Annotated in this window: 44 protein-coding genes; 27 read left to right on the top strand and 17 right to left on the bottom strand. The window is 32.6% G+C overall.

From position 1 onward, the window contains the following. Positions 1 to 438: 438 nt before the first annotated feature. Positions 439 to 759 (top strand): hypothetical protein, encoded by a 321-nt coding sequence (locus ACFSSE_RS01055; RefSeq protein WP_379041058.1) that lies wholly within the window; start codon positions 439 to 441, stop codon positions 757 to 759. A gap of 21 nt (positions 760 to 780) precedes the next feature. Continuing rightward, on the top strand, positions 781 to 1,962 hold the full coding sequence (locus ACFSSE_RS01050) for a hypothetical protein (RefSeq protein ID WP_379041057.1): 1,182 nt from the start codon (positions 781 to 783) through the stop codon (positions 1,960 to 1,962). On the opposite strand, the gene ACFSSE_RS01045 is transcribed toward ACFSSE_RS01050, so the two are convergent. After that, positions 1,963 to 3,012: a DUF2971 domain-containing protein gene (locus ACFSSE_RS01045; protein ID WP_379041056.1), complete on the bottom strand. Its 1,050-nt coding sequence runs from the start codon at positions 3,010 to 3,012 to the stop codon at positions 1,963 to 1,965. An 88-nt stretch (positions 3,013 to 3,100) separates the two neighbouring features. Beyond that, entirely contained in the window at positions 3,101 to 4,252 is a 1,152-nt protein-coding gene (locus tag ACFSSE_RS01040) for a toll/interleukin-1 receptor domain-containing protein (protein ID WP_379041055.1), read from the bottom strand. A 132-nt stretch (positions 4,253 to 4,384) separates the two neighbouring features. Here ACFSSE_RS01040 and ACFSSE_RS01035 point away from each other — a divergent pair, with 132 nt between their 5' ends. The 17 genes from ACFSSE_RS01035 to ACFSSE_RS00955 all read left to right on the top strand — a co-directional run bounded on the left by ACFSSE_RS01035 (position 4,385) and on the right by ACFSSE_RS00955 (position 23,277). Beyond that, a complete protein-coding gene (locus ACFSSE_RS01035) occupies positions 4,385 to 5,410 on the top strand; it encodes a hypothetical protein (protein ID WP_379041053.1) in 1,026 nt (341 codons plus the stop codon). 110 nt (positions 5,411 to 5,520) lie between these two features. Continuing rightward, a complete protein-coding gene (locus tag ACFSSE_RS01030; protein ID WP_379041052.1) occupies positions 5,521 to 6,228 on the top strand; it encodes a hypothetical protein in 708 nt (235 codons plus the stop codon). Positions 6,229 to 7,328: 1,100 nt separating this feature from the next. Then, positions 7,329 to 7,934: a hypothetical protein gene (locus tag ACFSSE_RS01025; protein WP_379041051.1), complete on the top strand. Its 606-nt coding sequence runs from the start codon at positions 7,329 to 7,331 to the stop codon at positions 7,932 to 7,934. Positions 7,935 to 7,937: 3 nt separating this feature from the next. Beyond that, the gene (locus tag ACFSSE_RS01020) at positions 7,938 to 8,777 is read left to right on the top strand and encodes a hypothetical protein (protein WP_379041050.1); all 840 of its coding nucleotides are present in this window, start codon (positions 7,938 to 7,940) and stop codon (positions 8,775 to 8,777) included. Next, a complete protein-coding gene (locus tag ACFSSE_RS01015; protein ID WP_379041049.1) occupies positions 8,764 to 9,168 on the top strand; it encodes a hypothetical protein in 405 nt (134 codons plus the stop codon). Before ACFSSE_RS01020 ends, ACFSSE_RS01015 begins: the two co-directional genes overlap by 14 nt. A gap of 1 nt (position 9,169) precedes the next feature. Continuing rightward, entirely contained in the window at positions 9,170 to 10,132 is a 963-nt protein-coding gene (locus ACFSSE_RS01010; protein WP_379041047.1) for a hypothetical protein, read from the top strand. Positions 10,133 to 10,136: 4 nt separating this feature from the next. After that, the gene (locus ACFSSE_RS01005; RefSeq protein ID WP_379041046.1) at positions 10,137 to 11,030 is read left to right on the top strand and encodes a hypothetical protein; all 894 of its coding nucleotides are present in this window, start codon (positions 10,137 to 10,139) and stop codon (positions 11,028 to 11,030) included. Positions 11,031 to 11,032: 2 nt separating this feature from the next. Then, positions 11,033 to 11,506, top strand: a complete 474-nt coding sequence (locus ACFSSE_RS01000) for a T9SS type A sorting domain-containing protein (protein WP_379041044.1) — start codon at positions 11,033 to 11,035, stop codon at positions 11,504 to 11,506. A gap of 80 nt (positions 11,507 to 11,586) precedes the next feature. Beyond that, a complete protein-coding gene (locus ACFSSE_RS00995) occupies positions 11,587 to 18,186 on the top strand; it encodes an RHS repeat-associated core domain-containing protein (RefSeq protein WP_379041043.1) in 6,600 nt (2,199 codons plus the stop codon). A gap of 11 nt (positions 18,187 to 18,197) precedes the next feature. Continuing rightward, positions 18,198 to 19,055, top strand: coding sequence for a hypothetical protein (locus ACFSSE_RS00990; RefSeq protein ID WP_379041042.1), 858 nt, complete (start codon positions 18,198 to 18,200; stop codon positions 19,053 to 19,055). A 91-nt stretch (positions 19,056 to 19,146) separates the two neighbouring features. Beyond that, positions 19,147 to 19,713 (top strand): REP-associated tyrosine transposase, encoded by a 567-nt coding sequence (locus ACFSSE_RS00985; protein WP_379041041.1) that lies wholly within the window; start codon positions 19,147 to 19,149, stop codon positions 19,711 to 19,713. A gap of 252 nt (positions 19,714 to 19,965) precedes the next feature. Then, positions 19,966 to 20,331, top strand: coding sequence for a hypothetical protein (locus ACFSSE_RS00980; protein WP_379041039.1), 366 nt, complete (start codon positions 19,966 to 19,968; stop codon positions 20,329 to 20,331). A gap of 65 nt (positions 20,332 to 20,396) precedes the next feature. Then, positions 20,397 to 20,945 carry an REP-associated tyrosine transposase gene (locus ACFSSE_RS00975; protein WP_379041037.1) on the top strand — a complete coding sequence of 183 codons (549 nt, stop codon included), beginning with the start codon at positions 20,397 to 20,399 and terminating at the stop codon, positions 20,943 to 20,945. Positions 20,946 to 21,064: 119 nt separating this feature from the next. Next, positions 21,065 to 21,340, top strand: a complete 276-nt coding sequence (locus tag ACFSSE_RS00970) for a hypothetical protein (protein WP_379041036.1) — start codon at positions 21,065 to 21,067, stop codon at positions 21,338 to 21,340. Next, positions 21,328 to 21,828, top strand: coding sequence for a hypothetical protein (locus ACFSSE_RS00965; protein ID WP_379041035.1), 501 nt, complete (start codon positions 21,328 to 21,330; stop codon positions 21,826 to 21,828). The genes ACFSSE_RS00970 and ACFSSE_RS00965 overlap by 13 nt, the downstream gene beginning before the upstream one ends. Before the next feature lie 152 nt (positions 21,829 to 21,980). Beyond that, complete coding sequence (locus ACFSSE_RS00960) at positions 21,981 to 22,496, top strand: REP-associated tyrosine transposase (protein WP_379041034.1); 516 nt, start codon at positions 21,981 to 21,983, stop codon at positions 22,494 to 22,496. Positions 22,497 to 22,668: 172 nt separating this feature from the next. After that, a complete protein-coding gene (locus tag ACFSSE_RS00955; protein ID WP_379041033.1) occupies positions 22,669 to 23,277 on the top strand; it encodes a hypothetical protein in 609 nt (202 codons plus the stop codon). Positions 23,278 to 23,853: 576 nt separating this feature from the next. Here ACFSSE_RS00955 and ACFSSE_RS00950 read toward each other — a convergent pair. Further along, positions 23,854 to 24,057, bottom strand: a complete 204-nt coding sequence (locus ACFSSE_RS00950) for a hypothetical protein (protein ID WP_379041031.1) — start codon at positions 24,055 to 24,057, stop codon at positions 23,854 to 23,856. 551 nt (positions 24,058 to 24,608) lie between these two features. Next, a complete protein-coding gene (locus ACFSSE_RS00945; protein WP_379041029.1) occupies positions 24,609 to 24,917 on the bottom strand; it encodes a helix-turn-helix domain-containing protein in 309 nt (102 codons plus the stop codon). Between the two features lie 131 nt (positions 24,918 to 25,048). On the opposite strand from ACFSSE_RS00945, the gene ACFSSE_RS00940 reads away from it, so the two are divergent. After that, positions 25,049 to 25,219 carry a hypothetical protein gene (locus tag ACFSSE_RS00940; RefSeq protein WP_379041027.1) on the top strand — a complete coding sequence of 57 codons (171 nt, stop codon included), beginning with the start codon at positions 25,049 to 25,051 and terminating at the stop codon, positions 25,217 to 25,219. Between the two features lie 24 nt (positions 25,220 to 25,243). Here the strand turns inward: ACFSSE_RS00940 and ACFSSE_RS00935 are convergent, their stop codons facing one another. Next, positions 25,244 to 25,810, bottom strand: coding sequence for a rhomboid family intramembrane serine protease (locus ACFSSE_RS00935; protein WP_379041026.1), 567 nt, complete (start codon positions 25,808 to 25,810; stop codon positions 25,244 to 25,246). A gap of 692 nt (positions 25,811 to 26,502) precedes the next feature. On the opposite strand from ACFSSE_RS00935, the gene ACFSSE_RS00930 reads away from it, so the two are divergent. Both ACFSSE_RS00930 and smc read left to right on the top strand, forming a co-directional pair. Continuing rightward, positions 26,503 to 28,617: an ATP-binding cassette domain-containing protein gene (locus tag ACFSSE_RS00930; RefSeq protein ID WP_379041025.1), complete on the top strand. Its 2,115-nt coding sequence runs from the start codon at positions 26,503 to 26,505 to the stop codon at positions 28,615 to 28,617. Positions 28,618 to 28,863: 246 nt separating this feature from the next. After that, a complete protein-coding gene (gene smc, locus ACFSSE_RS00925; RefSeq protein ID WP_379041023.1) occupies positions 28,864 to 32,400 on the top strand; it encodes a chromosome segregation protein SMC in 3,537 nt (1,178 codons plus the stop codon). Between the two features lie 12 nt (positions 32,401 to 32,412). Here smc and ACFSSE_RS00920 read toward each other — a convergent pair whose 3' ends face one another. The 4 genes from ACFSSE_RS00920 to ACFSSE_RS00905 all read right to left on the bottom strand — a co-directional run bounded on the left by ACFSSE_RS00920 (position 32,413) and on the right by ACFSSE_RS00905 (position 34,715). Further along, the gene (locus tag ACFSSE_RS00920) at positions 32,413 to 32,877 is read right to left on the bottom strand and encodes a hypothetical protein (protein WP_379041021.1); all 465 of its coding nucleotides are present in this window, start codon (positions 32,875 to 32,877) and stop codon (positions 32,413 to 32,415) included. Between the two features lie 142 nt (positions 32,878 to 33,019). Then, a complete protein-coding gene (locus ACFSSE_RS00915) occupies positions 33,020 to 34,072 on the bottom strand; it encodes a hypothetical protein (RefSeq protein WP_379041020.1) in 1,053 nt (350 codons plus the stop codon). 31 nt (positions 34,073 to 34,103) lie between these two features. Continuing rightward, complete coding sequence (locus ACFSSE_RS00910; protein WP_379041019.1) at positions 34,104 to 34,346, bottom strand: hypothetical protein; 243 nt, start codon at positions 34,344 to 34,346, stop codon at positions 34,104 to 34,106. A 27-nt stretch (positions 34,347 to 34,373) separates the two neighbouring features. Then, positions 34,374 to 34,715 (bottom strand): hypothetical protein, encoded by a 342-nt coding sequence (locus ACFSSE_RS00905; protein ID WP_379041017.1) that lies wholly within the window; start codon positions 34,713 to 34,715, stop codon positions 34,374 to 34,376. A gap of 451 nt (positions 34,716 to 35,166) precedes the next feature. On the opposite strand from ACFSSE_RS00905, the gene smpB reads away from it, so the two are divergent. After that, entirely contained in the window at positions 35,167 to 35,619 is a 453-nt protein-coding gene (smpB, locus tag ACFSSE_RS00900; RefSeq protein WP_379041016.1) for an SsrA-binding protein SmpB, read from the top strand. Between the two features lie 145 nt (positions 35,620 to 35,764). Here smpB and ACFSSE_RS00895 read toward each other — a convergent pair whose 3' ends face one another. After that, positions 35,765 to 36,421 carry a protein-L-isoaspartate(D-aspartate) O-methyltransferase gene (locus ACFSSE_RS00895; protein WP_379041014.1) on the bottom strand — a complete coding sequence of 219 codons (657 nt, stop codon included), beginning with the start codon at positions 36,419 to 36,421 and terminating at the stop codon, positions 35,765 to 35,767. Between the two features lie 99 nt (positions 36,422 to 36,520). Here ACFSSE_RS00895 and ACFSSE_RS00890 point away from each other — a divergent pair, with 99 nt between their 5' ends. Then, positions 36,521 to 37,888 (top strand): sugar transferase, encoded by a 1,368-nt coding sequence (locus tag ACFSSE_RS00890; RefSeq protein ID WP_379041013.1) that lies wholly within the window; start codon positions 36,521 to 36,523, stop codon positions 37,886 to 37,888. Positions 37,889 to 37,918: 30 nt separating this feature from the next. Continuing rightward, complete coding sequence (locus tag ACFSSE_RS00885) at positions 37,919 to 38,596, top strand: hypothetical protein (protein WP_379041012.1); 678 nt, start codon at positions 37,919 to 37,921, stop codon at positions 38,594 to 38,596. Here ACFSSE_RS00885 and priA read toward each other — a convergent pair. After that, positions 38,593 to 41,073, bottom strand: coding sequence for a replication restart helicase PriA (gene priA / locus ACFSSE_RS00880; protein ID WP_379041011.1), 2,481 nt, complete (start codon positions 41,071 to 41,073; stop codon positions 38,593 to 38,595). The genes ACFSSE_RS00885 and priA overlap by 4 nt on opposite strands. Then, complete coding sequence (locus ACFSSE_RS00875) at positions 41,074 to 41,457, bottom strand: DUF423 domain-containing protein (RefSeq protein WP_379041010.1); 384 nt, start codon at positions 41,455 to 41,457, stop codon at positions 41,074 to 41,076. A gap of 95 nt (positions 41,458 to 41,552) precedes the next feature. On the opposite strand from ACFSSE_RS00875, the gene ACFSSE_RS00870 reads away from it, so the two are divergent. After that, complete coding sequence (locus tag ACFSSE_RS00870) at positions 41,553 to 43,160, top strand: hypothetical protein (protein ID WP_379041008.1); 1,608 nt, start codon at positions 41,553 to 41,555, stop codon at positions 43,158 to 43,160. Between the two features lie 53 nt (positions 43,161 to 43,213). Beyond that, entirely contained in the window at positions 43,214 to 44,683 is a 1,470-nt protein-coding gene (locus ACFSSE_RS00865; protein ID WP_379041007.1) for a DUF5723 family protein, read from the top strand. Here ACFSSE_RS00865 and tsaB read toward each other — a convergent pair. From tsaB to mscL, 5 genes are all read right to left on the bottom strand, one after another. Further along, the gene (gene tsaB, locus ACFSSE_RS00860) at positions 44,673 to 45,368 is read right to left on the bottom strand and encodes a tRNA (adenosine(37)-N6)-threonylcarbamoyltransferase complex dimerization subunit type 1 TsaB (protein WP_379041006.1); all 696 of its coding nucleotides are present in this window, start codon (positions 45,366 to 45,368) and stop codon (positions 44,673 to 44,675) included. The two genes, ACFSSE_RS00865 and tsaB, sit on opposite strands and share 11 nt — an antisense overlap. 10 nt (positions 45,369 to 45,378) lie before the next feature. Continuing rightward, complete coding sequence (yidD, locus tag ACFSSE_RS00855; RefSeq protein WP_379041005.1) at positions 45,379 to 45,612, bottom strand: membrane protein insertion efficiency factor YidD; 234 nt, start codon at positions 45,610 to 45,612, stop codon at positions 45,379 to 45,381. After that, positions 45,609 to 46,007 carry a ribonuclease P protein component gene (locus tag ACFSSE_RS00850; protein WP_379041004.1) on the bottom strand — a complete coding sequence of 133 codons (399 nt, stop codon included), beginning with the start codon at positions 46,005 to 46,007 and terminating at the stop codon, positions 45,609 to 45,611. The genes yidD and ACFSSE_RS00850 overlap by 4 nt, the downstream gene beginning before the upstream one ends. A 67-nt stretch (positions 46,008 to 46,074) precedes the next feature. After that, entirely contained in the window at positions 46,075 to 46,233 is a 159-nt protein-coding gene (gene rpmH, locus ACFSSE_RS00845) for a 50S ribosomal protein L34 (RefSeq protein WP_017258626.1), read from the bottom strand. Positions 46,234 to 46,357: 124 nt separating this feature from the next. After that, positions 46,358 to 46,741, bottom strand: coding sequence for a large conductance mechanosensitive channel protein MscL (gene mscL / locus ACFSSE_RS00840; RefSeq protein WP_379041003.1), 384 nt, complete (start codon positions 46,739 to 46,741; stop codon positions 46,358 to 46,360). Positions 46,742 to 46,853 lie beyond the last annotated feature (112 nt).

The raw sequence follows: 46,853 nt of genomic DNA, 5'->3' as shown, positions 1-46,853 counted from the left end.
TAACTGTAAATCAATTAGTTAATAATTCCGTTTTACGAAATCGGAAATTGTTCGGACAGATATGATTCAAAATTAAATTTTTGAATAAATAAATTTTGGTTTATTTAAAAATTACTATATTTGTTATAGTATTTGAGACAGGATAAACATCTGAGTGGTCTTGAAAAGGACAGGATATATTTCTGCGTAGTCTCAAAAGCCCCTTAAATGGGGCTTTTTTATTAAACAGCCTTTTCTGATTAAAGATAGAATAAATAAAGCCGCAATTGTATAGTGCAACTATCTTGACATAATCCAGATACTACTACACACTCCCTTATAACAAAATGCAGTGTAAAAAATCTATCTTAGATGATGCGTAAAATTATTTTTCTTTTCCTATTAACAGCTTTTGCTTTCCCAGCATTTAGCCATGCTTCGACTCCGCTCAGCATGACAATGCCAAAGCTCAGTAGTACAGATAGCATCCCTGCAAAACAAGCTAGCCAACATTACAATGAGACCGTTAAAATTTATGGTACTGTAAGCGGTGGTCGTTATCTAGAAAAATCTTTTATTACCTTACTAAATGTAGATGGTAATTTCCCTAACCATGCCCTTACTATTATGATAAAAGATATAGACCGTAAGAAATTTAGCTATGCACCGGAGTCTTTTTTGAAGGGGAAGAAGATTGTGGTAACGGGTAAGTTGGTGGAGTTTAAGGGTAAGCCGGAGATTATTGTTTCGGATGTTGGGCAGATTGTGGTTGTGGAGTAAAATATAGATTTATTTAATATTATGATTTCCCCAACACAAATAAGAAAGCCTGAAAATTGGCAAGATTTTGAAAAACTATGTAAGAAGCTTTGGGGTGAAATTTGGGAATGTTCTGCTTTTATCAAAAGAAACGGACGTGGTGGTCAAAACCAGAGCGGTGTAGATGTTTATGGCTTACCCAAAGGAGAAAAACAATATTTCGGTATACAATGTAAAGGAAAAGACGATTACTCTAAAAGTAAGTTATCTGAAAAAGAAATTGACCTTGAAATTGAGAAAGCAAGAAAATTCACTCCTCCTTTAAATACCTTAATTTTTGCAACTACTGCCGATAAAGATGTTAAAATAGAGGAATACATTAGAAAGAAAAATATAGAGAACATTGAAAATGGTCTTTTCAATATTGACATAGCTTCTTGGAGTGACATCGTAGATTTACTAGAGGAAAGAAGAAGTACTTTTAATTGGTATATAAATAACTGCCAATATAAGGATGCTTCTGATATTAGTGTTTTATTTGGTGATGAAGAAGAAATAGAAATTCACCCGAAATATATAAAAACCAGTAAAATATACAGATTAAAACGAGAAATAGATTATTCATTATTTCCTGATTGGGTAAATCCAGAACATCCTTTCGCTAAACAATTAGCTTCCATACAAAAATTAAGAGAACCAATATATTCAAGTCCATTTGATCGAAAAAAAAGAAAGATCGACCATAGGTGGTGTTCATTACCATTTAAAATTTACAATACCGGTTCAACTGTAATTGAAGATTACAAATTATTAGTACGTTTTGATAGAGATAAAGTTGAAGAAATTGATGATAAGTTTCGTTCTTTTAGCCCGGGTCCTTTATATAATCAAACATTAATTGTAGCAGAGAATGCTGAACGGATAAAAAACAGACAAGTTTTCCAATCGTCCGCCTATTATAACCACATAGAATTCATCCCAACAAATAAAATTTTAGTACAAGAAGATATTGTAAGGTTTGATGTGAGTATTATTCCTAAAGATAATGTAGAAGAAATTGAAGTAACTTGGGTACTTAAATCCCGTGATTTTAAAAAAGAAGGGAAATTAAAAATAAAAATAACTCCACATTACGAAGAAAACAGAGAGATAATTGAAGTAGAAAGTATCGAAGAATTAAAAGATAATGAGTTAATTATCACACCTAAAACAACCGAGGAATAATTACTTCATATATTCTTTGAGGTAAGAATTTATAATTTCAATATCATGCTTATAATTATTCGAAACATTTGAAATAATACTTTCACAATCTAGAAGTGTTTCTAATGAATGTCGATATCCTAAAACAACCTTATTGATCTTTAGAATCGGTAAACTTTTAATGAAATTATCTTTAACCCCATTATTATTATAAAACTTTTCAAGTTCAATATATTTTGTACTACCAAAAAGTGGTAATTCTAAATAAGAGTATGGATTACCATTTTGTCCGATTGAATGCCTAAGTTTTGCTGCCTGATTTTGTGCTGTTTTAGGTTCTAAACTATGTTCCTCATATTCATAATGTGATATCAATCTAATTTCTTCTTCGTAGTTCCAAATATCATTCTTGTGCATGCCCATAAATGCAAAAACAGCCTCAGGCAAATTCGTAATAGGTCTATTATTTTCAATTTGGAACTGCGAATGAAATCTCAAAAAATCAATGTATTTATCACGCTCGGCGGAATTTCCATATTGAATCCTTGCAAGCATATACTTATGCCAATCGGTATTAGGATTCAATATCTCAAAGACAATTGCAGCACCATATCCATCTCCTCCATAAAGTCTCCACATTGGAAACTTATCAGGTTGTGCAAGGTTATGAATTCCACAGAAAGAAACACTATGAAAGGATTTTCTAAATAAATTCAATTGAGAAGTTTCTATCCAATTAATCTCTTTAGCCATATAAAGTAATTCCTGTGGATCATTTAAAGATGAAAGGTTACTCAATCTCAGAAAGCCTGAATTCAAAATATTGAATAAGTTTTGTAAAGATGAAGTATAATGAATAAGATATTTTTGATCCGTAGAAGCATAATCAGTTCCTTCTACATTAGAATTCCGTAATGTTAAATTAAGCCTACAATTATACGGTTGCTCACCAGAAAACAGACTATACCTGCCAATTAATCTTATACCAGGATAAAAACTATTTAACCCTCTTAAATATTCTTTAATTATCTTATCTATATATGGAGTTTTCTCAGGACCTGAATTTGTCATAAATAAATTTTACTCTTATTAAATCTTTTTCTTCTCATTGATGTTATTGGTATACCTAGATTTTATCAAAATGATTACTATTCTAAAATTAAACAGCGATAGTTTCTTTCAAAGAATATTGAACCAAAGCATCAATTTTTTCTTGATAAACTGCGGGTAATTCAGATTTAATTTTCAACATATTAGCTAAGTCACTAATTAATTGATGTAATTGCGCTGCAACAGAGGTATTAAGTGCATTTATACCACTTAAAGGTCCTTTCAATAACTCATTGCCTTTTTTATTAGTCACTAATGGCACTAAAGGTTTTGACTGTCCCCATCTTGCTCCCAATTCAAATAAAACATAAGCTGAATTAATACTGTTATGAGATATTAATCCTAAAAGAACTTTACAATCGTTAACTTCATTCTTTAATTGCTGTTCTGTTGAAGCTCCCGCGGGTAAACGATAACCATCAACACTAGTACACCTAATTCTCTTGGCAGGTATCTTTAAACTAGAATTAATTAAATCTATTAAAAGTTTTGCTGTTTCAATATCTTGGCTACTGTGACTTATAAATATATCCATCAAACTATTTTTATTATGCTCTTTTATTTTGGGTTTAGCAGATAATATTTTCCTTTCTATTGTTTGCTTACCTTTTGCCGATATTTTAATATTCCAATTATTGTAGCTATTTTCAGAAGTAACTAATCCTGTTCGTTGAAGCTGTGACGCTATTTGCTCAGCCTCCTCTTCTGAATCCATATGAACTTCATTTAACCAAAAAATTCTATTCACAGACCAATAGGTGTCATGTTTTCTAAGATGATATAATTTATCCAAAAGGATTTCTTTTTTCTCTTCGATAGTTAAATCAAACCTTTCCTCTATAAAAGAGGTGTTCAGCATTAAAGAATCACTAATTTTAATTAAGTTTAGAATAGATTTTATATTAAAAATTTTATACTTAATCTCCTTAAATAAATCTTCTTTTCTATAGTCTAAATCTGCAAAACTATAGAATCTATCATTAAGACTCCTATAAATTAAATCTTCCAATCTTTTTAATAAGTCTTCAGATACATTTATAATTAAAAATTTATTGAAATTTCTACTAGTATCATCGAAAATGTTGGTAACAGCATTAAATTGTTCTTCATTGATTATATCAATCTCTAAAATCTTTTTAAACTCTTCTTCAAATTCTATAAATGATTTTTCAAATTCATTAAATAGAGTTAATAATTTCATATTAATAAGCAGGTTTAGCTCAAATTTAAAATATAATCTTAAATATTTTCTTAAAATGACCTGTTCTTAAAATCTTACTTTAATTTAAAATTCATGCGCTAATTAATATCTTCGTGAAAACCTTTTAAAAACATGATTAAAACTTTTACGCTATTAATTCTATCGATAACAACTTTAACTTCTTTTGCACAAGACCCCATTGTTTTGTTTGAAGGAAAAAAGAAGCTTCCTGGCTCAGAAGAAACTCATTTATACTATGGGTTCAAAAGTGGAGACCAATTGGTCTTTGATTTTAAGGAAAATGATGGTAAAGAATTAAAAGAACTTGAAATTAGCACTTACCCTGCTGGTGCTGTTTTTATGGATTATAAAACAACAAGCATCAACCAGAAAACACTTAAAATTATAAAAACAGGCATTTATGATTTTCGCTTTAAAAACTCTTCTTTAGCCCAAAGGATTGGCGAAATAAAAATACGACGGATTCCTTCAGATGCAGAAAGCGTTGATTTTAACTCCACTATTGAATGGAGAGCTATAAATGATACCATCCGCACCCCAATACAAGAAAAATATCTTATAAAAAGTGATACTGCAATAGTAACCATTGCCGATCAATTAGCAAAAGTGTCTTCACAAACGGCTATGAATGGTAATCCGAACATAACAATTGCTGAATTTTTATTACCTGAACACACTATTGCGTGGAGCTATTATTTAGGGGTTGGAAAAGAAGGTAACGATGCTTATTTAGCTGCTAAAGAAAAATTTGTAAATACAGCTGCTGCTGGGCTTTCAAAAATACCCGGTTATGGTACTTTAGGCGCATTAGCTTTATATGGTATCAATACTTTTAGCAAAGCGCAAGGAGGCGATAATGTTAAGTTCTATTTTATTGGTGATTATAATAATGCACTTTTATTTAAAAGCGGACAGGCTTTTATGCAGTTTAAAAATGGTGATATATTGAATGATGCAGGGTTGATGAAAGCCCCTTTAGCAGGTAAGGTGTATGTCGGCTTAATAAATGATAATATTGCTGAGCCAATTGAGGTAAGCATTAAGGCTTCTGCAATTACTGTAAAACAAGAATGGGGTATCAGAAAAGTAGAAAACATTTATGTAAGAAAATTACAGAAACCTTTTTTGATGCCTTAATTTAAAATAATAACGAAGCAAAACAATTTAATTAGCCAATTAGCACCGCAAGAAATTGGCTACAAAAGAAAGCTAGAGATTGAAAATTTAAATAATTCACTACTTTAAAGATGCGTAATATAACTCTTATTTCAACTATACATACGGAAAATGGTCAATGTAATTCTGATGAATTGCATGATATCCTTGAGGATATAAAGCCGGAAGTAATTTTTGATGAGTTAACAAGTGATTATTCCGACATGTTTTATAGCGATTCATTTGACACATATTACACCAACAAGATTTTACTTAATCAGCAACCTCCAGTTGTGCCACTTGAAGTAAAATGTATCAAAAAATATATCAAAGACCATAGCGTTGAAATTTTTCCTGTTGATATTGATATAAGGCAAAAATTAGCTGAGTATCAGGATGAGATTAACTATATGTTTCTAAAAATCTTTAAACACGAGGATTATATCAAGTTAGAGAGTGAAAGAGATGCTTTGGTAGCACAGGAAGGTTTTCAATACCTCAATAGTGATAAATTTTTAGATTTTTTAAATAGAAAGGAATCAATAGAAAAAAATATCCTGGAATCTGATATCGAGAATGAAAGGCTACTTAATACTTATAGATTATTTTATGCAGAGCATCGCGAGAACCGCGAGAACGCAATGATTCAAAATATTTATACTTACAGTGAAGGAAATCAATATGAACAAGCAGTGTTTTTAATTGGTGCCAATCATAAAAAGTCATTAATGCAAAAAATTATAGATTACGAAAAACTATCAGACATTAAATTGAATTGGACAATGTTTGGTGGTAAATAGAAAAGATGAATCCTAAACTGTCCTTAGAATTCCCCCAACTGGCTTAAGTCTTAACACAAGAGGGCTTTTTCAAAAGCCTGATTTGTGCCTATTTTAAAATCTGCACCTGCTTCAATTCCGCTGTTGTTCAACACGTTCATTAATATTCTTAAATTTTGTATAAGTATTAAAACAAACCCACACTCCCATTAGAGCCAACCGAAAGAAGAGGATTGCTTTCCCAATGTAGAGTCCAGCTTTAGAAGCTATTTTACTACATCCTTATCTTATAGATACTATGGTTGTCTACATTCAACTGGTTACCAAAGCTTGTCTTCAACTCCTGCATGTGTTAGTGGAAGGATAATTAAAAATTTTCATAGTGTATTAACAATAAAGTGAATTTAGTTTTTTTGATGGGTGAAGAATTAATTTTTTATGGTTAGTGGTTTAGTATTTTAAGCTAAAAATCCACTTTAATTTGAAATCAAATCTTTATCAATTACTGTAAAAAGCGAGATTTATTGAAGGCTATGTTTAAGGCTTCTTACAGCATGAATTTTTCAGCGTTTTTATATAGACAAATCAAAGAGTATATAAAAAATATTTTTCAATTTTTTTTAACTCTTGAGGTAAAGGGTTGTAAATTAAGCTGAAACATAATCAAAGGTTAATAAACAATATGTTCTATATTGTTATAAGATTTTAAATAAACTAATAAGATAAATAATTTTTTCATTTCCTTAAATTTCGTTTGCATTAAATCACCACTTAATTTAGCAATTTAAGTCAATTAAGAATTAAGAAAATAACTATCTATGAATAAATATTTACTCTTTACGTTAATAATTATAGTATATATTAATGTCGTTCAAGGGCAAACTCAACAACGTGATGATGCTGGTTTAAGAGGAGATTAAGGAGCAACTTCTGGTTTTTTTGAAACTAGCAACCCAATAAATTTCCCATCAGTTGCAAGTAGTTGGTGGCATTTGTTAGATGTGCGCCATAGCAATCTATCTAATAATTTTGCAATGCAATTTGCTGGACATTTCTATGATCAAGATTTATATTTTAGGAAAACAAGTAATAATCCATCCCAGTCTTGGTCAAAGGTATTAATGGAAACAAATGGACAATCTGTTATTAACAGTGCTTCATGGTTTAATTATGGAAACAGCAGTATAGGTGGCTACACATGGACAAATGCTGCTTTAACAACTAATAGTATTGAAATAATTAATAATCAAGGTACAGTTAATAATAGTTCGCCAACATTAAGTTTCCACCGCCACGGTACAGGTGGACCACAGTTTAGGTTATCGGCCGATGGTTCAAATATTTTATATCTAGAAAGTGCAGGAGCTAATTCAGCAAGAAGCCCTTTGCCTTATGGAGGCGGGCCCAACAATTATTTTAGTAAATTATTTATAGATGGTGCTTTGGCGGTTAAAGGTCAAATACGAACTTCTGAAGTTAAAGTAGATACTGGACCTTGGCCAGATTATGTATTCGATAATGATTATCAACTGCTATCATTAAACGAAATTGAAAATTATATAAAAGTAAATAAACATTTGCCCGAAATACCTTCGGCAAAACAAATTGAAACTGAAGGTTTGAATTTAGGAGAAATGAATTCGCTTTTACTAAAGAAAGTTGAAGAGCTGACTTTGCATTTGATAGAGATGAAAAAAGAAATTATCGAGCTTAAATCTAAAAATTAGAATATGAAGAAACACTTACTTTGGTTAATAATATCTATTACGTTTTTTCAGCCTTTAATTGCACAGGAAACTTTGCAAAGTGTAACAGATAGAGGCAGTACTACAACAGCAAACCTTACAACAGGAAACCTATATATGGACAGGGCGTCAAATACCCTCAACTCAAATACAGAATTTATAAAAGCCACTTTAAGCAATTACCCAACATGGGGCGTTTCTCTTTCACATAATACTGAAAATGATGGCTACAACAGCTATGGACTTGGTTTTAATACTACCGAATCTTATCTCATTGGGCGCCAAGAAAAAATGAGATTATCATCTTATGGTAATTTGGGTATTGGTACAAATACTTTTAACTGGGCTATAGGAAATCGAAAAGTTTTAGAAATTAATGGTAATTCCCAAGCGCTTATTGGCTTTAAAATAGGAGATGTACCCAAATCTTACTTATATCACGAAGGAGCAAATTTCTATATAACCAATGAAGCATCTGGTAAGATTTATTTCCAGTCTTTAGGAGGTTATAGCTTTAATAGTCAAGTAAATATACCTTCTCAAGTAAATATTGTGTACGGAACAATTGGTGGGACAGGAATAGGACAATACCATAACACTTCTACTGATAACCTGACATTTTATAATGCTTCAGGTGGTGCCAATTTAATAGAGTTAAATAGAACGACAGGCAATTTTAATATAGCAGGAAGCGCATTCTCTAATAAGTTTAGAGGAATTAATAATGCTGGAAGCTGGATAAGTGGAGAATTCGGTTCAAATGCAGGCGGTAATGTTGTTGTTGTAGGCGACTTAGAAGGCAAAGCGACTATTGGAGGGTCATAATAGTGGTTTGACTGCATGGACAGATTTAATTATTAACAGAGATGCAGGCAATGTAGGTATTGGCACCCCAAATCCAGATGAAAAACTCACTGTAAAAGGTAAAATCCACGCTGAAGAAGTACGAGTAGATTTATCGGTACCAGGACCAGATTATGTTTTTGAAAAACAGTATAAGCTAACCCCTCTAGCTGAAATCCAAAAATACATTTCGGTAAATAAACACCTTCCAGAAGTTCCTTCTGCTAAAGAAATGGAACAAAATGGAATCAATTTAAGTGAGATGAATATGCTGCTGTTAAAAAAGGTTGAGGAACTGACTTTGCATTTGATCAACCTCCAACAAGAAAACAATAATTTAAATAATAGGGTGAGAATATTAGAGAATAAATAATATGAAAAAAAAACTTTTATCTGTCATATTGATATGTTTTATTACCATGTCTTTTGCACAAACCAATACTTTTCCTATCTCAGGTAATGTTGGTATTGGGACGTTAAACCCTTTAACAAAATTAGATATTTCAGGAGATTTGTCGATTTCTAGCGCTTCAATTCCTATGGGATTAAACACAGAAATCGGTGGTTTTACACCTTTATTAAATATGAATATTAATTTTCGAGGACCTAATGTAAATCAAAATTATGTTGGTGCTTCATTTAGAATTGACACGAGAGGAGAAGTGGTTGGAGCACCTCTTTTTCAATGGATAAAAAGAGATATAAATACCAATACTGAAGAAATCAAAATGGTATTCACTAAATCAGGTCATTTAGGTATAGGTACAACTTCCCCACATCAAATACTAGATATTAACGGTGGAATTGGATTCTCTAATCAAAACTCACAAGATAAAACATTGTATTCTCCAGTAGATGGAGTTTTAGAATGGATGACTAACAATGCAGCTGATCAACATGGTTTTGCTATAAGTCATCAAGGTGAAAGAATATTCTACTTTAATACTGATGGACAAAGTTATTTTAATGGTGGCAACGTCGGCATTGGTACCACCACCCCAGACGAAAAGCTCACGGTTAAAGGTAAACTCCATGCAGAAGAAGTCAGGGTTGATTTATCGGTACCGGGTCCAGATTATGTCTTTGAAAAAGATTATCCATTACTTTCATTGGCAGAAACTCGAAAATATATTTTAGAAAACAAACACCTTCCAGAAGTGCCTTCTGCAAAAGAAATGGAACAAAATGGAATTAATTTAAGTGAAATGAATATGCTGTTGTTGAAAAAAGTAGAAGAATTGACTTTACATTTAATCAATCAAAATAAAACCTTAGAAGAATTGAAAGTCTCTAATCAATATTTAACAGAACAAGTTCATTTTATAAAAAATAAATAAGCACATGAAAATAAAAACTACTCTCATCTTTTTCTTCGCCAGCTTTTTTGTTCAGGCACAAACCAATATTTTTCCGGCAAATGGGAATGTAGGTATTGGTACAAGCAACCCACAACAGAAGTTCGCTGTATCTAACAATGGTGCAGAAGGGTTAGAAATTTATTTGAATCAACCTAGTTTAGTTGTTGGATTACAATCTTATAATAGGCAAACTCAGGCTTATACAAAAATGCAATTTGATGCTTCTCAATTTGAGTTTACTCAGGGAAATGTTGGTATCGGTACTACTTCACCAAGTCAAAAATTAGATGTAAATGGAATTGTAAAGTGGGGTGACTTGGAAAATAACTATTTATACTCAGGGCAGGAAGCGGGAGGTGTATATTTCGAACAGGTAGGCACATCTGCCTTGAAAAGTAAAATTCGCTTCCAATCTTCTAAAAATGGTGACCAGGGGAATTACTCTCAGTTTTACATTGATCCTGAAAAGGGATTTTATTTTGTTAGTAACGGCTCTGCATTAAGTAACGTAGGCATTGGTACTACCACCCCCGATGAAAAACTCACCGTAAAAGGCAAAATCCATGCTGAAGAAGTTAGAGTAGATTTAACAGTACCCGGACCAGATTATGTCTTTGAAAAAGATTATCCATTACCCTCTTTAATAGAAACCCAAAAATACATTCAAGAAAACAAACATCTACCAGAAGTGCCTTCTGCAAAAGAAATGGAAACCAAAGGAATTAATTTAAGTGAGATGAATATGCTTTTATTAAAGAAAGTGGAGGAGCTTACTTTGCATTTGATAGAACAAGATAAGATGAATAAAAAGCAAGATGCGCAAATTGAAGAATTAATAAAATTGAACAAACTACTAATGAAGACTAACAAAAACTAAATATGAAAAAAATTATACTTCTTTCAATCTTAAGCTTTTTAGCAATTAATCAACTATCTGCACAAGAGCTAAGTTTTCAATATGATAACGCAGGTAACCAAATTGTAAGAGAGTGGATATGTGTTAATTGCCCTTATGTTAATTCAACCGCTCCAACTAATGAAGTTCTTTCAAAAAATTCTGATAAAACTTTAATTGATAAATCACTTTCTGATGATTTATTAGGTCATAAACTATCCGTTTATCCAAACCCTGTTACAGAAATTTTGAATGTAAAATGGAGTGATAATGATGCTATTTATGTTCAATCTATTGATGTTTTTACTTTAACCGGGGTAAGGCTATTTCATAAAAGTTTTAGTGAAAAAGACAGAGAAACTACCATTTCATTTATAGAATTAGCCGCCGGGTCTTATTTATTAAAAGCAAACTATTCTGATAACAAGCAAGAGGTTGTGAAACTGATTAAGCAATGATAAATTATATAAGAACTATTATAATTTATTAAACTAATTACAAACCTAAAAGAATTACATAGAATCTAAAAATTTCACCTATGAAAAAAACCTTACTATACCTAATAATGTTGTTTTGTACATTCCAAGTTTTTGCAAAACAAGAATCAAATAGCTATTCTTTAAAAGATACAATTGTTAAGCAAATAGATACAACAATTACTTTGGTTGATACAATTACTTATGTAATAGGTAAACAAGCAGAAATAAGGAAGGATACTTTTACCTTCAATACAAATGAAGCTACTGATCCACAGCTTAACAAAGCGAAGGGAGAAAAATTGAGTGAACCTGAAAATAGTTTGAGAATATCATCAGCACCATATGATGCTGGCAGAACTACAGGCGTTATTGATATTAGCCCGACGGGTGCAGCTACTTATACAATACCTATCGCTTTGCCTCCTGGAATAAATGGAGTGATGCCTCAAGTGGCTCTTAGCTACAATAGCCAAGGTGGTAATGGAATTGCTGGGTATGGTTGGAACATTAGTGGTTTATCTACCATTTCAAGGGTTCCGGCTACTCGCTTTCATGACAATAGAGTTGGAGGAATTAATTGTGACCCAGATGATCGTTTTGCCTTGGATGGTCAAAGATTAATCTTAAAAAGCGGCATTTATGGAGGTGATGGTGCTGAATACCAAACAGAGAACTATTCAAATATTAAGATAATCTCGAGGGGTGTCTCAGCCTACGGAGCTAATTACGGACCAAATTCATTCGAAGTTTACTATCCCGATGGTTCAAAAGCATATTATGGGGGTAGTTATGACGCTTTATCTCAATTAAGTTATGCCATATCATATAGTGAAAGTGCAATTGGAGCTAGGATAAGTTATTATTATGCAGAAACCCGGTTTATATCTGCAATAACCTACGGAGGAATAGGTTCTGCTCCAGCTATTAATCAAATAAATTTTATTTATGAAGCGCCTACTAGAGCAGAACAGGCCTTTATTGGGGGGGTCAGTTTATTTAATAATTATTTATTAAAAGAAGTTAATGTTGTAGCTAATGGTACGGATTTTAGGCATTATCTTTTAAATCATGATGTTATATCTACTTTAAAATACCAAAGACTAACCAGTGTAACAGAGGAAAGTGGAGATAAATCTAAAGCTTTTTGGCCAATACATTTTACTTATGATAGTCAAGTAGCAGAAATGACCTATCCCGGTATTGAGCAATATAATCTGACAGGTATAAACCAAACAAATTGTAAAATATTAACCGAGGATTTTACAGGCAATGGAACAATAGATTTCATAATTAGTCCTAATGTGTTAAATAGTAGTTTAAAGTCACAGCTTTATATATTAGCTGACCATGATTATGTTATTGGTAATACACAAATCGCAACATTACAAGAGCCCGGCCTTTATCATGAAGCATTCACTGCAAAACAATTAAAGAGCAATAATAAACTATTTGAAAACACTGGTTTAATTTTAGTTAAGCCAGATGGTGCCTACAATTTAAAAGTTGAAAGTTACACAATAGAACCTTCGTTAGGTACAATAGGTATGCACAAAAAGACAGAAAAAGTTTGGGAAAATGTTCCTACAAACGGCTATTATTCCTATTGTAATAATAATAATGATGATGAGGAGTATGAAGATGAATATGTTGTAATGGGGAGCATACCTCGAAAATTTTTATCTGGGGATTTTAATGGTGATGGATTAACAGACATCATCGCAATTACAAAACCGTATGTACGTTATTACGAAAATCAAAATTGTAGTGTTTCCGGCTACAATACCAGTACTGCTAGTGTGAGTTTTTTAAATATAGACCCTAGGGTGCAGACGAATTACTTCCCACAATCCGGAAGTTTAGCTGAATCCATAGGAGATGGTAACAATCTATTAACAGCAGATTTTAATGGAGATGGTAAAACGGATATTTTACAGATCGTATCTGGAAAAATGTATGTTTATGGTTTAAACGAATATAACAGCATTTACAAGATTTGGGAAACGCCTGATAATAGAATTGTATTAGGTACTAAGTATTTGATTGGGGATTTTAATGGTGATGGAAAAGCAGACATCATGTTTCCGACAAATGTAGTTCAATATAGTAGCCCCACGCAGTATTATTGGGCTTCTCCAGGAGCTGCTAGCAATCAAATACATGCTGTCTTCTTTTCTACTGGCAAAAATTTTCAAAAGTTAGAGCGGAATATGCCTTTTGTAAGTGTTAATATTACACCGTATAACGGATATCGTACACTTATAGATTATATTGCGGTTGACATTAATGGGGATAATAAGTCCGACATTGTCAGGGTTTTGAGTGATACACGTGATAACCAAACACAAGGTCAATTACAAATTAGCACCTTTACTAATATTTTTGCAAAAATTGACCCAAATGTTCCAATGATGGAGGCGGGACCTTCTATAAATAAATTTACAACTAGTTTAATTCATTCTCCTGTGCCGGTATTTATTACAGGAGATAAACCAAATTATAGTTTAGAGTTTGGACTAATAAGCAACAACGGTTTACATTCATTTAAACTAAAAAAAGACTTAAAAAAGGAATCAGTTATAAAATCAATTATACAAGACGGTATAGTTAATAAAATAACTTATAGGTCTTTAATTAACACTACTGAATATGAAGAAGAAGACGAACTTCAACTTTATCAGGAAGAATCAAATCAGGTTTATCCATACGTAGATATACATGACGCTATAGGCTTAAAAGTTGTCAGTAAATTAGAGCGTACTCTAGTTGAAAAAAACTCGACCATTAGCCAAGTTTTTGGTTATCAAGGTGCAATTAGTCATTCAGAAGGTTTAGGCTTTTTAGGTTTCCATAAAACCACCCGTAGTAATTGGTTTAAAGATGATGACTATAATAGGTTGTATAACATTAAAGTTACCAACCCACAACTACGTGGTGCAACTACCAAAACTTTTACAACCAAATATCCTAGTTTAAATTCTACGGTAGAAAATACACCAGCTATAGAGCCAAACATTATTAAGGCAGACCCTACTGTTTCTCAAGAAACTGTAATTGCTTCTCAATCTGTCACTTTAAAACCCGGCTTTATAGCTCATGGGATCAATGGCAATTTTATTGCAAAAATAAACAACCCTGCAACAGGCATAAATGACAATGCAACCATAAATGATTACATCACAAGGACAGATTACACATACGATACTTCACTGTCGCCCGAAAAAATATATACAAGTGTACCTACATCTGTAACAACTAAGGATTTACTAAATGGTACAAATACAACAGTAGCTTATACTTATGATAATTTCAAGAATGTAACCAAAGAAACAAGCAACCTTTCTGGTGCCGGTACCAATACCACAGAAATTACTTATGACAATAACCTTGGCAGCACTTATTATGTGGGTAGGCCTTTAACCAAAAAAACAAAAGCTACAAATGCTAACGATACCTTTACAACCGAAGAGGAATATACTTATACAGGTTTTTTACCTACCCAAATGAAACGTAAAGGGAACGGAACGGATTGGATTACTGAAAATTTACAATACGATGCTTTTGGCAATACCACCCGTAAAGGAATAATGGCTGGTAGTGTAGAAAGAGCCACTACTTTTGAGTATGACCCCACAGGTAGGTTTATGACTAAGTCAACTGATTTAGAAGGATTGGAAACTAATTTCACTTATAATGCTTCTTTTGGTAATTTATTAACTCAAACAGACCCTTATGGTTTCACCAACACCATGATATATGATAGTTGGGGCAGGAATTTACAAACTACTGATTTTTTGGGTGTTAACACTTTTACAGAGTACTACTCATTGGGTAATGGAACTATACAAATTTTTAATCATGATGATGAAGGTAATGGAAGCTTTATAACAACTGATGCTACAGGCAATAAAGAATTGGATGGCAAACTTGATGTTTTTGGAAATTGGATAACCACAACTGCCGAGTATGACAGTTACGACAGACAAATAAGATTAAGCGAACCCGAAATTTATACAGGCACTTTTAGCCAGTGGAATGAAACCACTTATGATGAATACGGACGAGTAAATCAAATGCTATCTTATACCGGTAAAACTACCAACATCAGCTTCAATGGCTTAAGCACCACCGTAAATGACGGCACAAAAAGCGTAACTACCACCAAAAATGCACTTGGCAATACCATAAGTGTACAGGATCCAGGCGGAACCATCAATTATACTTATTATGCCAACGGTAATTTAAAATCCTCAAATTTTGATGGTAATGAACAAGTTATTTTGCAAGACGGTTGGGGACGTAAAACTCAATTAACAGATCCATCTGCTGGGCAATATTTATATACTTATAATGCTTTTGGCGAATCCTTAATAGAGAGCACCCCAAAAGGAGTAACCACTTATGTTTATGATGCCATAGGTAAATTGCAGAGCAAAACTATAATTGGAAGTGGGGGTAGTGCTACTAATTTGGCTTACCAATACACTTATGATGGCACAACAAAGCTTTTAACAGCTATGACATTAGCCAACGCAGATGGTAACGATGCTAACTACAGCTATACTTATGATAACTACAAGCGCTTACAAAGCACTGTAGAAAATAACACCTACGCCACATTTACCAAGTCTTTTGCATTTGATGGTTTTGGTCGTGTGAGTACAGAAACTTCTACTGCATTAAACAAAAGCAATAACAAAACGGCAACTAAAACGCTACTGAATGCCTACCAAAACGGAGCTTTAAAAAGCATTACAGATAATGCCAGTAGCGAATTGATATGGCAAGTAAACACTATAAATGCCCGTGGGCAGGTAACCATGGCAAGTTTAGCCAGTGGTAATATTAAACAAAGCAACACTTACGACCAATATGGCTTTACCCAAGAATTGAAGACTGAAAGGATGGTAAATAGCCCAGCAGTATTGATGGGCCTAGGCTATACATTTAATACGCAAAATGGCATTTTAAACAACCGTACCAATAGCGTTTTTGGCTCTACGGAAGTATTTGAGCATGATAATCAGGATAGACTTTTTAGGTTTATTTATAAGGTTGGTGATCAAGTCTTGGCTAATGAAACGCAAGATTATGATAATAAAGGACGTATCAGCAACTATTCCTATCTAGGTGATTATTTGTATAATGGAGCTTCTTACCAGCAAACTGGTTTAAACAATGCTACAATAGATGCTAAACGCCATTACCAAGATAGGGTAAGACAAAATATTACCTACAACGCCTTTAAAAGCCCAGTAGAAATTTCAGAACAGGGTATAGAAAAAATAAGTTTCCAATACAATGCTGGTTTAGGCAGGGCGCACCGTTATTATGGTAGTGATGCCACCGATAAAATGACACGACCTTTCCGCAAGCATTATAGCGAGGAAGGTAGCATGGAAATTACCGAAGACATGCAGAACGGCATCACTAGTTTTGTGTTCTACATGGGGGGAGATGCCTACAGTGCTCCGGCAATATGGAAAGAAGTACATACTGGCACAAACACAGTTACACAGGCAATGTACTATTTACACCGAGACCATCTGGGCAGCATTAACCTGATTACGGACAACCAAGGTGTCATCAAAGAACAAAGACAATTTGATGCATGGGGAAATATAGTGAAACTAAGAGATGGTAATGGAAATGACTTAACTGATTTTGTAATTCTGGACAGAGGTTATACAGGGCATGAGCATTTATTAGCGGTTGGGCTTGTACACATGAACGGAAGGTTGTACGACCCACTGTTGCACCGTTTTCTGCAGCCTGATAATTATATTCAGTTTCCATATAATAGTCAAAATTACAACAGATATGCCTATGTGTTAAACAATCCTTTAACACATACCGACCCAAGTGGCGAAATTATACCAGTGTTAGTTTTTGTTGGAGCCGCTATTATTGGTGGCGGTACTAATGTTTGGAGCAATTGGGATAAAATAGCTAAAAATCCATGGTCGGCAATTTCCTATTTTGCTAGCGGAGCAGCCGGTGGAGCGGTAAGTTTAGTAAACCCATGGTTAGGAGGAAGCATAACCGCAGTTTCAAATATAGGTATTGATGCAGCTTATGGTAATATTCCTAAATTTAATGGAGCTGGAGATATTGCTAAATATATAGGAGGAAAAGCGCTTGATGGTTTAGGCGCTGCTGGTGCGGCCGGTCTGTCAAGTGCAGGATATAATTTGGCAGCAAAGTTGGGTTGGGTACAAACTGCAGGATTTAATGGTTCAACTTATCTATTAGGTGCGGGCTCAGATGGTATTGCCAGAAGTGTTACTAGTCCTGATTTTATTTTAAAAAATACAAAAAGTACTATATTAGAGCCTTTGGTAGAAACATTAGCTAGCCAAGGAGGGAAATTAACAATAATTAATAATACAGGAAAAAGTGTTACACAAGGTATTTATGAATTTGTTTCTACTTCTGGAAAAAAATATATTGGACAATCGGGCAATATAAAAGCTAGATTGTCGCAACATATAGCTTCAGGTAAGTTATCACCAAGTTCGACAGTTAACGTTACTGAAGTGTTGGGAGGCAAGACGGCAAGAGAAATTGCCGAACAATTAACTATAAATGCTAATGGAGGATTAAAGTATCTTCAAAATATGAAAAATCCAATCGGTCCTGCAAGACAATATCTGTTACCTTAAATATAGAAATAGTGAATTACAAAGTTGAATTTGAAAATGGGAGATATGGATTAAAGGCAGTGATTAAAACATCTTGGGATGATTCACTGCTAATACCGTTAAATGATAAAAATATTACAGATTTAGAGATTAATAGCGGGAAGGGTTGGAGTGGAGAGCATGTAGATTTTTTAAGTTTATTCCCTAATTTAAGATCTTTAACACTTATAGATTTTAATATACAATCTATAGAAGGGATTCATTATTTAAAAAATTTAGAGCGGCTTGAAGTTCACACTTATTCTAAAACAGCCGTTAACTTTAATTCGTTTCCAAAATTGACTGATTGTGCTTTTGAATGGATAAAAGGATCGGAGTCATTATTTGAAAAAATTGGAATAACAAGTCTCTTTATAAATAGCTATAAAGCAAAGAACGCTACTCAGTTTTCAAAATTATGTAATCTTGAAGAATTATCAATATTAAATTCGCCGATTGAAAATCTTAACGGACTTTCAGGATTAAAAAGTTTAAGATTTTTAAGATTGGCTAATTTAAACAAGATTACCTCCATTGATTGTATTGAGAATTTCCAAGGGCTAGAAGAGTTAGAAATTGAAAAATGTAAAGGAATATTAAGTATTGCAGAAATTTTCAAATTATTAAAACTAAAACGTCTTCTACTTCTAGATATGGGAGGTATCAAAAGTATTAAGGACATAAGAAATCTAACTGAATTAAGAGAGTTCTTGTTTTATGAGTCTACCAATATTATTGATGGTGATTTATCCTCTATATTGGAGTTAGAAAATTTAATTAAAATCTCATTTCAAAACAGAAAGCATTATACACACAAAAGAGAGAATTTTGGGGATTTGTATTTTGGCTAAAATTGCTACATGCTGGTGCGAGCTTGTAGCTCCCCCCTAAGCTGGTGCGAGCTTGTAGCTCGTACCAACAACTTATTAAAAGTTAAAACAGATGAGTCGTAAATATAAATTTTACAATAAAGAAGGTTTGTACTTTGTAAGTTTTGCAACCATCTATTGGATAGATGTCTTTGTAAGAGAGCTATACTTTGATAAGCTGGTAGAAAGTTTGGCATATTGTAGAAAAGAAAAAGGGATGGAATTGTATTGTTGGTGTATCATGCCTAGCCATGTTCATTTAATATTCAGGGCAAAAGATGCTAATCCGGGAGAGCTATTGAAGAGTTTTAAGATGTTTACGTCCAAAGCATTACAGCAAGAAATAGAAAATAATATGCAAGAAAGCAGAAAGGAGTGGCTTTTATGGATGCCATGCCTACCGGCAGGCAGGATGGAACGGGCAGGATTAAAAAATAGCAATGTAAAAAAGAGGCAATTTTGGCAACAAAACAACAAGCCGATAGAATTATGGAGTGCAGAAGTGATAGACCAAAAAGTAGAATATATACACAATAACCCGGTAGTTTCTGGCTTTGTTGAAGAAGCGCATCATTGGAAATATAGTAGCGCAATAGATTATAGTGGAGGTAAAGGAGTTCTAGAAATAGATTTTGTTTGATAGGAATAATAGTAAAAGTACGAGCTGCAAGCTCGCACCAGCGGGTGGATATCAATCTGCAACAGGTTTAGGTTTAAGTGTTGGATGGGCGTCAGTGACGGCAGCATTAAGAATGGGGTTGAGAGGTAATATTGTTTCATCCTTAATTTATACTGCAATTTTTTCTGACCATCTCCCATCTAGACAAATTCATTTTAAAACCCCATTTGCGGCACCGGACAATGTTAGAGTATTTAAAAATTATTTAAGAAAATGATAGATGTGATTTATTACTGGATGTATAGAGGTTTAAAAAGATTTAATAGAGAAAAGGATCCCGCTTTTGATGCTTATTTAGGAGTTCTTTTTTTAATAGGATTAAATCTTATAGTCGTTCTACGTTTACTGAATAACTTAGAAGATTATAATGAAAGTAAGGATAGTTTAATTTTCTATGCACTATTATATGCAACTATCTCATTAAGTTTAGGATATTTTTTCTTATTTAGAAGAAGAAATGAAATTTTTAAAAAATTTGATTCTAAATCAAAAGAAATATTAACAAGACACAAAGTCCTTTTTATAATTTATGTACTTGTAAGTTTTATTGGATTTTATACAATGCTTGCGTATACATAAAAATATCCCCCTAAGCTGGTGCGAGCTTGTAGCTCGTACCAACAACTTATTAAAAGTTAAAACAGATGAGTCGTAAATATAAATTTTACAATAAAGAAGGTTTGTACTTTGTAAGTTTTGCAACCATCTATTGGATAGATGTCTTTGTAAGAGAGCTATACTTTGATAAGCTGGTAGAAAGTTTGGCATATTGTAGAAAAGAAAAAGGGATGGAACTGTATTGTTGGTGTATCATGCCTAGCCATGTGCATTTAATATTTAGGGCAAAAGATGCTAATCCGGGAGAGCTATTGAAGAGTTTTAAGATGTTTACGTCCAAAGCATTACAGCAAGAAATAGAAAATAATATGCAAGAAAGCAGAAAGGAGTGGCTTTTATGGATGATGGAACGGGCAGGATTAAAAAATAGCAATGTAAAAAAGAGGCAATTTTGGCAACAAAACAACAAGCCGATAGAATTATGGAGTGCAGAAGTGATAGACCAAAAAGTAGAATATATACACAATAATCCGGTAGTTTCTGGCTTTGTTGAAGAAGCGCATCATTGGAAATATAGTAGCGCAATAGATTATAGTGGAGGTAAAGGAGTTCTAGAAATAGATTTTGTTTCATAGGAATAATAGTAAAAGTACGAGCTGCAAGCTCGCACCAGCATTGGTTCATAAATACGGACAATGGTCTCGCTTATGGTGCAACATATCATTACAATGGTGGTGGGATTAGAAATACAACTATGTCTTTCATAAAAATTGCTCCAAGCCTGAAAGGTCAGGTTTTAAATTTCAGAAATATGGTATTCAAGCATGAATTCCTACACGTCGCACATATAAATGGTGGATTTGCAAATTATAGACAGTTTAGCGAGAGAGCTGCTTCTAAATATAGTTATGATTATTTGAGGGCATTTAAGATGCCAATCCCAAATTGGATTAATAATAATTTAGGAAATTATCCTTCTGAAATGTGGTGGGGAAATTTTACAAAATCAATGAGGTTATGGATAAAATAATATTTTTTTTAATTGTTGTTATTTTGCTTTCTTGTAAAAGTAAAATAAAAGTTGATGAGGCTATAAAAGGTTTGAAAATAGAATACAATGCCTTTATAACTTATGATTTCAATACCAATAGCATTTATGTCGAAATAGATAGTTTCAAATATATAGATTCTCTGATTTTAACAGATGAAGATTTAAACAAACTCTCTAAATCTTTTAATGAAAGTAAAATCTCTAAAATCAAAGGCGAAAGATGGTATTCCGATAACAATATGAGTTTTCCTGCAGATGTTATAGTCTTAAAATTTTATTATGAAAATAAAATCAGGAGCGAGGTTATTATATCAAGAAAGATGAAACTCAAAAGTTCTATAGATTCAGATAGGATTGTTTTATTTAAAGATTTATTACTTGATATTTTTCAACGAAATGAAAAAATTCAAAAAGCACTGGAGATTTCTTATAAAAAGCAAGAAGAAACTAATAACATACTTTATTGAAATGCCCCCAGTTTGGCGCAAGAATGAAGAATGAGGTAAAGTGGGCAAAGGCTTCTTGTGCCTTATATGGCTTATATTATACACAGCATAAATTTCAGTATCAATAAATGAGTAGAAAATATAAATTCACAGATCAAAGCTAGCAATACTTTGTGAGTTTTGCAATGGTTTATTGGATAGATTTATTTATTAGAGAAGAATATAAAAAGATACTAATTGAGAGCTGGGATTATTGTATCAAAAATAAAGGAATGGAACTTTATGGCTGGTGTATCATGAGCAGCCATGTTCATTTGATTATTGGAACAAAGACTGAGAAACTAGAAAACATCATGCGTGACATGAAAAAGCATACTTCTGCTCAATTGAGAGAATGTATCAAGGTTCATCCACGGGAAAGCAGGAGAGAATGGCTGCTTTGGATGATGGAACGAGCAGGGAAAAAGAATAGCAACAATAGTAATTTTCAATTATGGAGACAAGATAACCATCCTATATTATTGGATGATATGAAGAAACTTCATGACAGTTTAGATTATATCCATAATAATCCAGTAATGGCTGGAATAGTAGAAAAGCCAGAGGATTATATTTACAGCAGTGCTAGAGATTATTATGATTTGCCTGGAAAGATTAAAGTGATTAAAATAGATCCGAATTTTTGTTAGTAGAGAAGATAAAAGGCACAAGTAGTCAACGCACAGGCAAAATGCTTCATACTTGCGCCAAACTAGGGGCTGTTGATTTGATGATAAGATATTATAAAACTTATACTAATAATAACCCTGGTACTTGGCCTAAAAATATTGTTACTTTATATAAAAAATATTTTTAATCGTTATGAAATCATTTAAAGTTTTATACATCATTATATTTAGCCTTACATGTTATAATGAATGTTTTGGTTGTGATTGTAAAGATATTTCTTTAGAACAGGATACAAAAACATCCACTCATATATTTGTTGGTGAAATTTTAAACGTTACTGAAGGGTACTTCGAGATTAAATTAATTGAAAATTTTAAAGGTACTCCAAATAAGACTTATAAAGCCTCTATTAATAGTTGCACAATTTCACCAAAAAAAGGAGAGGTTTGGTTATTGTACGGAACTGAAAATCAAGATAGATCACTTGATATAACTTATTGCGGATGGTCTCGAAACTTTAATAATCCTGATGAATCAATACATTACATGGGCCGGGTTTCCTTTACAGAGCAGGATTTCAAAAAAGAAATAGCAACTTTAAAAAAAGAAAAGGCTACTCTCGAATTGAAATTAGACCTTATAAAATTAAGAGAAAGCAAACATGATATTATATCCAAACCAATAAGTTCAATAGTGAATTGTGGGTTGATAGTTCTTTTATTAACTTTTCTTATTTTAATCAATATTTATTTATTCTTAAAAAACCGACAACTTGTAAAGAAAATTAATGTTTTTAGGTAATTTATAGTGGAGTTCTCTATAGTCTGTCCCAATTTGGCGCAAGAATGAAGGTAAGGAATTGTGCAAGGGCTTCTTGTGCCTTTTAAGATAATTTTAGCGTTAAGGTGAGTTAGTTTTAAAGACAAAGCAATGGCCCCAGTTTGGCGCAAGAATGAAGAAATGGTAAAGCGGGCAAATGCTTCTTGTGCCTTATATTATATTAAACATAGCTTAAGTTTACAATATCAATAAATGAGCAGGAAATATAAATTCACAGATAAAGCCAGCAATACTTTGTGATTTTTGCAGTAGTTTATTGGATAGATCTTTTTATTAGAGAAGAATATAAAAAGATACTAATTGAGAGCTGGGATTATTGTATCAAAAATAAAGGAATGGAACTTTATACTTGGTGTATTATGAGTAGCCATGTTCCCTATCTGGTTTATTGTTCCTTTTTTAGGATCACTTAAATCTTTTATGTCTGATCATGACTGTGTCCGGCAAATACTAGCAATAAAATAAATTAATGACTAAAATTACCGAAGAAGTCATTCCATAATCACCACCCACTATCCAGCACTCAATACTTGCAACTCACTCCTCTCCGTCAAAAACATATCTTTTTAAATCGTAAGCATAGTGAAAACGCAAGCCCTTTGCTTTTAAATCCTGCATCAACCTTCTTACGGTACGAGGGTTACAATCTATTGTTTGGGCTGCACTAGCTTGGTTAATGAACATACCTTTTCTTAGCATTTTTTCCAATTGATGCAGCTTAGCTTTTTGGAAAGCATTCATGGTGTTTATTTAGCCCATAAATATGAGCTTTTCTGAGATTTGTTGCCATAATAAAAAGTTATAATTTACAACTTTTGGTAATAGGAAATGTCCGGGTGGTCACTCAAATTTGAATGCTAAATCATTTGCCCAAAGCTGGGCCGCCTTGCTTTATGAAAAATATCATCCTCCATAAGATGAATGAGTTGATACGGATACAATCCGAAATCCTCCTAACTATCCATGTCCTTGGTGCTTCCAAAGCTGCTGAGCAAAAATCACTAACTTGGCTAAACACTAGCGATTTACACCTCCAATACAACCTTTCTCCTCGTACCCAACTGCGGTTGAGGGACGCCGGCCTTCTACCCTTTTATAAACTCGAGGGCAAAATCTATTACAAGAAAACAGAGGTGGATATCCTCATCAACAACCATAAAAGCTCAGGAAAAATAGCTGTATAGTAGCTATACTTGCGCCAACCATGCGGCAACTCTTCGCTAAATGTTCGGATAAAAGTACCTTTAAGCGAACACACAGCGCACTACCGCCTAAACCATGGCGAACAGCACCTATTTTATGGGGCTCTCGGAAGTCAAGTCTTTTTTTAAACTAGCTTTTCGCAGCCACAATTTTAAATTGATGATCCATTTTTCTACGAGGCTAAGATCTGTACCCATACTCATTTTCCATCCCTTAGTCAGTACTTCCACTTCCACCTCTAATATCTTGGCAATTTCGTAAAGTGTGGTCAGCTTCATCTTGGTTTGGCCGCTTTCTATCTTAGAATATGCCGCTTGGGAGATATTTAACATGTGTGCCATGTTCTCCTGGCTCCAACCTTTTTTTAACCTTTCTATTCTAATTGTTTCTCCAATCATAATTATTGTTTTAGGGGTTTCAAATAATTTAATATAATAGGTTATAATTTATAACCTTAGATTATAGCTTAATTAAGCCCTGTTTTTCTCTTTTGATTATTCCTTAATGAAGAGGAATAATTAATTGAAAAATGATGAGCGCATTAACAGAAAATGAACAGGAAAAAATTTACTTTGGCGGCATGCAATATGCAAAAGCCATTGCGGTTACCAGCATTTTGGGAGGTTTTTTTGGCGGGGCAGGTGCTGTAGTAGGTGCTGCTATTGCAGCTACTGGCCCCGATTGCCTGGCTTGGTGGTAAACGTTTTAGCCGGCAAAGTGCCGGCTAATTTAAAATTACACTCATACCTAAGCCGGTCAACAACCCTCCTGCATGGCTACCATAATTTATCCTTCCTTTTCTTTTGTCTATTTTCCATATCGTTAAAACAATGAGTAAGGGTAGAATAATCCTTACATTTAATTGCATTTCTCTTAAAAACTGTAAATTAAAATCATGATCTAACCACAAGTAAGCTGCCATAACACCCATTGCACCACTACTTGCACCACAAGAATAAAACTGGCTGTCTTGCCGATACAAGAGTAGGTCGCAAAGGGTTCCAACCATGCTACTGCACCACCAAACTAAAACTACCAAATACCTTCCATGCGCCCTTATCGCTAGTTGATTTTCCAGTTCTACCCCAAAAATAAAAATCAATGCAAAATTGAAAGCCAAGTGCAAAAAGCTCTGATGAATAAGATGGCTGGTAAATATGGGATAGGCATCTTTCATCCTCATCATTCCATAAGGGTAAAGTAGATGGGTATAATAAAACCTTTTTGAATAAAAAGCGATAACGCTACTTAATCCAATTAGGCAAAGGATGAAGTAGGTAGATGCACTCATACAATTGCTGCTAACGAAACATTACTTAAAGTTATAAAATATAACTTTAAGTTGTTGCTACATTACTAGTTTTCTGAGAATTTAGTTTTTCAATTAAATAGTAGTTCATTAATGAAAAACCTTAACAATTTATTAATATCCGGTTTCATCTTTCTAAGCCTTTCCAACGTTTGTTTAATGCACCTAGTTGGTGAAAGAAAACTTGAGTTTTTAGTCCTAAATTCTATTTTAGGGTCTGAAGAACATTTGGTATCTCAATTGGTTGAAAAGATTGAAAGGGCGCATTTGCTCATGATACTCATATATCCATTATTCTTGGGCATCAAAATATTGGTAATTTCATCTATTTTAGATTTAGGATTTGCACTATCGAATATCAACATGAGTTTCAGGAAACTGATGTTGGCCACACTTACAGCAGAATATGTTTATTTACTAGCGAATCTATATGACCTCTTATTTGTTACCAATGAGCTCGCCAATCCTTATTTGCCCTATTCAGATTTTAGCCTAAGCCTAATTTTCCCATTGGAAGGTTTTCCATTCTTTTTGCAATACATATGTTATTCTATTGATCTATTTGAAATATTGTATTTCTTCATCTTAGTTTATGTAGTAGACAAGACTTCGTTCCACAAATTTGGGCATATCCTTTCTAAAGTATTGAAAAGTTATGGTGCTTGCTATCTGCTATGGCTCATTTCTATTGGTTTACTCTTGCAGTCCATCTCATAATGAAAAGGTTACGATTCAATAAAGTTCGAGTATTCCAGTTCCAGCGGTTCCAAAATGATTGTGGTTTTGCCTGCTTGAAGATGATTTGTAATTACTATGGGATAAAAATGGATGTAAACAACCATACACAAATGCATTTGGCCCGTGTTGGTATGAACATTAAACAACTGCTATCTGTTGCCCAACAACTGGGCTTTACCGGCAAAGCTTTCAAGTTTTCGCAAGATTTTGCGCTAGGTCTTTCCGCTCCGTTTATGGTCATATCAAACGTTAACGCTCAAAACCATGCTATGGTTTGTTTTGGTAAAGGCAGCAAAAAAGGCAAATACATTTTTGCCGACCCCGCCATGGGCTGGTTAGAGTTAGATGAGCAATTAAATTTCCAGTACTTGATTCAACTTCATATCATAAAACCTTATAAAAATCCCATCAGTTCAATTTTAGCAGCTCTTTCCAATCGTCCATTTTATTCCTTTCATCTGTCATTACTACCTAAATACGGTAAAACCTATTTTCGATTACTGGTTTTAAGTGTAGCTTCTGGTTTATTGCTCATCTTAATTACAATTTCGATACAAAAATTGATTGATGCACAAAATGACATCGCTTTTGGCCTTAAAACATTTTCGATTTTTGTTTTGTTGCTCCTACTATACTTTACTAAATCAGGGCTTCAATTATGGTTTCAACGTTTTTTTCTTTATTACCAAGAGCAGCTGTACAAAGATTATTTTGGGCAATTATTTAACCAAATCGGCCAGTTTAGAAGGAGCTTTTTATTCTCTTTAAAGAAAAGCGACTATTTGGCAATAATGAATGATTTGAATGGTACTTTGCTGGCACACCAAATTATCTTACAATTTATTTTGGTAGACTCCCTGCTGCTGGTTTCTTATTTCCTACTCTGTTTTTATTATTCATTTAAGATTGGCATTTGCCTCCTTTTATTTGGTAGCATTATATTTTTAATAATTAAAAAGTATGGCGCAGCTTTAAATAATGACTTTACAGCCTCAAGGGCAAGCCAAGTTGATGCAGAACATGCATTTCTTGCTTTTAGCAATCAGTTGCAATATGGTCAATGGAGTGGCTTATCTAAACTCTTTATTAAATCTGTAAACAAATGTTACCAGCAAAGTTTTGAAATAAGGCATAGGGCATTGCACCGCCTCAATTACCTTCGATTTAACATCAGTTTATTATTAAACATGGTATTGGCGGTAGTAGTATTTATGCTATTATATGAACATCAGCAAGGAAATTTAAGTACTGGCTCTCTGGCCTCGGTGTTTTCGATTACATTACTTTTAGTTAATAGAATTGCAGATGTATTGAAACTACCTATGACTTTAAAAGAGTTTGAGCCCCATATAAATAGGTTTATACCACTCGTTCAAAGCGATGTACAGCAAGATATGCCAAGTTCACAAAGCCCACTCATTCAGCTCTCCTTGGTCAATTACTATTTATTGCATCCCATTACTCAGCTAAAAATGTTTAAGCCTTTGGATGTGGTATTGCCTAAATATGGCTATATGGTTATAACAGGTGCTAATGGAATAGGAAAAAGCTTGATGCTACAAAGCCTTTTTGGGTTTTATCAACATAAAATTGGGCAACTTTATTGGAACGATAAAGATATTGAACATTTAGAAGGTTCCAACAGCATAGGTTACTTGATGCAACAGCCCTATATATGGGAAGATACTTTAATGTACAACATCACATTTAACCATCATACTACTATAGCTGAGATGGAAAGCTTTAGTGCTTTCTTTGAACTGCAAGATTTCATTTGCCGTTTTAGAGATGGTTGGCACACGCAAATAAAAAATGCCGCTATAAAGCTATCAGTAGGTGAAACAAAAATGATTGGTTTATTGCGAGAATTATATAAAAAACCCCAACTTTTGATTTTAGACGAACCTACCGATTCCCTATCGCAAGTGGCTAAGGGGCATATAATTAGTTTACTGCAAAAGCTGAAGGGAAAAACTACCTTATTAATGATCAGCCACGACCCTTTAATCATATCCTTGGCAGATGAGCTAGTGCAGCTTGAATCTCCTTAGCATTTATTAAATCAACAGTAAAATATATACTGCGTTAGTTAAAGTAAAACAATTTAAGTTTTAAATACCCGTAATTGGGCTATTTAAGAGTTTTTTTTAACTATTTAAAATTAGTTTATTGGTATTAGTCATCCCCATTGCAAGTGGCTCCCTCTCCTTCGGAGAGGGCTGGGGTGAGGCTTCATTAAATACATTTCCCCAATCACACAAAAATCCCTATTTTGAGCTTCCTATTTTTTGTAGAGAATGCAGTTAGATAAGCTTGAAATAAAAGGTTTTAAGAGTTTCGGAGATAAAATTACCATCAATTTTAATGAAGGGGTTACAGCTATTGTTGGTCCAAATGGTTGCGGAAAATCAAACGTGGTGGATGCCATACGCTGGGTTTTGGGCGAGCAAAGTACCCGTATGTTGCGTTCAGAAAAAATGGAAAACATCATTTTTAACGGTACGAAAAATAGAAAACCAGCCAACCTTGCAGAAGTTTCTCTCACATTCGATAATACAAAAAACATATTACCAACTGCTTACTCAACAGTAACCATTACCCGTAAACTTTACCGCACCGGCGAATCTGAATATCGTTTAAATGATGTGCAATGCCGCTTAAAAGATATCTCTGATTTATTTTTAGATACAGGTATCGGTTCTGATTCTTACTCTATCATTGAATTAAAAATGATAGATGAAATTATTGCCAACAAAGAAGGGTCAAGAAGAAATTTATTTGAAGAAGCGTCTGGAATATCTAAATATAAGCTCCGCAAAAAGCAAACATTTAGCCGTTTGAAAGAAACGGAGACAGATTTGAGCAGGGTGGAAGATTTATTATTTGAGATTGATAAAAACTTAAAAACTTTAGAAAATCAGGCTAAAAAAGCAGAAAGGTATTATCGCTTAAAAGAAAAATACAAAATATTAAGCTTGGTTTTAGCATCTTTTAGAATTGTGAACTTTAGAACTTCTTTAAACGAATTAGAAGTTTTAGAAGAAGCGCAAAACGAAGGAAAGCATATAATTGGAGTCAAAATAGAGCAGTTGGATGCACAAATACAGAAGCATAAATTTAATAGTTTAACCAAAGAAAAAAACTTATCGGTACAGCAAAAAGCCACTAACGATTTTGTAAATAAAATACGAGCTTACGAAAGCGAGAAAAAAATAAAAAATGAACAGCTTAAGTTTTTACAAGATAAAGAGCGTAGGCTAACCGAAGAATTGGATAAAGATAAAGCGCAATTGCAACATGTGCATTATAACATGAAGCGCTTAAATGAAGACCGTTTACAAGAAGAACAAAACTTAAACACATTGACCCAAGCTTTAAACGAGTTAAAAGAGGAAGTTGATGAGCTACGGGTGCAACAGCAAAGCGGAAAAGCAAGGTTAGATGCTACTCAAAAACAAAATACAGAGTTACAAAATCAGCTTTACAATAGCGAAAAAGATATTGATATTTTAAACATTCAACAAGAGGCATTATTACAAGAAAGCAAAAGAAACGTAGAGGATACTCAAAATCGTGAGACAGAACTTTCGGAATTTAATAAGGTTACAGCTGGTTTAGAGATTCAATTAGAAGAAAAACAAGGCAATTTTAATATTTTACAACAACAAGAAAATGATGTAAAAGAGCAAATTACCCTGCTTGAAGAAAATATTAGTGCTAATAAAGATGCTTTAAATCAAAGCAGCCGGAAAGCAGATGCCAAGCAAAACGAATATAATTTAACCAAAAGCATGGTTGATAATTTGGAAGGCTTTCCAGAATCTATCCGTTTTTTAAAGAAAAATGCGCAATGGAATAAGAATGCGCCTCTTTTATCAGACATATTGTTTTGCCAAGAAGAGTACCGCATTGCGATTGAAAATTATTTAGAGCCATTAATGAACCATTATGTGGTACAATCTTTTGATGATGCCATTGAAGCCATTAAATTATTGAGCAATGCAGCCCGTGGTAAAGCCAACTTCTTTATTTTAAACAATTTAGAAGATAGCAATAACGCAAATTTAGATACTCCAGAAAATGCAATTGCTGCTTTAACGGTGGTTGACGTAGATAAAAAATATACCGCTTTAGGTAAGCATTTATTGCAAAATGTTTTTTTGGTTGATGATGAACAAGAGAACACTTTAAACAATAAAGCTTTGGCTAATGGTTTGGTGCTTATTGGTAAATCTGGTAAATTCTATAAAACAAAGTTTATGCTTTCGGGTGGTTCTGTAGGTTTGTTTGAAGGCAAACGTATTGGTAGAGCTAAAAATTTAGATAATTTAAACAAAGAGATTAAAACCTTAGCGCAAAAAACTCAAAAACTAAGTACCGAAATTGAAGAGCAGAGCTTAAAGCTAAACAATTTAAAAGCATTATTAAAACAAAACGATTTACAAGACCTACAAAAAGAAATAAACCAATTACAAAACCAATTGGTATCGGTAAAAACCAAACAAGAGCAATATTTAGCTTTTATACAAAACAGCCAAAACCGTAAGCAAGATATTGAGCAAAAGCTATTGAACATTAGTACTTCTTTGTTAGATTTAATACCTAAAATTCAGGAAACCAAAATTCAAAAACAGGCTTTAGAACAACAATTATTACAAGAACAAGTTGATTTTACACAACTGAGCGAATTTTTAACGGTAAAATCAACCGCTTTTAATGCCGAAAACTTAAAGTTTCATCAGCAAAAAAATAAAGTAAATAGCATTGATAAAGATTTAGAATACAGAGAAAGTCAGCAAGAAAATTTAGATACCAGAATAGGCAAAAACCAAACAGAATTAGACCAAACAAAAGCTTCTATTTTAGAAACTGTGGTGCACACAGATTATGACGATGAAGATTTATTGGCGATGTATCAGCAAAAAGAAGAGCTTGAAAAAGCGGTTCAAGATGCAGAAAAAGACTATTATGAAAGCAAAGAAAAAATAAATGCTTTAGAAACTGAACTGAGTGATTTAAGAAAGAACAAAGAAACTGCCGAGTCTTTAAATGCTGATTTAAGAGAAAAAAAGAATGCTTTAAAAATAGAATTAAACGCCTTGAAAGAACGTTTAGCTGTAGAATTTAGCATTGATATTGCCGACATTTTAGATGATGAACCCCCAGCAGATGATAACGAGCAAACAGTAAAAGAAGATGTTGAAAAAGTAAAAAAACAACTTGAAGAGTTTGGTGCCATTAATCCAATGGCGATGGAGGCTTACAAGGAGATGGAAGAGCGTTACACTTTTATCCAAAACCAGAAAAAAGACCTTACTGAAGCTAAATTATCTTTATTGGCAACCATTAAAGAAATTGACGATACCGCCAAAGAAAAATTTATGGCTGCTTTTACCATGGTTCGGGAGAATTTTATGAAGGTTTTTAGATCCTTATTCAACGAAGAAGATAGCTGCGATTTAATTTTAACCAACCCAAGCCAGCCGCTAGATTCTGATATTGATATAATTGCCAGACCAAAAGGGAAACGTCCTTTGTCTATCAATCAGTTATCTGGTGGAGAAAAAACTTTGACGGCAACTGCCCTCCTATTTTCTTTATACCTGCTTAAACCTGCTCCCTTTTGTATTTTTGATGAAGTTGATGCACCGCTTGATGACACCAATATTGAGAAGTTCAATAATATCATCCGCACTTTTTCAAACCAATCGCAATTTATTGTGGTATCGCACAACAAAAAAACCATTGCCAGTACAGATATTATTTATGGCGTAACCATGGTTGAACAAGGCGTATCAAGAGTGGTGGCTGTGGATATGAGAGAAGTTGCGTAACCCGAAAATCCTTTAAGGAAAAGAAATATCTGTAAAGGTTCCGCTAAACTTACTTAGGTTATGCACACCTCCATAAGTACCTGCTTCTGCCTCCGCATCAAAACGCCCAGAAATCAATTTATGCTCTCTATCCATTTTGGTAATTTCTACAACCACGCTTTTTAAAAAAGTTTGATTTTCACGGGTAAAATTTGAACCATCATCTATAGTAAAATTATATTTCTGATAAATTCCAACACCTAATGGTCTTTTAGATGTTTGTACAGTGATAAAAGGTTTACCTATAGCATTACCAAATTGAATACCAATACTTTCACCAATAGTTCCATTTTTCTTAAAATAAGTAACTCTTCCGCTCACACATTCTGCGTTACCATTTAATGTAATGGTTGCTCCTAAATTACAGGGTTCCTCTTTTTCACTCCCGCAACCAGTAATTAACCCTAATATCAAACAAGTTAAAAAAGTAAGTTTCATAACGTTCATATTTTTATTTTTTTGTTTAATTGTAAAAATAGAAGGTTTAAAAGCGTTGACTATACCCATTTTTACGGATATTTATGTTTTTAAGCTAATTATAGGTTTGCTTTTCTTTATTTTATTAAAAAACAGATTATGTTTAGTCTGCCCCTTTAACATTCAGTACCGTTTTACTGTTTTTAGCTAAATAAATTTTTAAAACTTCATCAACTTTAGCGTTTTGATATTGAATTTCACTAACTGGCAACCAAAAAGATGTGGTTTGCAAATAAAAGTACCTTACATAATTACTGGTATTGCCATTTATTACTACTACAGAATTTGGCCCTGGCTTTTTATTGGTGCTGCTTACCTTATCTATAATGGTTTCGCTTATACTGTACTTTTGTGCATCTAAAATATCTCTAAAAAGTTTCCATGTTTTTCTGTTTATTAAAAAATAAACCACACCCAATAACACCAATAAACAATACACAAATCCTTGCAAAAGCAACACATTATCGCTTTTTACCAATATCACAAAAAACAAAAACACAATAAAATAAATTAAAGCCATTGCAGCTAAACCTAATAAGCTCCTGTTAATGATGGTGCTTAGCAGTTTTTTTTGGATGAGTTTTGCATCTTCTCCACTAAAAGGTATTAAATCTAAAAGGGAAAAGCCAGCCTTATTTGGTTGTCGACTATTAAAAAAGGGTTTCATTGCATTTGATATAGCTTTATCGGCACTATCCAGCACATCTACACTAAAAACTTGGTTACCTGCTAAACAATGCAATTTTACCGTATTTCCAACTTTCACCTTTGTATAAATAGAAGATTCAACAGTAAACCAAATATCAACTAAACAAATTTTGTAAGCTTGCTTTATAGAAGATTCTCGGTTAATTTGACTGGCTTTTACTGTTTTTTCAGTAATTATTCCATTATAAACCGTCTTTTCACTTTGAAAAGCATTTTTTGTATGTGAATAAATGATGAAAGCCAATACACCATAAAACATAAACGGAAATAACCACAGAAAGCTGGGTTCCATAAACTCATCACTTCCTTTGGTAAAAAAGAACAAAAAAGTTAAGAATGTAAACATCAAAATTCCAAAAAACCAAACGCCCAACATGCGGTTAAAAAACATGGCTTTTTCAGTGGCAGTTAGCGGCTCCACACTAACAAAATCTTGGTTTTCGGACATTTTTTTTATAGATTCCTTTAAAATAAATCTACTATTTATCCCAAGTTTCGCAATTTAGCTGATCAAACATAATGGTTCTTTTGGTATTGCTAACCGTTTTCGACTTTTTATATAATCTTTGCTCAACCACAATGGCAACTTTATTATTCGCTTGGTAAACCCCTAAGTCAGTCCCTTGCAAATAAGGTCCGCCATCAATTTCTTTCGCCATTACACCAACAGTTTCATACTTCAGTCTTTTTCCCCTACTGTCAATTTTATCTGTAAAAAACATTGTTCTATCATCGTTACCGTAAATAGCTCAAATTACACCAAAAACCACCACACTATTATCACATTGTGCAATTTTCCCCAACGCTAAAATCGATTTTACTTTCCCTCCTGTTGGGTAATAATTACTTTTGGTATAAGGTAAATTTGTAATATCTCGCCCACTTAAATTTTGAGCATTGGTTAGGTTAAAATAAAAATGCTTTATGGGCGTAAAATTCACCATAAAATTTTTAAAGTTATAATCATCATCCTGTGCAATCTTTTCAACATTTACTTTTACTTCTTCACATAATCTTGATGCATTTACATATTCTGCTCTAAGTACCAAAGCACATACAATTAAAAAAGAGGTACACATTATTTTTTTCATAATTCATTGATTTTTAATATTTTTTAATTGATTACCACTTCAAAATTTATATCATAAAATTCTCTCTCGTAATTATATTTTATAAACTATTGTGGTTATAAATCTGAAATTCAGATAAATTAAAATTGCAAATTATGAACTAAGCTTTGCTACACCCATTTACGGGTTTTCGTATCAGTAAAAACACTGATTAAATGTTAGGTTTAGCTGGGCGTTCCCCGCAAAAAGGCGGGTCAAGCTTTTTGCTATACTCCGTTTGCCCGCAAAAAAAGCGGCCAATCCGGGGTGCCGCTTCAATCTTTAACGCAAAAAACTCAGTTCTAAAAAATAAGCGCTGCTTCAACATAAGTAATCACATCATTTTTAAAAGGAAAATAGTCATTATTGAAAAGTCTAACCATTAGCACCTTCATTTTAATATTTTATCTTTGCGGCAGATTTAATTTATACCATGACATCAGATATTAACATTAGAAATAAAAAAGCAAGCTTTGAATATCATATTTTAGAAACTTTTGTGGCTGGTATAAAATTATTGGGGACAGAAATTAAATCTATTAGAGAAGGAAAAGCTAATATTAGCGATTCTTTTTGCACTTTTATTAACGGTGAATTATACATCAGAAACCTTCACATTGCAGAATATTCTCACGGTTCTTTTTACAACCACGAAGCTAAAAGAGATCGAAAACTGCTATTAACAAAGAAAGAAATCAAAAAACTAATGGTTAAAGGCGAAGATAAAGGCCAAACCATCATCCCTTTAAAAATATTTATTAGCGATAGAGGTTTTGCTAAAATGGAGATTGCTTTAGCACAAGGAAAAAAATCTTTTGATAAAAGAGATACACTAAAAGAACGTGATGTTAAAAGAGAGATTGATAAAGTGATGAAACATTATTAGTTTTTTTAGTTCATTGGTTCATTAGGAACTTGCTTTGTCACTTATTAGTTCATTAGTAGATTTGCTTTACTGATATTTTAGTTAATTATTTTAGTTAATTAAGCAGGTAGCTCCCTCTCCTTCGGAGAGGGTTGGGGTGAGGCCTCTACCAAGCCTGATCTCCCAACAACGGTACAAACCTAAAAGTATCTAAAACAATTTTATCAAAATCATTTTCTCCAACTCTTATCACCGTTACCATTTTCTGCTCTTTTTCATCGCCGACTGGAATAACCAAAATACCACCAATTTTTAATTGCCTCAGTAATATTTGTGGTACAAGCGGAGCGCCAGCAGTTACAATAATTTTATCATAAGGTGCATGTTCTGCTATTCCTTTAGAGCCATCTCCCAAAAAGAATTTCGGTTTATAGCCTAAATGTGGTAAAACTTGAATGGTTCTGTTATATAGTTGTTCTTGCCTTTCAATGGTATAAACTTTTGCACCAAGCTCTAATAATACACAGGTTTGGTAACCACAGCCAGTACCAATTTCTAATACCTTATCGCCAGGTTGTATATGTAAAAGTTCTGATTGATAAGCGACTGTATAAGGGTTTGAAATGGTTTGCCCTACTCCTATTGGGAAAGCTTTATCTAAATAGGCTTGTGCCCAAAATGTTTCGTCAAAAAAATAATGTCTTTTAACTTCGCCAATTGCTTGTAGTACTTTCTTATCCGAGATTCCTTTTTTTGCTAGTTCTTCAACAAGCCTTTTCCTCGCTCCTTTTTCCCTGTAATTATCAACATACTTGTACGCCATCTTGCTACAAAAATATAATCTCAAACGGATATATTATGTATTTTGTTAGTTTTACAGTGTAAAGAATTATTTATTCTTGAAAAACAGCCTTTTAATTTAATGTTCAAAAAAACAATCAGTATATATATCTTAATAAACATATTCGCAAGTTTGTGTTTCTTATATTTCACTTACGGAAAATACAACTTAGTTAGCTACAACCCTGGTGTTATAACGTTATTTACTTTAATAATAAATACTTTTTATGGGCTATCAGGTACTTTCTTAAATCCAATCAGAAAATCAAGATTTAAAGAATTTGTTAGCACCTTTAATCAATCAATAATTATCGTTATTGCCGCTATTTTTCTTTCATATTTACAAAACAAAACAACTGTAACTAGCTTAAATTTCGCTTATCTCTTTTCAATAGGTTTTTATCATTTAATTATCCTATCAGCTTTTAGATTAACATTTTTAACCATTATAAAAAGAATGCTGCAAAGCAATAAATTAGGTTTCAAAACCATAATTTTAGGTAATAACAGCAAAGCCTACTCCATATATAGCGAGATAACACAGCAAAAAAAATCTTTAGGTTTTAATATTATTGGCTTTTTAGAAATAGATAATCGCAATAAAAAAAACGAAAATTTACCAATACCCAATTTAGGAACTATTGATAACCTATTACAGTCTATCGAAGAAAATGAAATTGAAGAAGTAATAATTGCTTTAGAAACTTCCGAACATCATCAACTAAAATCAATTTTTGATCAATTAGAAAACCGTAAAGTAATGATCAATATCATTCCAGATATGTACGATATTGTTTCGGGTTTTGTTAAAATCAACTATCTTTTCTCTATACCTTTAATTACTTTAAATCAAGATATTATGCCCTTTTGGCAAAGGGTAATTAAAAAGGTTTTAGATTATTTCATTAGTTTTTTTGTATTAATTATATTCTCCCCATTATACCTATTTATTGCTTTAATTATAAAATTCACATCTAAAGGACCCGTTATCTTCATTCAAGAAAGAATAGGTAAAAATGGTAAACCTTTCAAAATTTTTAAATTTAGAACCATGTTTAACGATGCAGAAAAAAATGGTCCGCTACTTTCTAAAACTGATGACAACAGAATAACTAAAGTTGGGCGAGTTTTAAGAAAATGGAGATTAGATGAACTGCCACAGTTTCTAAATATTATTAAAGGAGAGATGGCTTTAGTTGGACCCCGCCCAGAAAGACAACATTATATTGATACTATTGTACAAAAAGCGCCACACTATTACCACTTGCATAAAGTTTTACCTGGCATTACTTCTTGGGGGCAAGTAAAATTTGGATATGCGGAAAATGTTGATCAAATGATAAAAAGACTAACTTTTGATATCATTTATATAAAAAACAGATCTTTAGCTTTAGACTTTAAAATTATGATTTATACATTTATCATTATAATACAAGGAAGAGGGAAATAATTATCTATTTTAGCGAAAAATTTTACAAAAATGAAAAAACTATTACCAATCATATTCTTTCAATTATTTGCAATAGCTTGTTTAGCCCAATCTCAAAGCGACTCTCAATATTCAATAGGCTTCAAATTATTAGCTATTGAAGAACAACCAAAATTATTAAATGAAGTAAGAGCTAATTCGAAATTTTACACTACTGGTTTAAATGGTTTAATGTTAAAAATAAACGACAACCAAATATCTTATAGGTTTTTAATTTCTACTTTTAAAGAAGATGATTACAGTTTTAAAAACGAATGTTTGGATTGTGAGATTGTAAACGGCGAATACAAATCTTTAGATTTGAAAATGGGGTTTGAAAGAAGTTTAATTTACAGCAAATTTCAACCATTTTATGGTGCCGATTTGGGCTATAAAAGAACTACTTTTATTGGCGTTTCTAACGATAACAATAGCGGAACTTTTAATTACGATACCAATATTGAAAAAAATGGAGCATCGCTTACCCCATTTATAGGCGTTAAATATAATTTTGTACGCTCTTTAACATTAAGTGCCGAAGCTGGTTTTGATTTTATTTATACTACTGATAAAGAAATTAAAACTACTAACGCAAACACCAACATATCGGTAAATAATTTTACGAGATGGCAGTACAACTCAAGACCTTTAGCACAATTAAGTTTACAATTTAACTTTGGTAGAGATTAATAAGGGTCAACATCTATAATTACAAATGCGCCTTTGTTATTTTTATCGGCTTCAAAAACACTAACCTGCTCTTTCAGCAGGTTTTTTATTTTAAGCAACGATTGGCTTTTCCAATCAATTTTAATGGTAATGGTTTGTATATAATAATTTCTAACTCTACCCACTAATGGGCTGTGTGGTCCTAAAACCATATCACCCAAATGATGTCGAAGCAACTTTGCAAAGTTTTCAGAAATGGCAAGCAATATGCCTAAATCTTTGTGTTTTATATTAATCTGAATAATTTTATAAAAAGGAGGATACTTAAATTGCAGTCTTTCAATCATCTCCTCCCTGTACATTCCTTCATAATCGCTGGCCACAACTTGCTGAATTATTCTGTGTTTTGTGTCGTAGGTTTGTATAATTACTTTTCCTTGCTTGCTACGTCGACCTGCTCTACCAGCTACTTGCGAAAGCATTTGGTAACTGCGTTCATAAGCTCTAAAATCAGGAAACTGAATAATGCTATCGGCATTAATGATACCTATTAAAGTAATATTCTCAAAATCAAGTCCTTTAGCAACCATTTGTGTACCTACTAAAATATCTAATTTTCGTTCCTCAAAATCATTTAAAATAACTTGGTGCGCATTTTTATTTCTGGTGGTATCATAATCTAAACGCCCAATTTTAACATCTGGTAAAATTACTTTTAAATCGTCCTCAATTTTCTCAGTACCTAAACCTTTATATTCTATATGTTTAGATGAACAAGCTGGGCATTCTGAAATATTATCCTCTTTATAGCCGCAATAATGGCAATGTAATTTACCTCCAGCTTTGTGGTAAGTTAAACTCACATCGCAATTGATGCATTTTGGGCTATTGCCACAGGTTTTACAAATTAAAATGGGCACATAACCCCTTCTGTTTTGAAACAGTATCACCTGCTCTTTAAGGGCTAGTGTCTCGTTTATATTATCTAACAAAACACTTGTGAAATTTTCTTTTATTAATTTTCTATTTCTTTCTTCGGCAATGCTCACCACTTCAACTTTTGGGGGTTTTACACCGCCGTATCTTGATGATAACTTTACCAAACCGTATTTATTATTTAAAGCATTAAAATAGGTTTCTAAAGATGGTGTTGCAGAACCTAATAGTATTTTGGCATTCATAATGTTACCTAAAACTATTGCAGCATCTCGGGCGTGGTATCTTGGTGCAGGTTCAAATTGTTTAAAACTTGCTTCATGCTCTTCGTCTATAATAATAAAACCTAAATCTGCAAAGGGTAAAAAAACGGATGATCTTGCACCCAAAATCACTTTCACTTCGTCGTTTAAAACTTTTTGCCAAATCTCTGCTCTTTCGTTATCATTAAATTTACTGTGATAAACAATAATTTGGCTTTTAAAATAGATTTTTAAACGGTCAATCATTTGCCCTGTTAAAGCAATTTCTGGTAGTAAATAAAGTACCTGCTTACCTTTAGCAAGATATTCTTCAATTAACCTAATATATATTTGGGTTTTACCAGATGAGGTTACACCATGCAAAAGCACAACTGGCTTATTTTCAAAAGATGTTTTAATTTCTCTAAAAGCTAAACTTTGCTCTTCGTTTAAAGTAAAATCAGAAATTACAGCCAAATCTTCTGACGAAAACCTACTAATTACCTTTTGGCCAATATTAAAAATTTCTTTATCTGCCATTGATTTAATGATGGCAGCACTAACCCCAGCAGTTTCCATTAAATCTGCTTTTTTAACTTCTGTTTTATCTTTAGAAAGTTTTAAGAAAGCCAATAAAGCATCAACCTGTTTGGGTGCTTTTTCTAACTCGCTAAATAAAATTTTAAGATTTTCCTTATCATCATACATTTGATGAAGGTGAACAATAGCTATTTTTTTAGGCTGAAACTTTTCTTCAATCTCTTCTAAAATAAAAATCACTTTTTTATCTAACAAGGATTTTAATAGCGGAAAAACAGACTTTTGAGCAAGAATTTTAGTTATTTCTGTAATGGATAGTTCGCTTTTTAATTCAAGCGCATCTAAAATCAAAAACTCCTTATCGTTTAATTGGTTTCTATCAAAAGTATGTTGCGGATTTAATACAATACGTGTTTCGCTGGCTAACTTCAAAGCTGATGGCAAGGCAGCAGCCATAATTTCTCCTAAAGTGCATAGGTAATAATCAGAAAGCCATTGCCATAATTTTATTTGTGCTGGCGTTACAATTGCTTTTTCATCTAAAATATCTAACAAATATTTAGCCTCGTAACTGCTTGGTGCTTTATTAGAACTAGAGAAAATAATAGCAGTATAAATTTTGCTTTTACCAAACTGCACTACAACTCTTCTGCCAGACTCAACACCATCATTCAGATGTTTTGGAACCCTGTATGTATAAGTTCTTGGTATAGCCAAAGGCAAAACAACCTCAACAAATAAAGTTTGTTGAAAATGATCATCCGACTCAAAATTTATCATCTATTTGTCCTTAATAGCAGCTAACAATAATCCCACCCAACCAAAAATAAAAAACAACCCACCAATTGGAGTTATTGGTCCTACAAACTTTGTATCAATGGCTAATACATCTTTTAACGAAATTAAATACAAAGAGCCGCTAAAAAAAACAATACCTAAAACAAAACAATAAGATGAAATATTGATTAAATTATTTTTAAAACGAGCGAAAGTTGATAGAAAAAGTAAAGCAAACGTATGGTAAAAGTGATATTGTACCGCAGTTTGCCAAGTTTCTAACTGCCCTTCGGTTAATATTTTCTTTAGTACGTGAGCTCCAAAAGCACCTAAAATAACCGCTAAGACACCAAAGCAAGCCGCTGTAATTATAATTCTCTTATTCATTTTCTAATTGGATGGTTCTGCTAATTTAATAAAGATGAAAGCAATTTCCGCCCTTTGCAAGAAAAATCTATTTTTGTAGCTTAGGATATTGTGAAATGAAGAATATATATATTATAATTATTACCTTATTAATAGCAATTGGGGCAGTTACATGGTTATATTTTAAAAAATTAAATTCTGATAATTTTTCTAACGAAAAAATATTTAATGTAATTCCGCAAGATGCTTCTTTAGTATTTGAATATAAAAACGAGGAGTATTTTTACGACATATTTAAAGATTTTGAGCTTTTTAAAGACATTTTAGGAAGCAATACCACAACACATCTTAAAGCCTTAAAACAAGTTTTTGTTGATGATCATACAATTGCTGGTGCATTTTTACAAAGTGATATATTTTTCTCCATACACCCAGTAGCACAATATGAAGCTGATGTTTTAATGGTTGCACCAATAGTTAACGATTTTACTGATGATGAATCTTTAATAAACACACTACAAAGCAAATATAAAATCAATAAGACCCCCGATAAAGAAAACACACTTTACCAATTAGAATTTAGCAATAAAGCCATATTTAATTTTTACGTTAACAAAGGTTTGGTGGTAGGTAGCTTTAATGAAAGTTTAGTTAAAAAAAGCCTGCAACAGCTTATTGAAAGAAACAACAACAACAACTTTAATGTAGATTTTAATTCAATTAGAAATAAAAATTCTATAGCTAATTTATACATCAATTTTTCTAAACTTAGAGATTTTACAAACAACTTTACCAATCGTAAAAACCCTTACGAAACTTATGCACTAAAATCTTTTGATGCATCTGCCTCGCTAAACATCAATTACCAAAGCAATGCATTTATGTTTAGCGGTATAACAACACCAAACCTTAAAGCAAAAAACTATTACAATATATTTTTAGGGCAAGAACCCGGCACAAATACTCTAACAAAGCAACTTCCTTACGATGTAGCAAACTACAGTTTATATTATGTTTCTAATTACAATAAATTTCATAAAGAACTTAAAGAATTACTTACCTACCGAAAAGAAATTGAAAACCTAAACGCACAAATAGAAACTATATCTGCCAAGCATTCTATTAATTTAGACAAAGAAATTATGCCTGTTTTTGGGAAAGAATTTGGTGTGTTTCAGGTTGCATCTGGTGATAATTTAGGCATTATCAAAAGTACCAATACAAAAAGATTAGCTTTCTTACTGTCCACCATAAGCTCAGATGTTGATGGTAATATCAGACATTTTGATGATTCTTTTATTTTGTACAATTACTTTGGAGATCCTTTTAAAACATTTAAAAGACCTTACTATGCCACTATTGAAAATCATTTAATTGTAGCAAATAACGCTACTATAATTAACAGATTTCTTAATAATTATAACAAACAAAAATTCTTAGACCTGACAGATAAAAACATTGATTTTCAACAGTATTTATCAAACCAAGGCAACATATTTTATTTTTTCCATAATAGCAATTCAAAAGCTATCATACGCTCATTTTTAAGCAAACAAGCCTACAAAGATTACAGAAGCGACAGTTTTAATTGGACAAACATATATGGTTTTGCCATACAATTTAGTGCCGATAAGGATAAGTTTTATACCAATATGTACATGAACAAAACACCTGAAGCAGCAGATTTACTCCCAAAAATAGATAGCGCAGCTTTGAAGTTTTAAATTTTTCTGATAATAAAATCCTTTTTTTAAAGTTTTTAAGATAAATTTAAAGGATGAAGATAGCTTTTGGAATTTTATTGTTCTTTCTCTTCCCCTTTATTTTATTTGCACAAAAAATCTCTTTATACCATACAGGCACTCAGTTTGATACTTTTGAAAACCCTGTACAACAAGGCTTTATTAAAGATAACAGTAGGAAATACGCCATTACACTTTTTCCGCATATTGGTGGGTTTATTAATTTTAATGGAGACGGAGAAACTGCATTCAAAAAGTTGTTATATAGCCGAACTTTTGGCAACAATAACATTCCGAATATTGGGCAAGGCAATACAAACACCATTAACGGCGATTTAAACTTATATCTTTTTAACTACAAAATTTTTAAAACCACTAATTATAATAGAGAGCTTGGTTTCTCTTTACAATTTAAAAACGAAGGCAGTGGAAATATCACCAACGAAACTTTAGCTGTTTTTGATAGTTTTGATAATTTTAATTCAAGTACTTACACCAACCCATTTAATTCTAACGGCACTAACCAATCTTACTGGCAACTTGGGGTAACATATAGAGAGAATTATGACGAAAGGTGGGCTTTTGGCGCAAAAGCCAGCTTGCTAAGTGGCTTAACTTATAACAAAATTAATGTCAATTCGTCCAGTTTAACAGTTAACCAAGACACATCTTATACAGTTGGGTTAGCCGGCAATTATATCTCTAATTTTGGCTTTAATGAACTTAAATACAACCAACTTATACCCAATATAAAAAACTTAGGTGCAGCAATTAGTTTAAGCACTTCTTACACAACAAAATCTGATTTTTATTTTACAGCAAACTTAAAGGATTTAGGCTTTATTCGGTGGGGAAAAGAATCAGGAAATTATAATTTCGACAGTAATATTACCGTAAAAGATTCTGCGTCGGTAAATTCAGCATCTACTTATTTTGAATTACTTAAAGATGATGTAAACAATACGGAAGTTCAAAAATATTTTTACAGCAGCATCAATACAAAAGTTGAATTTGCGGCCTCAAAAGAATTTGGTTTTTATAAACCAGTATTTGTAGTATCAAAGAGTATTTTTAACCCTCAAGGACAAATAGGTTTATTAAATAATCTTAAAAAAAATGCTTTTGTATTTAGTTTTAATGCCATTTATGATTTACAAACCAAGATGAATTTTGGTTCTCAGATGATGATTAAATCAGCAAATGCAGAGTTTTATGTAGGGAGCGAACAAATATTTCCTAGCTACTATTTAAGTAAATCTTTTATCACTCAAAATGAAAATATTGGCAGAGGCAACCCCAGAGCAGATATTTATATTGGTATAAATGTAAAATTTGGTCCTAAAATGCAGAACATTGGTACTGCAGATGAAATTCCAGGACTTAACCATAAAGAAACGGGTTATGTTGTACGTTTAAGCAAAAAAGAACTTAAACGCTTACAAAAGAAAAACCAAGAAATTGAAAAAAATAGAAGTAAAAACGATAAAAGAAATTTTAGACGTTAACCTTTTTTACACCGGCAACAAAATCTTTTAAATATAAAGGCTCAAAATAAGCCACATCTACAAAATCTTTATCATTGAATTTTTTATGTGCTAAAGCTGTTAAATCTTTTGCTGAGTTGGTAAAATCATCCATTACTCTGGCATTCATATTTAAGCCCAAAACCTCCTCACATTTTGCCGCACCATCACCAAAAAAATAAATAATGTTGCTTTCTAAAATTGCTTCAAAACTATTACTATCAATAATTTTAGCTTCAGTTGCACTAATTGTTTTTAAATCATTATCGTAAATGGCACAATAAACTTCCATTCTACGGGCATCTATCATGGGGCAAAACAAAGAATTTGGCTTTACCGAAAAACATTTTGCTTTAAAACCATCGGCCATAGCCTCTAATGTATTGATGGCAATTAACGGAATATCTAAAGCATAACACAATCCTTTTACTGTAGAAACTCCAATTCTTAAACCTGTGTAAGAACCTGGTCCCATACTTACAGCTACCGCATCTAAATCATTTAATGTGTAGTTACTTAGCTTTACAACCTCCTCTATAAAAAGTGTAATATTTGAAGCATGAATATTCCGGTCTGTTTTTTCGATTGAATTTAAAACAACACCATCTTTTGCCAAAGCAACAGAGCAAGTTTGTGTAGCGGTTTCTATTTGCAGTATTAATGACATATTATAATTTTTATGGCACTGGGTCATGCCCGTGTTTACCCCAAGGATGGCACCTTGCAATTCTTTTTGCAGTTAGCCAACCGCCTTTAAAAGGCCCATGTTTTTTTATAGCTTCAACTCCATATTGTGAACAAGTAGGCGTAAATCTACAAGAACTTCCTAAAAGAGGCGAAATTAAATATTGATAAATTTTGATGATTAACAGGAAAATAAATGAAAAAAATTGTTTTACCAAGTTTATCATTTGCTAATTTGTTTAAGATTTTCAGCAAAAACTAATTTCATTTTTTTTTCAATAAAAGCATAATCATGGGCTTCTTTACCTACGTAGTTAATTGCAAGAATGATTTTAATTGAATTTTGATTAAGATTTTGGTAAAAATAAATCTCTTTATTTAACCTGTAAGCTTCTTTTATACGGCGTTTAATATGGTTTCTATCAACGCTGTGCTTAAATCTTTTTTTAGGAACACCTACAACTACTTGTGCAGGAAATTTTTGATCATTATTTGTGGATAATAACCAAGTTACCCTAAATGGGTATAATAAAAAAGAAGAACCGTTTTTAAAAAGCTCATCTAAAAGCTTTTTGCTACATAACCGTTCTTCTTTTTGAAAATTAAATATTTTGGAAGCCATTTACCGATTTTTAAACGATTTAATCATCGGTTAATTATCAATTATAGATAATTAAAAGCAAACAAAATTATGCTTTATGACGACGTTCGTCTGATACAGTTAATCTTTTTCTACCTTTTGCTCTTCTAGAAGCTAATACTCTTCTACCGTTAGCAGTAGACATTCTTTCTCTGAAACCATGTTTGTTTCTTCTTTTTCTTTGAGAAGGTTGGAATGTTCTTTTCATGATGTTATATTGTAAATCTCTCTTTTAAAACAAGAGTGCAAATATAGGCTTGTTTTTTTAAAAAAGCAACGTTTAAATAAAAAAATAAATACAATAAATAAACGCTGCTTTAATCGTCTAAAAACTACTTATTTTTTAAAATATCTCTTATTTCTGTTAATAAAATTTCTTCTTTTGTTGGCACTGGTACCGCTGCTGGCGCTGCAACTTCTTTCTTTTTGGTAGCATTTATTCCTTTAATTACCAAAAACAAAACTAAAGCAATAATAATAAAGCTAATTACGGCTGATAAAAAACTTCCATATTTTACAGTTCCAAAAACAGTTAATTCTTCAATGTTTTTTAGGTTTGCTGCATCTAACGCAGGTTGCAAAACTAATGGCGTAATAATATCTGCTACAAATGAGGTAATAATTTTACCAAAAGCGCCGCCAATAATTACTGCAACAGCTAAATCAACTACGTTTCCTTTAACTGCAAAGTCTTTAAATTCTTTAACTAATCCCATATTTTTATAATTTTTTGAAGACTAAATTAATAAATTTATTCATAAAAACAACATATCTGTCCGAACAATTTCCGATTTCGTAAAACGGAATTATTAACTAATTGATTTACAG

It is taken from the genome of Pedobacter alpinus (assembly GCF_042684645.1).
Classification (GTDB): domain Bacteria; phylum Bacteroidota; class Bacteroidia; order Sphingobacteriales; family Sphingobacteriaceae; genus Pseudopedobacter; species Pseudopedobacter alpinus.
This window is presented reverse-complemented; position numbering and strand designations above follow the sequence as displayed.

Coding starts and splice junctions, on each gene's coding strand:
- ACFSSE_RS00945 (WP_379041029.1), bottom strand. CDS start 24,917: ATGATTGGAGAAACAATTAGAATAGAAAGGTTAAAAAAAGGTTGGAGC.
- ACFSSE_RS00965 (WP_379041035.1), top strand. CDS start 21,328: ATGGATAAAATAATATTTTTTTTAATTGTTGTTATTTTGCTTTCTTGT.
- ACFSSE_RS01050 (WP_379041057.1), top strand. CDS start 781: ATGATTTCCCCAACACAAATAAGAAAGCCTGAAAATTGGCAAGATTTT.
- ACFSSE_RS00920 (WP_379041021.1), bottom strand. CDS start 32,877: ATGAAACTTACTTTTTTAACTTGTTTGATATTAGGGTTAATTACTGGT.
- ACFSSE_RS01040 (WP_379041055.1), bottom strand. CDS start 4,252: ATGAAATTATTAACTCTATTTAATGAATTTGAAAAATCATTTATAGAA.
- ACFSSE_RS01020 (WP_379041050.1), top strand. CDS start 7,938: ATGAAGAAACACTTACTTTGGTTAATAATATCTATTACGTTTTTTCAG.
- smpB (WP_379041016.1), top strand. CDS start 35,167: ATGACATCAGATATTAACATTAGAAATAAAAAAGCAAGCTTTGAATAT.
- ACFSSE_RS00955 (WP_379041033.1), top strand. CDS start 22,669: ATGAAATCATTTAAAGTTTTATACATCATTATATTTAGCCTTACATGT.
- tsaB (WP_379041006.1), bottom strand. CDS start 45,368: ATGTCATTAATACTGCAAATAGAAACCGCTACACAAACTTGCTCTGTT.
- ACFSSE_RS00940 (WP_379041027.1), top strand. CDS start 25,049: ATGATGAGCGCATTAACAGAAAATGAACAGGAAAAAATTTACTTTGGC.
- yidD (WP_379041005.1), bottom strand. CDS start 45,612: ATGATAAACTTGGTAAAACAATTTTTTTCATTTATTTTCCTGTTAATC.
- ACFSSE_RS01010 (WP_379041047.1), top strand. CDS start 9,170: ATGAAAAAAAAACTTTTATCTGTCATATTGATATGTTTTATTACCATG.
- priA (WP_379041011.1), bottom strand. CDS start 41,073: ATGATAAATTTTGAGTCGGATGATCATTTTCAACAAACTTTATTTGTT.
- ACFSSE_RS00910 (WP_379041019.1), bottom strand. CDS start 34,346: ATGTTTTTTACAGATAAAATTGACAGTAGGGGAAAAAGACTGAAGTAT.
- ACFSSE_RS00870 (WP_379041008.1), top strand. CDS start 41,553: ATGAAGAATATATATATTATAATTATTACCTTATTAATAGCAATTGGG.
- ACFSSE_RS01045 (WP_379041056.1), bottom strand. CDS start 3,012: ATGACAAATTCAGGTCCTGAGAAAACTCCATATATAGATAAGATAATT.
- rpmH (WP_017258626.1), bottom strand. CDS start 46,233: ATGAAAAGAACATTCCAACCTTCTCAAAGAAAAAGAAGAAACAAACAT.
- ACFSSE_RS00975 (WP_379041037.1), top strand. CDS start 20,397: ATGAGTCGTAAATATAAATTTTACAATAAAGAAGGTTTGTACTTTGTA.
- ACFSSE_RS01055 (WP_379041058.1), top strand. CDS start 439: ATGCCAAAGCTCAGTAGTACAGATAGCATCCCTGCAAAACAAGCTAGC.
- ACFSSE_RS01025 (WP_379041051.1), top strand. CDS start 7,329: ATGGAAACAAATGGACAATCTGTTATTAACAGTGCTTCATGGTTTAAT.
- ACFSSE_RS00865 (WP_379041007.1), top strand. CDS start 43,214: ATGAAGATAGCTTTTGGAATTTTATTGTTCTTTCTCTTCCCCTTTATT.
- ACFSSE_RS01035 (WP_379041053.1), top strand. CDS start 4,385: ATGATTAAAACTTTTACGCTATTAATTCTATCGATAACAACTTTAACT.
- ACFSSE_RS00995 (WP_379041043.1), top strand. CDS start 11,587: ATGAAAAAAACCTTACTATACCTAATAATGTTGTTTTGTACATTCCAA.
- ACFSSE_RS00915 (WP_379041020.1), bottom strand. CDS start 34,072: ATGTCCGAAAACCAAGATTTTGTTAGTGTGGAGCCGCTAACTGCCACT.
- ACFSSE_RS01000 (WP_379041044.1), top strand. CDS start 11,033: ATGAAAAAAATTATACTTCTTTCAATCTTAAGCTTTTTAGCAATTAAT.
- ACFSSE_RS00905 (WP_379041017.1), bottom strand. CDS start 34,715: ATGAAAAAAATAATGTGTACCTCTTTTTTAATTGTATGTGCTTTGGTA.
- ACFSSE_RS00935 (WP_379041026.1), bottom strand. CDS start 25,810: ATGAGTGCATCTACCTACTTCATCCTTTGCCTAATTGGATTAAGTAGC.
- ACFSSE_RS00850 (WP_379041004.1), bottom strand. CDS start 46,007: ATGGCTTCCAAAATATTTAATTTTCAAAAAGAAGAACGGTTATGTAGC.
- ACFSSE_RS00980 (WP_379041039.1), top strand. CDS start 19,966: ATGATAGATGTGATTTATTACTGGATGTATAGAGGTTTAAAAAGATTT.
- ACFSSE_RS01005 (WP_379041046.1), top strand. CDS start 10,137: ATGAAAATAAAAACTACTCTCATCTTTTTCTTCGCCAGCTTTTTTGTT.
- smc (WP_379041023.1), top strand. CDS start 28,864: ATGCAGTTAGATAAGCTTGAAATAAAAGGTTTTAAGAGTTTCGGAGAT.
- ACFSSE_RS00890 (WP_379041013.1), top strand. CDS start 36,521: ATGTTCAAAAAAACAATCAGTATATATATCTTAATAAACATATTCGCA.
- ACFSSE_RS00895 (WP_379041014.1), bottom strand. CDS start 36,421: ATGGCGTACAAGTATGTTGATAATTACAGGGAAAAAGGAGCGAGGAAA.
- mscL (WP_379041003.1), bottom strand. CDS start 46,741: ATGGGATTAGTTAAAGAATTTAAAGACTTTGCAGTTAAAGGAAACGTA.
- ACFSSE_RS00885 (WP_379041012.1), top strand. CDS start 37,919: ATGAAAAAACTATTACCAATCATATTCTTTCAATTATTTGCAATAGCT.
- ACFSSE_RS00875 (WP_379041010.1), bottom strand. CDS start 41,457: ATGAATAAGAGAATTATAATTACAGCGGCTTGCTTTGGTGTCTTAGCG.
- ACFSSE_RS00970 (WP_379041036.1), top strand. CDS start 21,065: ATGTCTTTCATAAAAATTGCTCCAAGCCTGAAAGGTCAGGTTTTAAAT.
- ACFSSE_RS00930 (WP_379041025.1), top strand. CDS start 26,503: ATGGCTCATTTCTATTGGTTTACTCTTGCAGTCCATCTCATAATGAAA.
- ACFSSE_RS01030 (WP_379041052.1), top strand. CDS start 5,521: ATGCGTAATATAACTCTTATTTCAACTATACATACGGAAAATGGTCAA.
- ACFSSE_RS00950 (WP_379041031.1), bottom strand. CDS start 24,057: ATGAATGCTTTCCAAAAAGCTAAGCTGCATCAATTGGAAAAAATGCTA.
- ACFSSE_RS00985 (WP_379041041.1), top strand. CDS start 19,147: ATGAGTCGTAAATATAAATTTTACAATAAAGAAGGTTTGTACTTTGTA.